Source organism: Paenibacillus sp. J31R34 (assembly GCF_059383715.1).
The window spans coordinates 57,672-115,342 of the sequence record NZ_JBXENU010000006.1 but is presented as its reverse complement, the minus strand read 5'-3'; the positions used below and the strand labels follow the sequence as shown (position 1 = coordinate 115,342).

56 protein-coding genes and 1 riboswitch (2 of these 57 cut by a window edge) are annotated in these 57,671 nt (G+C 50.4%); of the genes, 51 read left to right on the top strand and 5 right to left on the bottom strand.

From position 1 onward, the window contains the following. Nucleotides 1-149, top strand: partial view of a hypothetical protein gene (locus AC50YG_RS17720; RefSeq protein ID WP_494828257.1) — the 3' portion only. It extends 274 nt beyond the left edge of the window; only the last 149 of its 423 coding nucleotides appear in the window; its start codon lies off the left edge, out of view; its stop codon occupies nt 147-149. Between the two features lie 126 nt (nt 150-275). Then, on the top strand, nt 276-1,952 hold the full coding sequence (locus AC50YG_RS17715) for a ribonuclease J (RefSeq protein ID WP_494828256.1): 1,677 nt from the start codon (nt 276-278) through the stop codon (nt 1,950-1,952). A gap of 134 nt (nt 1,953-2,086) precedes the next feature. Here the strand turns inward: AC50YG_RS17715 and AC50YG_RS17710 are convergent, their stop codons facing one another. Beyond that, complete coding sequence (locus tag AC50YG_RS17710) at nt 2,087-2,950, bottom strand: hypothetical protein (RefSeq protein WP_494828255.1); 864 nt, start codon at nt 2,948-2,950, stop codon at nt 2,087-2,089. An 87-nt stretch (nt 2,951-3,037) separates the two neighbouring features. Then, nucleotides 3,038-3,961: a LysR substrate-binding domain-containing protein gene (locus AC50YG_RS17705; protein WP_494828254.1), complete on the bottom strand. Its 924-nt coding sequence runs from the start codon at nt 3,959-3,961 to the stop codon at nt 3,038-3,040. 438 nt (nt 3,962-4,399) lie between these two features. Between AC50YG_RS17705 and AC50YG_RS17700 the strand changes: the two genes are divergently transcribed. From AC50YG_RS17700 to AC50YG_RS17660, 9 genes are all read left to right on the top strand, one after another. Next, complete coding sequence (locus AC50YG_RS17700) at nt 4,400-5,374, top strand: ABC transporter ATP-binding protein (RefSeq protein WP_494828253.1); 975 nt, start codon at nt 4,400-4,402, stop codon at nt 5,372-5,374. 56 nt (nt 5,375-5,430) lie between these two features. After that, on the top strand, nt 5,431-6,516 hold the full coding sequence (locus tag AC50YG_RS17695; RefSeq protein ID WP_494828252.1) for an ABC transporter substrate-binding protein: 1,086 nt from the start codon (nt 5,431-5,433) through the stop codon (nt 6,514-6,516). A gap of 92 nt (nt 6,517-6,608) precedes the next feature. Beyond that, nucleotides 6,609-8,279, top strand: a complete 1,671-nt coding sequence (locus AC50YG_RS17690) for an ABC transporter permease (protein WP_494828251.1) — start codon at nt 6,609-6,611, stop codon at nt 8,277-8,279. Nucleotides 8,280-8,282: 3 nt separating this feature from the next. Next, nucleotides 8,283-9,647 (top strand): MBL fold metallo-hydrolase, encoded by a 1,365-nt coding sequence (locus AC50YG_RS17685; protein ID WP_494828250.1) that lies wholly within the window; start codon nt 8,283-8,285, stop codon nt 9,645-9,647. Between the two features lie 287 nt (nt 9,648-9,934). Further along, nucleotides 9,935-10,630, top strand: a complete 696-nt coding sequence (locus AC50YG_RS17680) for a stalk domain-containing protein (RefSeq protein ID WP_494828249.1) — start codon at nt 9,935-9,937, stop codon at nt 10,628-10,630. 274 nt (nt 10,631-10,904) lie between these two features. After that, nucleotides 10,905-11,519, top strand: a complete 615-nt coding sequence (locus tag AC50YG_RS17675) for a TetR/AcrR family transcriptional regulator (protein WP_494828248.1) — start codon at nt 10,905-10,907, stop codon at nt 11,517-11,519. 40 nt (nt 11,520-11,559) lie between these two features. Continuing rightward, on the top strand, nt 11,560-11,967 hold the full coding sequence (locus AC50YG_RS17670) for a DMT family transporter (RefSeq protein WP_473756150.1): 408 nt from the start codon (nt 11,560-11,562) through the stop codon (nt 11,965-11,967). 1 nt (nt 11,968) lies between these two features. Further along, nucleotides 11,969-12,283: a DMT family transporter gene (locus AC50YG_RS17665; protein WP_341279950.1), complete on the top strand. Its 315-nt coding sequence runs from the start codon at nt 11,969-11,971 to the stop codon at nt 12,281-12,283. Between the two features lie 139 nt (nt 12,284-12,422). Further along, nucleotides 12,423-13,088, top strand: a complete 666-nt coding sequence (locus tag AC50YG_RS17660; RefSeq protein WP_494828247.1) for a serine/threonine protein kinase — start codon at nt 12,423-12,425, stop codon at nt 13,086-13,088. A 55-nt stretch (nt 13,089-13,143) separates the two neighbouring features. Here AC50YG_RS17660 and AC50YG_RS17655 read toward each other — a convergent pair whose 3' ends face one another. After that, a complete protein-coding gene (locus tag AC50YG_RS17655) occupies nt 13,144-13,350 on the bottom strand; it encodes a hypothetical protein (protein WP_341279948.1) in 207 nt (68 codons plus the stop codon). Nucleotides 13,351-13,577: 227 nt separating this feature from the next. Between AC50YG_RS17655 and AC50YG_RS17650 the strand changes: the two genes are divergently transcribed. The 5 genes from AC50YG_RS17650 (at nt 13,578) to AC50YG_RS17630 (ending at nt 19,655) form a co-directional block, all read left to right on the top strand. After that, nucleotides 13,578-14,735: a GntR family transcriptional regulator gene (locus tag AC50YG_RS17650; RefSeq protein ID WP_494828246.1), complete on the top strand. Its 1,158-nt coding sequence runs from the start codon at nt 13,578-13,580 to the stop codon at nt 14,733-14,735. A gap of 292 nt (nt 14,736-15,027) precedes the next feature. After that, on the top strand, nt 15,028-16,344 hold the full coding sequence (locus tag AC50YG_RS17645; protein ID WP_494828245.1) for a glycoside hydrolase family 125 protein: 1,317 nt from the start codon (nt 15,028-15,030) through the stop codon (nt 16,342-16,344). Nucleotides 16,345-16,391: 47 nt separating this feature from the next. After that, nucleotides 16,392-17,765 carry an extracellular solute-binding protein gene (locus tag AC50YG_RS17640; protein ID WP_494828244.1) on the top strand — a complete coding sequence of 458 codons (1,374 nt, stop codon included), beginning with the start codon at nt 16,392-16,394 and terminating at the stop codon, nt 17,763-17,765. Nucleotides 17,766-17,840: 75 nt separating this feature from the next. Continuing rightward, nucleotides 17,841-18,752: a carbohydrate ABC transporter permease gene (locus tag AC50YG_RS17635; protein WP_341279944.1), complete on the top strand. Its 912-nt coding sequence runs from the start codon at nt 17,841-17,843 to the stop codon at nt 18,750-18,752. Nucleotides 18,753-18,800: 48 nt separating this feature from the next. Continuing rightward, entirely contained in the window at nt 18,801-19,655 is an 855-nt protein-coding gene (locus AC50YG_RS17630; protein ID WP_473756144.1) for a carbohydrate ABC transporter permease, read from the top strand. Nucleotides 19,656-19,749: 94 nt separating this feature from the next. Here AC50YG_RS17630 and AC50YG_RS17625 read toward each other — a convergent pair whose 3' ends face one another. Continuing rightward, nucleotides 19,750-20,601, bottom strand: coding sequence for an Rpn family recombination-promoting nuclease/putative transposase (locus tag AC50YG_RS17625; protein ID WP_494828243.1), 852 nt, complete (start codon nt 20,599-20,601; stop codon nt 19,750-19,752). A 304-nt stretch (nt 20,602-20,905) separates the two neighbouring features. On the opposite strand from AC50YG_RS17625, the gene AC50YG_RS17620 reads away from it, so the two are divergent. From AC50YG_RS17620 to AC50YG_RS17605, 4 genes are all read left to right on the top strand, one after another. Beyond that, the gene (locus AC50YG_RS17620; RefSeq protein ID WP_494828242.1) at nt 20,906-21,739 is read left to right on the top strand and encodes an aldo/keto reductase; all 834 of its coding nucleotides are present in this window, start codon (nt 20,906-20,908) and stop codon (nt 21,737-21,739) included. Nucleotides 21,740-21,873: 134 nt separating this feature from the next. Beyond that, a complete protein-coding gene (locus AC50YG_RS17615; protein WP_338553454.1) occupies nt 21,874-22,293 on the top strand; it encodes an RrF2 family transcriptional regulator in 420 nt (139 codons plus the stop codon). 70 nt (nt 22,294-22,363) lie between these two features. After that, entirely contained in the window at nt 22,364-22,675 is a 312-nt protein-coding gene (trxA, locus tag AC50YG_RS17610) for a thioredoxin (protein ID WP_046231307.1), read from the top strand. 205 nt (nt 22,676-22,880) lie between these two features. After that, on the top strand, nt 22,881-25,229 hold the full coding sequence (locus AC50YG_RS17605; RefSeq protein ID WP_494828241.1) for an S-layer homology domain-containing protein: 2,349 nt from the start codon (nt 22,881-22,883) through the stop codon (nt 25,227-25,229). Between the two features lie 128 nt (nt 25,230-25,357). Here AC50YG_RS17605 and AC50YG_RS17600 read toward each other — a convergent pair whose 3' ends face one another. Further along, nucleotides 25,358-25,501: a hypothetical protein gene (locus AC50YG_RS17600; RefSeq protein WP_341279942.1), complete on the bottom strand. Its 144-nt coding sequence runs from the start codon at nt 25,499-25,501 to the stop codon at nt 25,358-25,360. 167 nt (nt 25,502-25,668) lie between these two features. Between AC50YG_RS17600 and AC50YG_RS17595 the strand changes: the two genes are divergently transcribed. The 31 genes from AC50YG_RS17595 to AC50YG_RS17445 form a co-directional block, all read left to right on the top strand. After that, nucleotides 25,669-28,029: a methyltransferase domain-containing protein gene (locus AC50YG_RS17595; RefSeq protein ID WP_494828240.1), complete on the top strand. Its 2,361-nt coding sequence runs from the start codon at nt 25,669-25,671 to the stop codon at nt 28,027-28,029. Nucleotides 28,030-28,074: 45 nt separating this feature from the next. Further along, on the top strand, nt 28,075-28,311 hold the full coding sequence (locus tag AC50YG_RS17590; RefSeq protein ID WP_494828239.1) for a hypothetical protein: 237 nt from the start codon (nt 28,075-28,077) through the stop codon (nt 28,309-28,311). A gap of 271 nt (nt 28,312-28,582) precedes the next feature. Continuing rightward, on the top strand, nt 28,583-29,683 hold the full coding sequence (gene ychF / locus AC50YG_RS17585; protein WP_341279938.1) for a redox-regulated ATPase YchF: 1,101 nt from the start codon (nt 28,583-28,585) through the stop codon (nt 29,681-29,683). Between the two features lie 189 nt (nt 29,684-29,872). Continuing rightward, a complete protein-coding gene (prfA, locus tag AC50YG_RS17580; RefSeq protein ID WP_341283095.1) occupies nt 29,873-30,943 on the top strand; it encodes a peptide chain release factor 1 in 1,071 nt (356 codons plus the stop codon). A 152-nt stretch (nt 30,944-31,095) separates the two neighbouring features. Continuing rightward, on the top strand, nt 31,096-32,184 hold the full coding sequence (locus AC50YG_RS17575) for a N5-glutamine methyltransferase family protein (RefSeq protein ID WP_494828238.1): 1,089 nt from the start codon (nt 31,096-31,098) through the stop codon (nt 32,182-32,184). Nucleotides 32,185-32,499: 315 nt separating this feature from the next. Beyond that, nucleotides 32,500-33,252, top strand: coding sequence for a stage II sporulation protein R (gene spoIIR / locus AC50YG_RS17570; protein WP_494828237.1), 753 nt, complete (start codon nt 32,500-32,502; stop codon nt 33,250-33,252). A gap of 106 nt (nt 33,253-33,358) precedes the next feature. Next, nucleotides 33,359-33,520, top strand: a complete 162-nt coding sequence (locus AC50YG_RS17565; protein ID WP_494828236.1) for a hypothetical protein — start codon at nt 33,359-33,361, stop codon at nt 33,518-33,520. Between the two features lie 420 nt (nt 33,521-33,940). Beyond that, nucleotides 33,941-35,014 carry an L-threonylcarbamoyladenylate synthase gene (locus tag AC50YG_RS17560; protein WP_494828235.1) on the top strand — a complete coding sequence of 358 codons (1,074 nt, stop codon included), beginning with the start codon at nt 33,941-33,943 and terminating at the stop codon, nt 35,012-35,014. Between the two features lie 238 nt (nt 35,015-35,252). Next, a complete protein-coding gene (locus AC50YG_RS17555) occupies nt 35,253-35,798 on the top strand; it encodes a manganese efflux pump MntP (protein WP_494828783.1) in 546 nt (181 codons plus the stop codon). A gap of 226 nt (nt 35,799-36,024) precedes the next feature. Next, nucleotides 36,025-36,603, top strand: coding sequence for a low molecular weight protein arginine phosphatase (locus AC50YG_RS17550; protein WP_473756133.1), 579 nt, complete (start codon nt 36,025-36,027; stop codon nt 36,601-36,603). Between the two features lie 97 nt (nt 36,604-36,700). Then, nucleotides 36,701-36,781, top strand: a riboswitch (ZMP/ZTP riboswitch). A 154-nt stretch (nt 36,782-36,935) separates the two neighbouring features. Continuing rightward, nucleotides 36,936-37,388: a ribose 5-phosphate isomerase B gene (rpiB, locus tag AC50YG_RS17545; RefSeq protein ID WP_494828234.1), complete on the top strand. Its 453-nt coding sequence runs from the start codon at nt 36,936-36,938 to the stop codon at nt 37,386-37,388. A 75-nt stretch (nt 37,389-37,463) separates the two neighbouring features. Beyond that, nucleotides 37,464-38,087 carry a TIGR01440 family protein gene (locus tag AC50YG_RS17540; RefSeq protein ID WP_494828233.1) on the top strand — a complete coding sequence of 208 codons (624 nt, stop codon included), beginning with the start codon at nt 37,464-37,466 and terminating at the stop codon, nt 38,085-38,087. A gap of 130 nt (nt 38,088-38,217) precedes the next feature. After that, complete coding sequence (gene glyA / locus AC50YG_RS17535) at nt 38,218-39,465, top strand: serine hydroxymethyltransferase (protein WP_494828232.1); 1,248 nt, start codon at nt 38,218-38,220, stop codon at nt 39,463-39,465. Between the two features lie 196 nt (nt 39,466-39,661). After that, entirely contained in the window at nt 39,662-40,753 is a 1,092-nt protein-coding gene (locus tag AC50YG_RS17530) for a UCP032817 domain-containing protein (protein WP_494828231.1), read from the top strand. A 122-nt stretch (nt 40,754-40,875) separates the two neighbouring features. Further along, entirely contained in the window at nt 40,876-41,505 is a 630-nt protein-coding gene (upp, locus tag AC50YG_RS17525) for a uracil phosphoribosyltransferase (RefSeq protein WP_341279928.1), read from the top strand. A gap of 39 nt (nt 41,506-41,544) precedes the next feature. Beyond that, nucleotides 41,545-42,693 carry a non-hydrolyzing UDP-N-acetylglucosamine 2-epimerase gene (gene wecB, locus AC50YG_RS17520; RefSeq protein ID WP_341279927.1) on the top strand — a complete coding sequence of 383 codons (1,149 nt, stop codon included), beginning with the start codon at nt 41,545-41,547 and terminating at the stop codon, nt 42,691-42,693. A gap of 189 nt (nt 42,694-42,882) precedes the next feature. After that, entirely contained in the window at nt 42,883-43,116 is a 234-nt protein-coding gene (locus AC50YG_RS17515) for an AtpZ/AtpI family protein (protein ID WP_099518189.1), read from the top strand. Beyond that, the gene (locus tag AC50YG_RS17510; RefSeq protein WP_494828230.1) at nt 43,109-43,477 is read left to right on the top strand and encodes an ATP synthase subunit I; all 369 of its coding nucleotides are present in this window, start codon (nt 43,109-43,111) and stop codon (nt 43,475-43,477) included. The genes AC50YG_RS17515 and AC50YG_RS17510 overlap by 8 nt, the downstream gene beginning before the upstream one ends. A 22-nt stretch (nt 43,478-43,499) precedes the next feature. Then, on the top strand, nt 43,500-44,258 hold the full coding sequence (gene atpB, locus AC50YG_RS17505; RefSeq protein WP_473756127.1) for a F0F1 ATP synthase subunit A: 759 nt from the start codon (nt 43,500-43,502) through the stop codon (nt 44,256-44,258). Nucleotides 44,259-44,343: 85 nt separating this feature from the next. Then, complete coding sequence (gene atpE / locus AC50YG_RS17500; RefSeq protein ID WP_056036771.1) at nt 44,344-44,556, top strand: F0F1 ATP synthase subunit C; 213 nt, start codon at nt 44,344-44,346, stop codon at nt 44,554-44,556. Nucleotides 44,557-44,644: 88 nt separating this feature from the next. Next, nucleotides 44,645-45,127 (top strand): F0F1 ATP synthase subunit B, encoded by a 483-nt coding sequence (gene atpF / locus AC50YG_RS17495; protein ID WP_473756126.1) that lies wholly within the window; start codon nt 44,645-44,647, stop codon nt 45,125-45,127. Continuing rightward, complete coding sequence (locus AC50YG_RS17490; RefSeq protein ID WP_473756125.1) at nt 45,124-45,672, top strand: F0F1 ATP synthase subunit delta; 549 nt, start codon at nt 45,124-45,126, stop codon at nt 45,670-45,672. Before atpF ends, AC50YG_RS17490 begins: the two co-directional genes overlap by 4 nt. A 15-nt stretch (nt 45,673-45,687) precedes the next feature. Next, nucleotides 45,688-47,202 (top strand): F0F1 ATP synthase subunit alpha, encoded by a 1,515-nt coding sequence (gene atpA, locus AC50YG_RS17485; protein WP_056036781.1) that lies wholly within the window; start codon nt 45,688-45,690, stop codon nt 47,200-47,202. 158 nt (nt 47,203-47,360) lie between these two features. Further along, a complete protein-coding gene (gene atpG, locus AC50YG_RS17480; protein ID WP_473756124.1) occupies nt 47,361-48,227 on the top strand; it encodes an ATP synthase F1 subunit gamma in 867 nt (288 codons plus the stop codon). Between the two features lie 79 nt (nt 48,228-48,306). Next, nucleotides 48,307-49,710 carry a F0F1 ATP synthase subunit beta gene (gene atpD, locus AC50YG_RS17475; RefSeq protein WP_341279921.1) on the top strand — a complete coding sequence of 468 codons (1,404 nt, stop codon included), beginning with the start codon at nt 48,307-48,309 and terminating at the stop codon, nt 49,708-49,710. A gap of 24 nt (nt 49,711-49,734) precedes the next feature. Then, nucleotides 49,735-50,133 (top strand): F0F1 ATP synthase subunit epsilon, encoded by a 399-nt coding sequence (locus AC50YG_RS17470; RefSeq protein ID WP_341279920.1) that lies wholly within the window; start codon nt 49,735-49,737, stop codon nt 50,131-50,133. Between the two features lie 187 nt (nt 50,134-50,320). Further along, nucleotides 50,321-51,106: a tyrosine-protein phosphatase gene (locus tag AC50YG_RS17465; protein WP_494828229.1), complete on the top strand. Its 786-nt coding sequence runs from the start codon at nt 50,321-50,323 to the stop codon at nt 51,104-51,106. 234 nt (nt 51,107-51,340) lie between these two features. Further along, complete coding sequence (locus tag AC50YG_RS17460; protein WP_494828228.1) at nt 51,341-53,569, top strand: methyl-accepting chemotaxis protein; 2,229 nt, start codon at nt 51,341-51,343, stop codon at nt 53,567-53,569. Nucleotides 53,570-53,905: 336 nt separating this feature from the next. Beyond that, the gene (locus tag AC50YG_RS17455; RefSeq protein WP_473756121.1) at nt 53,906-54,568 is read left to right on the top strand and encodes an NADH-quinone oxidoreductase subunit K; all 663 of its coding nucleotides are present in this window, start codon (nt 53,906-53,908) and stop codon (nt 54,566-54,568) included. Nucleotides 54,569-54,758: 190 nt separating this feature from the next. After that, nucleotides 54,759-56,624, top strand: a complete 1,866-nt coding sequence (locus tag AC50YG_RS17450; protein WP_494828227.1) for an NADH-quinone oxidoreductase subunit 5 family protein — start codon at nt 54,759-54,761, stop codon at nt 56,622-56,624. 1 nt (nt 56,625) lies between these two features. Beyond that, on the top strand, nt 56,626-57,671 hold the 5' portion of the coding sequence (locus tag AC50YG_RS17445) for a complex I subunit 4 family protein (protein ID WP_494828226.1). Its footprint extends 586 nt past the window's final position; only the first 1,046 of its 1,632 coding nucleotides appear in the window; its start codon is at nt 56,626-56,628; its stop codon lies beyond the right edge, outside the window.

Here is a 57,671-nt window from a genome sequence, read left to right as displayed (position 1 = left end):
TGTTCCCTTTATCTGATGAAGTGACATCCAGAGGTTTGCTCGTTGTTTATATTCACGGGCTGAATTTATGCACGGTAGCGGCATCGGTTTTTATGGGAATGTTTGTTAAAGGCTTGCTTTACATTTTGGGTCGAATGAACAAGGAATAAAAGGCATATAAGCCTATTTCCTTTTTATTAAATTTTCGTGCTATAATGGTGACAAGTGACTGGTTCGGATCTTTTTAGTTTGATGTATATTAATCGTCGTCAGTCTTATAAAATAGGAGGATTATTTTGAATAACAGAACAGAAAACAAACTATCCATTTTTGCCTTGGGCGGCGTAGGTGAAATTGGGAAAAATATGTACGCAGTACAATACGCTAACGATATTATTGTCATTGATTGCGGTTCCAAGTTTCCCGATGAAGAGCTGCTGGGCATCGATATTATCGTGCCGGACATTTCTTATCTAATCGAGAACAAGGACAAGGTCAGAGCGCTGCTAATTACGCACGGCCATGAAGACCACATCGGTGGATTACCTTATATTTTGAAGCAGCTTAGCCTGCCTGTCTACGCAAGTCGTCTGACAATGGGACTGATCGAAGGTAAGCTGAAGGAAGCCGGCCTGCTGGGCGCAACGGAAAGACATTTGATTCATGCAGAATCCGAGCTGAAATTCGGGACGCTAACTGCAAGCTTTTTCCGTACGAACCACAGTATTCCGGATTCCCTCGGTGTTGTACTGGATACGCCTGAAGGTGTCGTTGTACACACAGGCGACTTCAAGTTTGATCAGACGCCGGTTAATGATCACCATGCTGATCTTCACCGCATGGCTGATATTGGCCGCAAAGGCGTACTGGCGCTTCTATCGGAGAGCACAAATGCAGAGCGTCCGGGCTTCACGCCTTCGGAAAGAAACGTCGGAGCGAACTTCATAGACGCTTTCCGCAAAGCAGAGCGCCGTGTTATCGTATCGACGTTCGCATCGAATGTATACCGCTTGCAGCAAGTTATTGACGCGGGTGTCGCAACGAACCGCAAGCTGGCGATTATTGGCCGCAGTATGGTCAATATGATTACGATTGCTTCTGAGCTAGGCTATTTGAATATTCCTGACGGTATGCTTATTGAAACGAATGAAGTGAACCGTTATGCTGACAATCAGGTCGTCATTTTGTGCACGGGCAGCCAAGGCGAGCCAATGTCGGCGCTTACGCGTATGGCACGTTCCAATCACCGCCAGATTGAAATTCTGGAAGGAGATACGGTCATTATTTCCGCTACGCCGATTCCGGGCAACGAGCGGAGCATTGGCCGTACTGTAGACGAGCTGTTCCGCCTTGGCGCGAACGTTATCTACGGTCAGGGCGCTGCTACAGGCATGCACGTATCCGGCCATGCCAGCCAAGAAGAGCTGAAGCTGATGCTTCATCTGATGGCTCCAAAATATTTCATTCCGATTCACGGCGAATACCGGATGCAGCTTCACCACAAGAAGCTTGCTGAAGCAGTAGGCGTCGCGAAGGAAAATATTTTCCTTGTCGATAACGGCGAGGTGGTCGAAATTGCAAATGGCCAAGCACGCAAAGCGGGCAAAGTTTCGTCCGGCAATACGTATATCGATGGCCTGGGCATTGGCGATGTCGGCAATATTGTTTTGCGCGATCGCAAGCATTTGTCGCAGGACGGCATTCTCGTTGTCGTAGTAACAATCAGCAAGCAGGATAAAACAATCAAGTCAGGTCCGGATATTATTTCGCGCGGTTTCGTCTATGTACGTGAATCGGAAGGTCTGCTCGACGAAGCAGGCCGCATTGTATCCCGCACCATTAATAAATCAATTAGCGACAACGTCAATCAATGGACGACGCTAAAATCTAATGTAAAAGACGCGCTCGGACGATTCTTATATGAGCAAACGAAAAGAAAGCCGATGATTCTTCCGATCATCATGGAAGTTTAATCGGCGCCTAACCAGTCCACTTCACTTTGCTTAGTGAGCCGATCATTGAATAGATTTATGAACAAGAAGACCGCATAACCGACCTGTTTCGACAGGTGGCTATGCGGTCTTCTGCTTTTCAATAACCTAGTTATTTAATAACGTTCCAATACAAGCTGTGTTTTCAGCCCGTCTGCTGGCACAAGCCAGCCCAGGCTGTTCAAGCTGTTGATTAGCGCGGTGCGGTTCGTATTAGCTACGCTGTATTCATCCGTTTTGAAGGAAATTTCCACGATTGGCTCTACGCCTGTACCCGCAGCATTGCGAATGGGCCAAATTTCAACGTCCACCTCAAGGCCATTCCACGTTCCTGTGTGCTTAGTTGTGAGAACAGGGCCGTAAGAGCGCGAGTTTTGCAGCTGCGTCTTGCCCCAATTGCTTGTTCCCCAGTTTTTCAGCTTGCCTGGCAGCTCGTCGAGCAGCATTTGGCGAGCTGCGGATTCGGATGGGAGTCCGAGTGCGCCATTCAAGGATTTAGTCACCTTTTTATCCACTGACATGCTTAGCGTCTGCTTGCTGTAGCCCCAATCGATCTCCGCCTTGTAATTGTCATCGGTGATGTCGAAGCCTTCTGTGTTGGCGAGCGTCAGCGCTGCATTGATGTTGCCATTTTGTACGGGATAGCGTTTTTTGTACGTGAGCTCGTAGTTGTTTTTATCCTCTTTTTTGCGAAAACGCGCATTCCAGCCTGCATCATCCAGACCAAGACTATTGGTATCGAAATATTCTACATTGGTTTGTCTCGAAGTGGTCAGATTGAACTGGGAGCTTACCGCGGAGGTTAGCGTTAAATTACTGTTCAACACTTGCGTGGAATCCAGCAGCAGCTTGACCTCGTAGGATGGGACCATATTTGCTTCCTGTTTTTTTGCCTGTACCGTCTCGGGCGCTTGGAACGCCGACAGCAGCAGCGTTGCGCTCAATACCATCGTGCCTGCTTTCGTTAACCAATGTTTCATTATCTCAGCTCCTCTTCATAATGGAAGTACAAGCTCTACTTTAGGGAGCTATTGTTCGTGAGGAATCAATAACGGAAACGATTTATGTTAATTTTTCCAATAATTAATGGATGGGGACGGAGAATTTTTAAAGCTTCTATGGAGGGTATCAATGAATTGTTCGGTCAGCCGGGAGTCATAACGGTCCTTGTTATAACAGCAATAAATCGAGCGCTGAAAGCGGGTATTAGGAATTTTGCGCATAAGCAGCTGCCCTTTCCGAACCTCCTCCTGCACGGAAAGCTCTGAAATAAAAGCAATGTGCCCGCCCTGCTGCACCGTCTGCTTGATGGCTTCGATCGAATCGAGCTCAATGGGCCCGATGAGGTCAATGCGGTGATTGTTCAGCCATCGCGTTGTCATTTCCCGTGTGCTGGACTGCTCGCCGTGCAGCACAAAATTTGCGGTTGCAATAAGCCCCGGATTAAGCGTTTCATAAGCAGCCAGATGATGAGTAGGGGCAAAAATAACGACCAGCTCATCTTCGCAAATGCTATGCGTGGACAAGGAGGGCTGCTCGAACGGCTCGGAGGAGATGAGGCCGAGATGAATGTCATGGTTCCACAGCTTTTCCTTAATAATAGGCGCGGGCTTCACCAGCACTGAAATCTCAATGCCCGGATGATGTTTTGAAAAATCGCTCAGCACCTCCGGCAGCACATAGGTGGCCGGGACGTAGCTCGCTCCAATGGTTAGCTTCCCGCGGGCAAGGCTGCCATATTCCATAACGACGCGCTCGGCCTCCTGCGCCAGCTTGTTGATGCGTACTGCATAATGAAGCAGCGCTTTGCCAGGCGCAGTCAGCAGCATTTTATCCGCCCGCGTCTCGAACAGCTTGACGCCCATTTCCTGCTCCAGGCTTTTCATATGATAGGTAATGGTCGGCTGCTTGAGATCCAGCTCGTGGGCAACGGGAGTAATTTTCTTATGCTTGTCGAGCAGCTCAATAATTTTCAGCTTCAATAAATTCACAGGCGGTTGCCTCCTACTTATTAGCGGATAAGTGTAAAGTTGTGGCGGAAAGGAGAAGTGAAATGAAAAGCTTGAACTGGAGAAGCGATAGCGTTCGCTTAAAGCTTTCCGTAGGAAAGCAGCATCGTAAGCATATGCTTTTAGCCTTGAATTTTTTCCTATGGAAAATTATTAATATAAATTCAAGGCTAATGGCGATCGGAAGTCAAGTTTTTCATGCAGCGTAGCCGCTTTTCTGCCACTACTTATAAAAGTAGCATAGAAAAATTCGATGAATGTTAAAACAAATCCACTAAAAAGTTAATCTTTCATTTACACAGCTCAAATAAACAACGAATAGTCGGGGGCTATACTGAGGTCAAGCTTAAAGCCTAGCGGACAAGGAAGCCTCGGCTGCCTGCTCCGCCAGTCATTTAATAGACAGGCAGGTTAATGCATATGGGACATATCGTAATGAATCATTTGGAAAAGTCTTTCGGCGCTGTTCAGGCGCTGCGGCCTTCCAGCTTATCGATTGCCAAAGGCAGCTTTACAACGCTGCTCGGCCCCTCGGGCTGCGGCAAAACGACGCTGCTGCGAATGCTCGCAGGACTTGAGACGCCGGATGGCGGCGAGATTCATGTGAATGGAGAGTGCTACTATTCCAAAGTGAAGCGGATCAATAAGCCAGCTCATCAAAGGCAATTCGGAATGGTGTTTCAAGATTTTGCGCTTTGGCCGCATATGACGGTGTTTGAAAATGTCGCCTTCGGCCTGCGCGCTGCCGGCATGAAGGCTGGTCTTCAGGATGCGGTGCTAGGTGCGCTCCAGACCGTCCGTCTTGGGGGTATGGAGAAGCGTTATCCCCATCAATTGTCCGGCGGACAGCAGCAGCGTGTCGCATTTGCGAGAGCGATCGTCATGAAGCCGCAGCTCGTGCTGTTCGACGAGCCGCTCAGCGCACTGGATGCACTGCTGCGCGATGAAATGCGGGCAGAGCTGCTCCATCTGGTGAAGGAAGCGGGTGTGACGGCGCTTTACGTCACCCATGACCAGACGGAGGCGATGAGCATGTCGGATGAGGTTGTTGTGCTGCAAGGCGGCGAGATTTTGCAGCAAGGGACGCCGGAGCAAATTTACAGCGCCCCAGAGCATCCCTTCGTCGCCCGCTTTATCGGCAAGTCCAATTGGCTGATGAAGGACAAGTGGATGCTGCGGCCGGAGCATGTGCGCTTTCGCGAGGCGCATGCTGAGGATCATCGCTTCGAGGCGGAGGTGCGGCATGCCAGCTACATGGGCGACCGCTATGAGGTAGAGCTTGAGATGCAGGAGAATCTGGGCACTTGGACGGCCTACTCGCCGTCAAGGCTGCTCGTTGGCGATAAGGTGCAAGTTTACGCCTCGCCGGAGCATGTGCACGAAGTGGTGTCATAAACGAGTGGGTTATATGTTTTACAAATAAAAATGAGAACAATCGGGAGGCCCTACCAATGAAATTAGCTAAAAAAGGCATGATGCTTGCTTTAACCGCATTTATGGGAGTCAGCTTGGCAGGCTGCGGAACAGCAGCAAGCAATGGACAAGCAAGCAGTGAAGCGTCTGCGTCACCTTCGGCACCAGCCGCTTCTACAGCAGCAGAGCAGCCGCAGCAAACAGAGGTTAAACTGAGCGGCAGCGTAGTCGTTTACAGCGCAGGGCCAGAAGGGCTTGCGAACAAAATAAAGGAAGGCTTTGAAGCGAAGACTGGCGTGAAGGTCGAGATGTTCCAAGGCGCAACGGGCAAAATTCTTGCCCGCATGGAAGCGGAGAAATCCAATCCAGCGGTTGATGTGCTTGTGCTTGCTTCACTTCCGGCGATGCAGGGATTGAAAGAGGAAGGCATTTTGATGAGCTATCCGGATGCGGCTAATGCGGACAAGCTGATTGCCGACTGGTCGGATAAAGACGGGCAATATTTCAGCTACAGCGCCTCTGCGCTTGGCATTGTGTACAATACGAAGCTCGTACAGACGCCTCCTGCTTCATGGGCGGATCTGGCTAAGCCGGAGTGGAAGGACAAGGTCAACATTCCCGATCCATCGTTGTCTGGCTCGGCACTTGATTTTATTTCCGGCTACTTGAGCGCATCAGGCGATAGCGGCTGGTCGCTATTCGACAGCTACAAGCAAAACGGCGTAGCGATGGCAGGCGCGAATCAAGAAGCGCTTGATCCGGTTATTACAGGAGCGAAATCTGTTGTAGCCGCCGGCGTTGATTACATGGCGTACAAAGCGAAAGCGGCTGGCGAGCCGGTTGATATTGTTTATCCAAAAGAGGGCAGCGTTATTAGCCCGCGTCCGGCTGCCATTGTCGGCACGACCAAAAATGCCGACAATGCCAAAGCTTTTATCGATTATCTGCTTTCCGATGATGCTCAGAAAATGGTTACTGGCGCATATTTGCTCCCAGGCCGCTCGGATGTGGAAGCGAAGGACCGTGCAAGTGTGGCCGAAATTCCTACCTTTAAGGTGAACTGGCAGTGGATGAACGAAAATAGCGACAGCGTGACGACGAAGTTTACCCAATTGTTTAAATAAAGCGAACACCAGCCGCCTGATATCTGCTGCCCTAAGGCATCAGGTATCAGGCGGTGCTGGCAATAGACAGGTAATAGATAGGTGGTCTGACGATGCAATCCTCTTTGTTCAAAAACTATGTTTGGCTCGGCATGGGACTGGCGCTGGCTCTTCTCGGGATGCTGGTGCTCGCGCCGCTGCTGATCGTATTCGGCACGAGCTTATATACCGACCAGAAGCTGGATTTGCTGGCACCGCTGCAAATTATTAGGCAGAGCGAGCTTAGCGAGGTGCTGTTTAACTCGATTTGGCTGGGATTATGCGTCATCGCGGCGACGACGGTGCTTGCTTTCCCGCTGGCTTGGGTTATGGCGAAGACGCCGCTGCGCCGCCATAAGTGGCTGGATATCGTGCTGCTCATCCCCTTCATGACGCCGCCTTACATTGGATCGATGGGCTGGATGCTGTTCATGCAGACGAATGGCTACATGGAGCAATTCATTCCGGCATCCTCGGCCATTACCCCCGCCTTCTTCAGCTTTGGCGGCATGGTGGCGATTATGAGCCTGCATTTATTTCCGTTTCTGTATTTGCTGCTGCGCAATGCGCTGCTGCAAATCGGCGGAAGCATGGAGGAAGCGGCAGCGGTACATGGCGGCGGCTTCCTGTACCGCTTGCGGCGCATCGTGCTGCCGCTGCTCTTGTCCAGCTACGTCATGGGCAGCCTGCTCATTTTTGTAAAAACGATTGCCGAGTTCGGCACGCCCGCGACCTTTGGCCGCAAAATCGGCTTTTACGTCATGACCTCGGAAATCCATAAATATATTTCCAGCTGGCCGATTGATTTTGGCAAGGCAACTTCCCTTGCTTCGGTGCTGCTCGCGGCTTGCCTTGTGATGTGGTACATCCAAAGCACGATTAGCAGCCGCTTTTCCTATCGTTTAGTCGGCGGCAAGGGCGCCATCAAGCAGACAGCGACGATGAGCCGCTGGGGCCGGATATTGTGCTGGCTGTACATTGCGGTACTGCTCATTGCCTCCATCGGCATTCCTTATTTTTCGATTATTACGGCATCCCTCTTGAAGCTGCGCGGCGTCGGCCTCGCATGGGACAATTTGACGCTTCAGCATTACGTGGAGCTGCTTACGCCGGGGTCTTCCAGTCTGGATGCGCTATTGAACAGCTTCGGCCTGTCGATTGTCGCTTCCACGATTGCCGTCGTGCTGGGCACATGGTTCGCCCTGACGGTGCAGCGTTCGCGTACGCCGGGACAGAAGCTGGTTGATCTGTTCAGCTTGCTGCCGAATACAGTGCCGGGCATCGTTATCGTCGTAGGCTTGATTTTGTTATGGAATGCGAAGTGGATGCCGATTCCGCTTTACAATACATACGGCATGGTGGTGCTAACGTATGTCATCTTGTTCTTGCCTTACACTGTGCAATATGTGAAAGCGAGCTACGGGCAAATCGATCCGATGCTGCTGCAGGCGGGCCAAGTGTTTGGAGGGCGCAAGCTATATGTGCTGCGGCGAATTCTGCTGCCGCTGCTGCTGCCCGGCATGCTGGCGGGCTGGATGATGACGTTCACAATATCCAATCGGGAGCTGGTGGCGTCGCTGCTCGTCCTGCCGCCGTCGATGAAAACGTCGGCGACCTATATTTTTGCCCAGTTTGAGCAGGGAGAGGTGTCGATGGGGATGGCGATGGCCGTCATAACGGTCGGCGTCACAACCATACTGCTGCTGGCGATGAATGTTTTTAGCTCACAACAGAAAGTGGAATAGCTGATGATGCAACTGACCATATGGGGTGGAGCGGGCGAACATGGACGCTCCAGCTATTTGCTGCAATATAAAGACGAAGCGGTGTTGCTGGACTGCGGCGGGAAAAAAGAAGGCGGCGGACAATATCCGCTCATTAGCCCGGAAGTGATTCCGCAGCTGAAAGCGGTATTCTTATCGCATGCGCATGAGGATCATTCCATGGCGCTGCCGCTGCTGTATAAGCTTGGTTATGAAGGTGAAGTATGGACGAGCCGCGTGACAGCGCAGCAGCTTCCGGGTTATTTTCAGGCGTGGAATCGTTATGCCCGCTCACAGGCTGCCGAGCTCCCTTATGGGGATGAGCATATTGCGGCTATCCGCTATGCCTATTTGGAGGAGCGATCCACCGCTGATGAATGGAGCAGCGTGTTCCCTGGCCTGCGCCTAAAATGGGGGCGCAGCGGGCATTTGCCAGGCGCGGTATGGCTGGCGCTTGATTGGCATGGCAAGCTGGTGTATTTCTCAGGCGATTATACTGCCGAATCGGGCTTGCTTGCGGCAGATGAGCCGCGGCTCGGAGCGATTGGCGGGGGCAGAGAAGGGGCGGATGCCGCCCACCGTCCGATTTCAGAGACAAGATGTATCGCCGATTTGGCGATCATCGACGCAGCGTACGGGGCGAATCCGGATTCGCAGGCAGTTCGGCTGGCGGAGCTGGAACGGGAGACCGAGGTGGTGCTGCGGGCACAGGGCTCAGTGCTTTATCCGGTGCCGACGAGCGGGAGAGGGCAGGAGCTATTGGTGTGGGCGAGCGAGCGCTTCCCAGAGGTGCAGCTTATCGTAGAGCGGGCGTTGATGGAGCCGCTCCAACAGCTGGCTGCACTGCCGGAATGGCTGGGCGGCGGAGCGCTGGCTCGTATGGAGGCGCTGCTGGCGAGTGGTAGGCTTGCGATTGTCGCAAGCGAAGAGGAGCGCTTAAGGGCGCTTGCCTGCAAGGGCAGTGCCCTGATTTTTACGAATGATGGCATGATGCAGTCAGAAGTTGCGCGGTGGTACTACCAGCAGCTTGCGGGTGCCGCCCACCATGCCGTATTGCTGACCGGACATCTCGCTGCAGGCTCTTATGGCGAGGTGGCACTGCGGAGCAGCGAGGACAGTGGCGGCAGTGGGAGTAGCCCGTCGCGCTACCGGCTATCCGTGCAGCATATCCGCTATAAGGTGCATCAGGGCCTGCCGGATGTCCGCCAGATGCTGGAGCGGGTGCCTAGCCGCGCCACTGTGCTAGCGCATGCGGTTAAGCCAAGAACCGACGGGCTGCTTGCGGTGTTGAAGGAAGAGGGCTATGAGGGCGTTTATTCGCTGAGTCCGGGGGATCGGTTGATTTTTTAAATGGAAAATAGAAAACAGCAGGGATTCACGGCGCTAAAATGTCGTAATGAATCCCTGCTGTTTTTTGCTGTCTGCTAAAGTATTCAGGCACGCTGTAATTGGGGAATATTATTTACAAGTTAGATACAAGCTGGACGTAGTCTTGAGATATCCGCTTTATATACTGTATTCATCAGGGAGGACGCAGCAGCGGCAAACGAGGAGGGACAGCAGTAGCGTCCTATAATTGAAATTATAAAAATAGAGATAAAACAAAAAATCGGAGTATTCAAAAGGAGATCATAAAAATGAAAAACAACATGAAAAAAGGTATCGTATCGATGGTAGTTGTTGGAATGACATTGACGGGCGCAGCAGGCGTATATGCTGGAGCTAGCCTCCAAAAAATTTCAGCCTATTTGAATGGCAATATTAGTGTCAAAGTCGACGGAGCTGCTTATACCCTTAAAGATGAGAACGGCCACAAGCTTTCGCCAATTATGTATCAGGATAAAATGTATCTGCCTGTCCGCTCGCTTGCCGGAGCGCTCCATACACCGATTCAATATGATTCGAAAAACAATCAGGTGCTGATTGGCAAAGGGCAGCAAGCATCCGAGCAGTATGTGGAGGTTAAATACAGCGATGCGCAAATAAAAGCGATCAAGAAGGATTTCGCTGCATTTGATGGCTTCGAAACGGCATATGCACCTAAGCAGATGGCAGCCGGAGATGCTTTTGTCAAATCGTTTGCTGGCGGCGACGGGGTTAGTGTAATTTTCAACCATATGAACGTCAACGTATCTCCAAGAGACTACTCGGAAGGTTATGAAAGCAAGGAGGTCGTGCTGTCGAACGGGGTAAAAGCAAAATGGTATACGCCGAGCGATCTGCCAATGCTTAGCTTCCAGCTCGATGACCGTACGATCACCATCAGCTCCCCTGACCAAGTGCTGACTCAGGCGCAAATGGAAAAAATCGCAGTGAGCGTAGCAAAACTATAAGATTGACGAGGATAACAAACGCCTCGCCATAGGAATATTGGAATATAGGAATAAAGAAGTCCTCCCTGCTGCTTCCAAGCGGCAGGGGGCTTTTTTTGTATATAAAGGTAAACGCCGCCGCAATTGTGTGTACAGGATGGAAGGAGGAGCGGGGACGATTTGCTTCTTCTAAAGCCTGCAGCCTTGACTTTTAGATAAAGGCGTCATACAATATTGAAAGACTAACTAACGTTCGTTAGGTAAAAAGAATGATTGCCGAAAGGTGAATGAGGCTATGAAAAAGGACACCATACAAGTGCCAGCATCAAAAGCAACGGCAGAGCGTCTTAAGCATGCTGCCTTGACGATCTTTACCGAATTTGGCTACGAAGGAACGTCGATGTCCGATATCGCCAAGGCGGTTCAGATTAAGACGCCATCTATCTATGCTCATTTTAAGTCGAAGGAGCAGCTTTTTTTAGAGCTTTGCGCGGATGTTATTGCCGAAGAGGGCATGAAATTTGAGGAGCTTATGGAGCAATCGCAAGGCAGGCCTGTTTTGGAGCGGCTGCGCGAGGTGTACGATTTTTTCACGGACTTTCCGCATTTGACGGTCGGCCAATGGTTTCTGAAACGGATGATGCTAATGCCGCCCAAGCATTTGCAGCAGCAGTTCCGCGTCGATTTTTTGGAGCATGAGCAGCGGGTGGACGCTATTGTGGGCGCATTATTTTTGGAGGGGCAGCAGGCAGGCATTTTTCCTCAGCGGGATGTGGAGAATATGATTGCGGTGTTTTATACGCTGCTGGATGGTTTGCTCGTGGCGAATCAGATTTATGAACAGTCGGTATTCAGCTCGCGCAAGCAGACCGTATGGGAAATGCTAGAGAAAGACTGGACGACAGCTTAGTCATCTTGGCTTCATTGCAAGTTAACAGGGGGAGATTAATATGAAAGCTTGGCTTTATGTCATACTCGGTGGCATATTTGAAGTATTCTGGACCTTCGGTCTTAAATATTCGAAAGGATTTACAGACCCGCTAATAAGCGTCATTACAGTCATTTTAATTATTATTAGCTTTGTGCTGTTCGCCCGTTCCATGCAATTGCTGGAAATTGGCACGGCTTATGCGGTATTTACCGGAATTGGTACGGCGGGTACGGTCGTGTTCGGCATTTTGGTATTAGGCGAGTCTGCGGATATTAAACGCCTGCTGCTGGTCGGCACGCTGATCATCGGCATTATCGGACTTAAGCTCGTATCCAGCGAAAAGCCGAAGCAGGAGCAGGCATCTGATGGATCGGCGCCGGAAGCGCTGAAATCAGCACCGCTCGTGCAGGGAAGGGGCGGAAAATAAAATGGCATGGATTTTTCTTATTATTTCCGGCCTTGGCGAGGTCGGCGGCGTCACATTCATGAAGCTGTCGGATGGCTTTAAACGGTGGAGAGGGACGGTTGGAGCGATTATTTTCGGCTTCATCAGCTTCTACTTCCTGTCGCGGTCGCTTCAGGACATTCCGATCAGTACCGCATACGGCATTTGGACGGGAATCGGCTCGGTCGGCAGCGTCATTCTGGGGATGATTTTTTTCGGAGAATCACGCGATTGGCGTAAAATCTTCTTCGTCCTCATGATTATTGGCAGCGTCATTGGCCTCAAGCTGGTAGGTTAATAGTTGCGATATGGATAATAATAGACCATAAACCTAAAGAAGGAGAGCGATCCTATGTCGCTCTTCTTTTCTTTTCGCCGTTTCCGATTTAAAATAATAGAATAGAGTATAGACATGGTGAGAGAGGCAGGCACAAGGTATGGAAGAGAAACGGCTGGAGAAATGGATTGAGATGACCGAACGGACGCTGCTTGCAGGCGTGAAGCTCCAAAGCATTAACCATGGCGAGCCCGTTCAAGTGAATGTATTGCCGGAAGGCTGGGAGCTGCTTGGGGCGGGAAATTATGCTGGTGTATTCGTTCATCGGGATGCGCAGGATATAGCCGTGAAGGTGTATGCGCCGGGCAGGGAAGGCTGGGAAGCGGAAAGGGAAGTTTATCGCCGTTTGGGTAATCATCCTGCATATTCCACCTGCTACCATGCATCCAAAAGCAATGATCTGGAATATTTGATGCTGCGCAGGCTTGAAGGGAAAACGCTATACAAGTGTGTGCTTGAGGGTGTAATCATCGAGGACCGCATTATTGCGGAAATTGATGCAGCTTTGGATTACGCTCGTGAGCAGGGACTGTTTCCACATGATGTTCATGGCAAAAATGTAATGGTATCGAGCGATGACCGCGGCCTTGTCGTGGATGTATCCGATTTTCTTAAAGAAGAGCCTTGCATGATGTGGGATGACTTGAAAAAAGCGTACAACCGGATTTACATGCCGTTTCTATCCAAACATTCCATGCCTGTGCCTGAGTGGGTCATGAATGGTGTCCGCAAAGGCTATCGCTGGGTGCGTTCTTCATCCAGATAGCTCTGCGCGGCCGGGCAGCCGCATCCATCGATGCGTGCCCGGCCCGCGCCTGTGCTTAAGGTTCGGCGTCGAAAGCGTCCAACTGGTGCTGAGCGGCTTCAACGTCCTTTTTAAGCACGTGAAGCCTTTTTAAATTGCCTTCAAGAGTAACTTTTGCCTTAATGCCGCTTGCCTTCAAATGAGCCTCCAATCGGTCAATGATATCCGCCCTAGAACCGCTTTCGGTTCTGATGGCAACCCACCGCCGCCACAGCAGCCCCATCCTATGCACCTCCGAGTTCTGCACAGATTATCCGTTCAAGCTATATATATTCCGGTTCCTCCCGCTGCCATGACAGATTTATTCAAAGGGCCGAAGGATAAGCTTGCATTTGCCGGAAGCGGCATTATAAGCTTTCCAGAAATGACATGACATAGTATACTAGGTGGATATGTATAATTACGACATCGTCCCAGTACGACCAAATAGATGCTGAAGGTGAATGTATAATGGAAGGCATGAACGCTTTAAAGCCTAGATATGAACAAATGTATCTGATGCTGCGCGAAAAGATTCAAATCGGAGATTATACGGTCGGTGACCGCATCCCTTCGGAGAAGGAGCTGATGGAGGAATTTTCAGTCAGCCGGATTACCTCCAAGAAAGCACTGGATATGCTCGTTCAGGACGGCTATATTATGCGTCAGCCGGGCCGCGGCTCTTTCGTTATCGAGCATGCCATTCAGGAACAGGTGGAAGCTCCTCCTGCTCAAGATCCAGTGGCTGCTGCTGCTCGTACACAGCAAGTTGTATTAGGGCTCATTATGGAGGATTTTAGCGACAGCTATGGCAAGGAAATGCTGTCGGAGATGGAACGGACGGCACAGGCGCTCGGCGTTTATTTGATGCTGCGCATCTCTTTTTCCCAGCCCGATGTTGAGGAGAAGGCGATTCAAATGCTTCGCCAATACGGGGTAGATGGCTTGATTATTTATCCGACGCGCGGGCAAAACTTCAGCCCGGAAATTTTGAAGCTGGTCATAGATAAATTCCCGCATGTGCTGGTTGACCGTTATTTGAAATGGACGGACACAACGGCAATCAGCTCAGACAATGTGGAAGCGACGAAAATGGGTGTACAGCATTTGTTTAATCACGGGCATCGCCATATTGGGCTGCTTGCTTCGCGGGTGACGGATAATGTAGCGATTGAGGAACGGATTGAGGGGTTTGTGCAGGCGCATGCCGAAGGCGGTATTTTGCTGGACCGCTCGTCCTGGCTGACCGATATGAACTGGACGTCCAATGACAATTCCAGCAGCCACCTCATCGATAAATATGTGAAAATCATTCAGCAGATGCTGCGCGAGCATCCCCGAATTACCGCATTGTTTGCGATGGAATATGAGCTGGCGCTCATCGCGAAGGAAGCGGTAGAAAAGATGGGCCTGCAAATTCCACAGCAAATTTCGATTATTTGCTTTGATAGCCCGCAGAGCACGTCGGCGCTGTATCCGTTCACGCACTTGGAGCAGAATGAGAAGGAGATTGGCCGCCTCGCCGTCAATAATGTTCTGGAACTTATTCAAGGCGCCACGCTCCCAAGCAAAATATCGCTGCAAGTAAAGCTTGTCCCTGGCAAATCGACAGGGTCAGCACCCCAATAGAAAAACGGGCTGCTGGGCAGGTTGTATATGCTTTGCATATTTTCTGGCTTATTTGAGAAACTAAATACCAGCATATAGATGGACAAAGCCCTTCTGTCAACCGAGACAGCAAGGGTTTTCTGCTATATATCGTTATGCCTTATGGGCTCGAATTGGAGCTGTGTCTAGCAGAATGATTAGTATGCTATTTGTTTATAAATAATATAACATAGTATATTGACATACCATGAAATATAGATTAATATCGGTACATAAACCTCTTGAAAGCGCTTAATAGAAAGGGATGTATGAAATGACTGAAGTAATGGAAACGCTGCCGACATCGGTGCAGTCGTTAATCCAGGAAGTAGAAGGAAAGCTGGGTTCCCGTACGAAGCTGGCCCGCATGTTTGCAAATTGTTTCTCCAATACGTTAACAACGACGTTGAAGCCTCAGCCTGACGGTGCTATTTTCGTCATTACGGGTGATATTCCGGCGATGTGGCTCCGGGATTCCGCGGCGCAGGTTCGTCCGTACTTAATTTTAGCGAATGAAGATGCCGAGATGGCCCGTTTAATTGAAGGCGTTGTCAAACGGCAAATTCAACATATATTGCAGGACCCTTATGCGAATGCGTTTAATGAGCACGCCAACAGCAAGGGGCATCAGAAGGATCTAACGGAAATGTCTCCTTGGCTATGGGAGCGCAAATATGAAATTGATTCGCTCTGCTATCCGATTCAGCTTGCTTATCTTCTTTGGAAGACGACTGGAACTACAGCGCATTTGGACGAGGCATTTAAAGAAGCCTGCTCCAGCATTTTGCGGGTGTGGAGAACAGAGCAGAACCATGATCAGCAATCGAGCTATCGTTTCCAAAGAACGGATTGCCCGCCGTCGGACACGCTGCTTAATGAAGGCAAAGGCACGCCAAGCGCAGTAACGGGAATGACCTGGTCGGGCTTCCGACCAAGCGACGATGCTTGTGACTACGGCTACCTCATTCCTTCGAACATGTTTGCAGTCGTTGTGCTGGATTATATGGCGGAAATGGCGGTTGAAGTGCTTGGCAATCAAGTGCTGGCGAAGCAGGCGGTTGCTCTCCGTCAGGAAATTCAATCCGGTATCGAAGAGTATGCAACGGTCGAGCATGAGCAGTTCGGGAAAATTTTCGCTTACGAAACAGATGGTCTTGGCGGCTACAATCTGATGGATGATGCGAATGTGCCAAGCTTGCTGTCCCTTCCTTACCTCGGCTGCTGCAAGCTGGATGATCCGATATATTTGAATACAAGACGCTTCGTGCTGAGCGAGGATAATCCTTATTATTTCAAAGGTACGGCGGCGCAAGGAATTGGCAGCCCTCATACCCCGGAAAACTATATATGGCACATTTCGCTGGCTATGCAAGCGCTGACTTCACAAGATGAGGCAGAGGTTGAACGGCTGCTGAACGTGCTGGAAAGCACGGATGCTGGAACTGATTTTCTGCATGAAGGCTTTCATAAAGATGATCCAAGCGAGTATACGCGCGAATGGTTCTCTTGGGCCAATGCCTTGTTTAGCGAATTGATTTTGACGTATTGCGGCTTTAAGGTTCCATCGAGCATGAATGCTCGTTCAATATAGGAACAAATAATAAGCGTAACAGACGGACAATAAGGGGAGCGATCAAGATGGCAGGTAAAAAAACAATTCTGGCAGGTACGGTTGCAGCTTTAACTGTATTCACTGCAGCATGTTCAGGAAATGCAGGTACAAATAGCACGGAGGGCGCAGAAGCAACTTCCGCATCCGGAGCAACAAAGACGGTTAAAGTTGCTTATGGCAAATGGAATGAGACGGATAACTGGGGCAAGTGGCTGACTAGCGTGAAGGCTGATTTTGAAAAAGCGAACCCTGGCGTTACCGTTGAGCTGCAGCCGATTGAAGGCTCGCAATATGCAACGAAAATTCCACTGCTCATGATGGATGGAAAAACGGCGCCTGAGGTGCTTGCTGAAGATTCCTTCATGATTAATGCCGACAGCGAAGCCGGCTACCTTGAGCCGCTTGCTGTGGATGCATGGGAAGATTGGAGCAAATTCAACGAAGGTATTAAAGCGGCTGTAACAGGCACGGACAGCAAAATTTATGGTGTGCCTTTCTCTACTGACGTTCGCGGCTTGTACTACAACAAAGAGCTGTTCAAGCAAGCAGGTCTGCCTGTGCCTTGGGAGCCTAAGAGCTGGGATGAAGTGCTGAGCGCTTCCCGCACCATTAAGTCCAAGCTGCCAGACATTATTCCTTTCTGGATGAACTCTGGTAAAGCAGGCCAAGAAGCAACAACGATGCAAACGTTCGAAATGCTGCTTTACGGAACAGACGATACACTTTATGAAGATGGCAAATGGGTTACACAAAGCCCGGGCATTTTGAGCTCGCTGAACTTCATTCACTCCATCTACTCCGAGGGCATGGGTCCAAAAATGTCTCAAGTACTGACTGCACAAGCAGGTCAAGTATTGGAGACAGATCTGATGCCGAATCAAAAGGTAGCAATCGTCCTGAACGGCAACTGGCTGACAGGCAACTGGTCGGCAAGCGGCGGCAAGCCTTGGCCGGAAGCGCTTGATGTATATGACTTCGTGAAAATGCCGACAGAAAAAGGCCAAGATCCTGGCTTCACATCGATGTCTGGCGGCTGGACGCTTAGCGTTGGCGCGAAATCCGCTGAGAAAGAGCTGGGCTTCGAATTTATTAAAATGGCAACTAATGAACAGCACAACAAAGAGTTCGCTATGCTGGACGGCGCTTTAACGCCTCGTACCGACGTTGCGGCTGACACAGAATACACGGGCCAGCCTGGCACGCTGTATGGCGTAGCTGCTGAATTTATTACGTACACGCACGTTCGTCCTACTAATGCGAATTATCCAGCAGTATCGACTTCCATTCAAGAAATGGTTGAAAAAGTGGCATCGGGCTCACTTGCTCCTGAAGCCGCCATGCAAGAATATGCAAAAAGCGTAGAAAGAACAGTCGGCGCTGATAAAGTAGCGGCGAAGTAGCACACAGCTGGGAAGCCGATTGTTGCTTAACAACAATCGGCTTGTCTTTTTCAAATTCAGTCAGGAGGATACCAGATGGAAGCGATAAACTCGCGATTTCCCAAAGCGAAAAGGAAAGGGAACGGCGGTGAAAAGTGGAGGGCGGCGCTATTCTTATCGCCTAGCTGGCTGCTGCTTTTACTCTTTTTCTTCGTGCCGGCAGTTTTAACTTTTTATTTCGCATTTACAAATATGGCTTTGACCGGAGCGGCAGCAGCGAATACGCAGTTTGTTGGATTCCAAAACTTCACGAATATGTTTCAGGATGCGACATTCCGCACTTCTGTAGGCAACACCATCCTATTCCTCATTTTCTCGGCCGTTATTGGCCAGCAAGTTATGGGCTTTCTTATTGCGTTTCTAATGAATGGCAGAAACCGCGTATTCCGCAGTGTTGTCGGCTCCATCGTTATTTCTGGCTGGGTAGCGCCGGAAGTGGTATGCGCATTTGTTTGGTTCGCTTTTCTGAATGATACGGGAACGGCTAATGCATTCATTCAAGGCATCGGCTTTGAACCTATAGCTTGGCTGTACACATTCCCGATGGTATCCGTTATTATTGCAAACGTATGGCATGGAACAGCCTTCTCGATGATGGTATTCCAGGCTGCACTGGGCGACGTGCCTAAAGAGGTTGAGGAAGCGGCAATGATTGATGGCGCTTCGGCTTGGCAAAGACTTATCCGCATTACCATTCCAATGATCAGCGGTTCTGTTGTAACGAATATGGTACTCGTAACACTTCAAACATTAGGCTCCTTCACGCTTATTTATGCGTTGACAGGTGGCGGTCCGGGAAATGCAACGGAGACGCTGCCAATCTATATGTATCATCAGGCCTTCGTCAACTATCAGCTTGGCTACGGCACAGCTATTTCGCTTGTTCTGCTGTTGATCGGTATTGTTGCCAGTCTGTTGTATATGAAGCTTCTAAAAGTGAAGCTGTAAGCCATGCGCAAAGCTTGGATAATGGTTTATTAAAAGGAGGACGCGAGAATGAGCAGCAACGTACGCAAGCGCCCCAGAATGAATCGGTTTATGGTCGGCCGGGTGCTTCCTTATATTATTTTGAGTTTTATCGCTTTATTGTTCCTGCTTCCTATGTTGTGGCTCGTATTGGCTTCCTTCGATGGAGCCGCAACCCTTGCTTTGAAGGTGCCTGATGAGGTAACGCTAAGCAATTATACGTCTACGCTAGCGAGCTCTGACAATCAGCGCTCTTTCGGCAATGGCTTGCTGCTGGCGCTTGGACAAGCACTGCTTGTCGTCACTGCGGCAGGGCTGGCGTCTTACCCGCTGTCACGTTATCAGCTGAGGTATAAACGCCCGTTTATGTATGTAATCCTGTTCGCAACAGGCTTGCCGATTACGGCGGTTATGGTTCCGGTGTATCAATTTTTCCTGTTTATGGAAATTCAAGATTCCTTGTTTTTCACCATTTTGTTCTTGGCTGCATCCGCACTGCCATATTCCATCTGGATGATGAAAAACTTCATGGATTCCGTGCCTTTGGAGCTGGAGGAGGCTGCTTGGGTGGACGGCGCGTCCATCTGGACGACGCTTCGCCTAGTCGTTGCGCCACTGATGCTGCCAGGTATTTTCACAGTAGGCATTTTCGCTTTTGCTGGCAGCTGGGGGAACTTCCTCGTTCCGTTTATTTTGCTGCAAAGCCCACAGAAGCTTCCTGCTGCCGTGACCATTTACCAATATTTTGGGCAAAATGGCATCGTGCAATACGGAAAGCTGGCCGCCTTCTCGATCATTTACACGATCCCTGCAGTCGCGCTGTATGTGTTCGGCCAACGCTTTATGTCCCAAGGCTTTAGCTTTGGCGGGGCGAATAAGGGTTAATACAAAGTAGTAATTTTAAATGAAAAAGCGGCAAGTCCCTCCACTTAATTGGAGGGGCTTGCCGCTTTTTTTGAGATAATCGTATTTTAGCGTCCTAAGTGATTTTTTTCATGTTTAAGATTTCAGACTCAGTAAGACCGGATGCTTTAGCAATAATATGCGCTTCAACTCCAAGAGCTATAAGCTCGGAAGCGATCTCGGTTGCTTTTTTTCGCTCGCCACGGGCCTCCCCTTCTGCTAAAGCGCCTTCAATCATGGAAGCCTCATCGTGCAAATATTTTTGCCTATCTTCATACAAGCGGCGCGCTTCTGTATCCTGACTAAGGAACTCAAGTGTATTCATAGCTTTCTTTAATACAGGATCGTTCATGGTGAGCACCTCCCAATTGGATTTATTCGTACTCTTTAGAAAAAGGAGCCAATTAACCAATCCGCCATTTTCAACAGGTACAGCGAGGTCATCAAGTTTAGGCAATTCTAAAAAATGCAGTTCTATATCATCGATTAAGGAGATGCCACTGCGATCTTCTCGAAGATGAAATACGTTATGATACTGTTCGTTAGGTAAAAATGAGTAATTAAGTATATTAATTGTGACACATTTTTTGAGCAGTTTATAAGATTGACCTTCTTGCAATTGTCCGTTGTAGAGCTTGCTCCAATAAAAAAGAGTGCGTTTCTCAGTATCATATTTATTAAATAATTGCATTTCAACATTGATTAGTTCACCTTCGGCAGTTTTGCCTCGAATATCTAATATCGATTGTTTATCTCGCGGAGCATCTTTCTCTGTATAGGGATTAAGAAGAGTAATTTCCGTTAATGGTGGCTTTCCTGCTTCTGTAAAGGTCCGGTTAAGGAAGGCAAGCAGTACATCTCTGTTCTCTTCGCTACCAAAAATACGTTTAAACAAGAAGTCATTTCGAGGGTTAAGCAGTTCCGCCATCAATAATCAACTCCGTTCGATACGTTAATATCTATTATATCACGTTGCCGACAGGCTAGACATCCCTGCAGCAAGCCGCTTCATCGCGCCTTCAGCCACAGCAATAGGTTGACCCACCCGCTTTTTGTTGTTACTATTTTGTGGAAAATAGTTTTAAAGCTATCGTTCATCACTTTTCTCAAGGTGAAAAGGCTGTCACCGTCCTCGGGCGGCGCGGCTCGTTTCAGTCCGAGAAATATAAGCGTATTTATAGGTGTGAAACTTATAAATGCTTATATTTTCAAAAAGAACAGGAGGAACAAAAATGACTAAGGCTGCAATTAGCACGGAAGTAACAACGCTGCATAATGGGGTGCAAATGCCACGGCTGGGGCTTGGCGTATACTTGTCAAAAGAAGGCGATGAGGTAGAGCACGCTGTGCGTTACGCCATAGAGGCAGGGTATCGCAGTATTGATACGGCAAGCGCTTACAACAATGAAACGGGTGTGGGGCGTGCAATTGCCGATAGTGGTATTGCAAGGGACGAGCTGTTCATTACGACAAAAGTATGGAACCGGGACCAAGGCTATGAAACGACACTGCAAGCATTCGAAGCAAGCCGTAAGCGTCTAGGCCTGGATGTGATAGATTTGTATTTAGTTCATTGGCCAGTAGCCGGAAAATTTACGGAAACGTATCGCGCGCTGGAAAAGCTCTATAAGGATGGCTACGTTCGGGCAATTGGCGTGAGCAATTTTCTGCTGCCGCATTTCGACGAGCTGCTGCCAGGCTGCGAAATTAAGCCGATGGTCAATCAGGTGGAATTCCATCCGCTGCTGACACAACCCGAGCTGCAGAGCTTCTGCCGCGAGCAAGGCATCCAGCTTGAGGCTTGGAGCCCGCTCATGCAAGGAAATTTAGATGTGCCGCTGCTTCAGGGGCTGGCTGGCAAATACGGCAAAAGCCCGGCGCAGGTTGTCATTCGCTGGGATCTGCAGAAGGGCGTCATTACGATTCCTAAATCCGTTCGGAAAGAGCGCATTATCGAAAATGGCGACGTTTTTGATTTTGAGCTGACGGAAGCGGAGATTGCGGCAATTGATGGGTTGAACGAAGGCCGCCGTTATGGCTCCAATCCGATGACTTTTAATTTTTAAAGCCGGCATAAACGGCCAATGCATAATAGATCGAGTGTCATCGCATCCTAATCATGAATTTTAGCGGAACGGACTATTGACAGTTTGAACTGTAATTGATAAAATTACAGTACTAAACAGGGAGGCCGTTCACATTGAACAGCGAATTTACAATTGCCGTACACAGTCTTGTATATTTAGCTCATTTGCCGGAAAACATGGCAAGCAGCGAAATGATTGCCGTCAACGTTGGGACTCATTCGGCCCGCGTTCGCAAGGTGATGAGCGGCTTGCGCCGCAGCGGCTATGTGGATACGCGCGAAGGATCGGGCGGCGGCTATCGGCTGACGATTGATCCGAGTGTAGTAACGCTTGCCGATGTTTACCGAGTGATGGCGCAAGGTTCGCTTATTCCAAGCTGGTGCTCGGGCGATCCGGGCATGGAGTGCGTCGTTGGCTCCAATATGAACCAAGTGATGTTCCGGATTTTTTGTGAGGCGGAGAAGCAGCTTGAAGCGCATTTCAGTCACACGACCATTCAGGATGTGCTAGGCCAGATTCATGCATGTGAATAGGCAACTGATTATAAAGACGGTGTGAGGGGTATTCCCTTATCATACAACACAGCTGGAGAGGATGATTGAAATGGCAGTAGCATTAACGAAAGACAACTTTTCATCTAACGTAGAGAGCGGCGTATCTCTAGTAGATTTCTGGGCACCTTGGTGCGGACCTTGCAAAATGCAGCTTCCAATCGTTGAAGAATTGGCAACTGAGCTTGCAGGCCAAGCTACAATTGCAAAAATCAATGTCGATGAAGAGCCTGAACTGGCTTCGCAATTCGGCGTAATGAGCATTCCAACGCTTATTTTGTTCAAAGACGGACAGCCCGTTGACAAAATGGTAGGTCTGCAAAGCAAAGATGCGTTGAAAACAAAAATCAACAATCAACTGTAAGACCTTTGGTCGGACATGGATTAAATGAAGGGAAGCTGCATTGCCGGTGATTCATCGGTGTGCGGCTTCTTTTTTTGTATAAGGAAACTAAAGGATGATAACTCCGTTTACGCTTGGGCAAATTATTCTTCAAAAAGACGCAACTTCCCACAAAGCTCGGGCGTCTATAGGATATTCAGGAATGTATTGGAGGGGGAAGCAGGAGATGGGAAGCAAACAACGGTTGATTGCATTTGTTGCGCTAGTTGCGATAACAAGCAGTGTACCTACCGCCGCTTTTGCAAATGGAGCGAAGGTGACGATTGATCGCCAGACTACTCTGGCAGACAATATTTCCGGGGAGGGTTCGATGGATTCTGCGGCGAATGTATCGGTTTCGAAGGATAAGGCAGAGAAGCTGGCGCGCGAGCTTGTGAGCATTCCGAAGGAATACACGCTGCAGGGCGCTTCTTTGGCGGTCAGCGTGCTGGCACAGGGCAAACGTAATGTTTGGGGTCTTGATTTCGTCAAGAAAGTAAGCGGCAAGCATAAGGGCAGCATTTATGTTCAAATTGATGCTGACGGCGGCCAGTTGCTGTCCTTTAATTCCTATATAGACAATCCTAGCTCCAAGCCGACGTATCCGCTCAAGGTAGAGCGTGCGGCTGCCCAGGATATTGCTGCTTCCTTCATGAAGCAAATTGCAGCAGATTACGTAGGACAGGTGCGCTACAATCCCGAATACGGGGCGCAGGTGCTTCCCCCGCTGACAGGCGAGGTTGTTCATAATATTCGTTATGACCGAATGGTTAACGACATTCCTTATGTAGACAACTATATTGAACTCGATGTGGACAGTGAAGGCCATATTACCAATTATAAATTGCAATGGGACGATACGCTGCAGTTCCCAAAAGCAGACTCGCGCATTACGCTAGCGCAGGCAAATGCGAAGCTTCGCGAGCTTGCCCAGCCAGAGCTGCAATATATTGTGCCTTATAGTCCAGAAGGCCAGCACACCCCTCTGCTTAGCTACGAGATGGGCGGCTTGGCGGTAAATGCACTAGACGGCTCGCTTATTAAGAAGCTATATGATCAGACAAGCAGCGTATCTGCAACGCCAATTGCCCCAGCAGCACTCGGCGAAGCGCCAAAAGCGGGCAATTTGACCGATAAACAAGCAGTTGCACTCGTAGAGTCGACTTTTAAGCTGCCAACAGGCGCTGTGCTGTCAAATACGAGCTACAATGAGTACAGCGACGATACAACAGGCCATAACGAATCGTATTGGAACCTCAATTGGACGACGAAAAGCGGAGCCAGAGAGACGGGCTCTGTATCGGCAACCGTAGATAGCAAGACGGGGATTATTCGCAGCTATTACGCCTATGCCTACGATGGCGGGGATACGTCGGTGAAGCCTTCCCTGTCCTATGAGCAGGCGGAGAAAATCGCAATAGATACGGTTAAAAAGCAGCTTCCGTGGGCGGCAGCCCAGCTGTACGTTGTAAAGCCTGATCTGGCGAAGTACAGCGAGGCGCCTGCCGGAACGATTACTTCCTACTACATTTCTTTTGTTCGTAAAATTCAGGGAGCGACGGTGTCCTATGATCGGGTCAATGTTAATGTGGATGCCCGGACGAACGAAGTGACGATGTATGATGCCCAGTTCGCTTCCTTCGACTACCCCGCGCAAGCGCCAAAGGTCATCGAGAAAACGGAAGCGATTGAAAAGTGGCTTACCTACTATCGCACAGAACTGACGTATTATGTAGAGCGGGAATATTCCCTGCAAGGCCAGCCGATCCCTATCGAAAAATACAACCTGATGCTGGCTGCCGGTGAACTAGATTCCGAACAGGTGGAAAGCAAGACAGATGTAAAGCTTGTTTACCGCCTTGTGCCCGCTGCCATTGATGAATCCGTATTTTTGGATGCCCAAAGCGGGCAATGGCGGAATCGCGAAAGTGGAGAGGTTACGGCGCTCGAGAAGCCTAAGGCGCTTGATGTGGAGGGCCACTGGGCGCAGCGCCAGCTGGAGCTGATGGTTGCTTACAAGGCGCTGGATGTGAAGGATGGCAAGGTCCGTCCAAATGCAATTGTGACACGCGGCGAATTGATTAAAATGCTCGTGCTTGCCATGAACAGCGGCCGCGGCCCGATTGTAATGGCGAACGCGGAGGCGGGCAGTGTGGCGTTTAACGATGTGGCGAAAGGATCAGGCTATTATGTCTATGTTCAAAGCGCTCTTGAGCAAAACCTGATTGATATTGGCGATGGCACCTTTAATCCGGCGGGTGAGGTAGACCGTGAGGAAATGGCCGAGCTGATCGTGCGGGCATTGGGCTACAATACGCTGGCGAATTATGACCAGCTGTTTAATATTAATTTTAAGGATGCGGACAAAACAGAGAAAAAAGGCCAGGCGGCAATCGTGGTCGGCCTGAATATTATGTCGCTGTCGGACGGGAGCTTCCTTCCGGAGCGTAAAGTGACGCGAGCAGAGGCGGCAACGGCATTTTTCCGTTACCTGCAAACGCGAGCGGATTTGAAGGAAGCGCCGATTCGGAATTAACCTGCAGCTAAGCTGCACAAAGGCGCAGCATCTATTAGAAAACGGTTTTAAAAACGGAAGAGCTTAGGGGCAGACGAGGAAGTGTCTGACCGCTCTTCCGTTTTCTTTTTTACTGGATGCGTGGAACGTTAATCCGTTTTTTGCTTTTTGTCCGAGAAGTTGGAGACGGATTTCGTATCTTTGATATTGTCGTTTACGAAGGCCATATCCTGATTTTTTGCGTGTGTTTTGGTCGTGCCTTTGTAGTTGCCTTTATGGGTGTTGTTTTCCATTGTGCCGCACCTCCTTTGTGGGTCTATCCCTGCATTAGTATGACCGATGCGTCTGGAAGCATGCGCTGAAATCGGCAGAGCGCCTTCCGCCTATACTGATCGCCTGCTGCGCACATATGCTGAAGGAATGAGCAAAAGGCTATTGAGTATATGAAGGAGAGGGATCAGTGGAGGGGCAGACGAAGGAAATAACGAGCATTATTTTGGTTACCCGCAACCAGTTGGATTATACAAAACAATGTGTGGACAGCATACGCAAGCATACGGAAGCAGGAAGCTATGAAATACTGTTAATCGATAATGGCTCCGACGATGGAACGGTTCAATGGGCGTTGGATCAGCCTGATATGCGAGTGACCACCAATGCGGAAAATGAAGGCTTTCCAAGGGGCTGCAATCAGGGGCTGGAGCAAGCGATAGGGAGCCATCTGCTGCTGCTTAACAACGACACCGTTGTGACGCCCGGCTGGCTCGAAGGGTTGAGGCAGGCGCTGCTTAGCGATAGCAAAGTCGGTGCAGTAGGTCCAGTTACGAATTCAGCCTCCTATTGGAGCGAGGTTTCGGCGGAGTATGCGTCCTTGGAGGAGCTGGATGCTTTCGCCCAATTGCGGCGGAACGATCACGGACCACATAGATGGGAGGAGCGTGCCAAGCTGGTAGGCTTCTGCCTGTTATTGAGCCGCTCGGCGTATGAGGCAGCTGGCAGGCTGGATGAAAGCTTTGGTATCGGAAATTTTGAGGATGACGATTATTCGCTGCGGCTGCGGCTCGCCGGCTATAAGCTCCTGCTCTGCGACGATACGTTCATCCATCATCGGGGAGGCGCGAGCTTCAAGGCGGAGCCTGCCGTGTATCAAGCAGCCTATGAAAGCAACCGCAGACGTTTTGTGGAAAAATGGGGCTTTCAGCCGACGGAGGCACTCGTCATTCGCTCGGATATGGTGTCGCTGATTGAGCCCCAGCTTGAGCCTTATGAAGGGGCGGCGCCCGCGAGGCTGCTGGAAATTGGCTGTGGCTGCGGGGCAACCCTGCTGCGCTTGAAGAAACGGCTGCCGCGGGCAGAGCTGCTCGGGGTGGAGAAAAACCCTGGTGCCGCGAAGGTTGCTGCCGCCATCGGAGTGAAAGTGTATGATACGGAGCGGCCGGAGGATTGGGGCCTCGAGGCAGACAGTATGGATGGCATTATTGTTGGCGATGCCCATCAATATGGAAATTTGGAGCAGTTGAAGCAGCTCGCGGCTCTTCTAAAGCCGGGAGGTTGGCTGATCGGATCGTTTGCTAATCGCCACTATTACCGCTATATACGTCATTATTTGTCACCAAGCAATCACGGTGCGCAGCAGCAGGCAGCCTGCCTATATGGCGCAGAGCAGCTGGGGGAATTGTATGGGCAGGCTGGATTAGTTCGGACAGCGATTGCGCTTGTGCAGGACGGTCAAGAGCTGGCTGAGCAGGAGCGTCGTGTGGTGGAGGGGCTGGAGCAGGTAATTGCGCTGACTAATGAGGAGTTGAAAGGCAGGCTGACAGCGAGCGAGCTGCTTGCTTTCGGCCGCCGCGCCAAGCCAATTACAGCGCCAAACGGCTGGGCTGTGCAGGATAGGCAGTCGATTGAGCCGACTGCGAGTTATGTAGGCGATGAAGCTGCGATAGAGGAACTAGAGGAGCTATCAACGGTGAGTACAGTTTCGGAAGCGGCGCAAGAGGACGAAGCGCCGTTGGCAGAGGGAGCTGAAGAGATAGGTGGAGCTGGCGCGGGGAATGCCCAACTAAATGAACAGGGCATTCGCGAGCAAAATGATGTTGTTTTCAGTGGGGAAAGGCTTGTAATAAATCGCGAGGTTAAACAGCAATATCAGGATGTATACGAGGAGCATCTTGCCCGTTATACCTTGGCATCACATGTTGTAGACGGACTGCGGGTGCTGGATGCCGCTTGCGGGGCAGGCTATGGAGCTGCACTGCTTAAACGTTCAGGGGCGAGCGAGGTTGTTGGCATCGACATCGACGAACATTCGGTGAAGCTGGCGAAGCGGGATTATGGCGGAGAAGGTGTATATTTTGCGGTAGGCGATGTACTGCAATTGCCATTTGACGGGCAGGTATTTGATGCAGTGGTGTCTTTCGAGACGATAGAGCATGTTGCAGATGGGGCGGCTTGGATCAAGGAATCAGCGCGCGTATTAAAGGCTGGGGGATTATTCATCGTGTCTACACCGAATCGGGCGGTGACGAATCCGGCGCTTTATTTTGAGGAGCGGCCATTTAATCCCTATCATCAATTTGAGTATAGGACAGCAGAGCTGGCAGGCGAGCTGCTGCTTCATTACGATATTGTGGAGCTGTATGGACAAAATCCCATCGACGATTCCCGTATGGCAGCGATGAATGGGCTGCGGCGAATGTTCCAGCTGGAGCCGGGTCGGAAGCTGGAGCGGGTACTGCAGTCGGAAGGACATGAGCTGATTCCGCTCAGTCGCTTCAAAAGCTGCGAGCCGATGTACGTCGTGGCAGTGTGCCGCAAGAAATAAGAAACAGCGGTATTGCACTGGAATGAAAGGTGGTTTGCCCGTCTGATGGAGACGGGCAAACGGACGGTGGCAGCTACGCGCTTTTTGGCAATGGCAGCTTTTTTTATTCTAATCTTACAATGTACATATAACAATTTCGATGGCCGTTTCGGCAAAAACATCTTTAATTATTTCTCTTACCTGGCCCCATTGGAGCTTATCGAGTCCGCAGCCGATTTGCGGCATGGCCAGCTTGGCAATGCCTTCTTGCAAGCAGATGTCCCTCATGGATACAATGGCTAGGGTAAGCGTTTGGTATCCCGATTTATAAACGGGTGGGGATCAACCGGCCGAAATCAAACAGAAGCTCTGGGAAGAAATAAACAGCAAATATGAATTTGAATATGGATTCTAACTTGAAAATTCTGTCCGTGAGTTGGCTGGAACGGGTTGTTTCAACATCGCAGCAGGAGCATTTTGCTAAGCGCGTCAGCGAACTCGCCCTTTTATTGTTTATACGCATCGGGTATAATGACGAGAGCTTGTTACTTCGGAAAATGGGGTGTCTTTACGCATGGCTTTAAAAGCTGGTATCGTGGGCTTGCCGAATGTCGGCAAATCGACTTTGTTTAATGCAATTACGCAAGCGGGTGCTGAATCCGCTAACTATCCTTTTTGTACAATTGATCCTAACGTTGGTGTTGTAGAGGTACCGGACCCGCGTATGAATAGGCTCGTTGAGCTTGTAGTGCCGAAAAGCATCGTGCCTACAGCGTTTGAGTTTGTTGATATTGCCGGTCTGGTAGCAGGCGCGAGCAAGGGCGAAGGACTTGGCAACAAGTTTTTGGCGCATATCCGTGAAGTCGATGCGATTGTTCATGTCGTTCGCTGCTTCCAAGACGAGAATATTACGCATGTAGCGGGCAAAATCGACCCGATCGACGATATTCAGACCATTAACCTGGAGCTGATTTTGGCGGATATTGATTCCGTGGATAAAAAGATCGAGCGCTCCCGCAAAAATCTCAAGGGCGGCGACAAAAAAGTCGTGCAAGAGGTTGAAGTGCTTGAGCGTGTAAAAGAAGCGCTCTACAATGATATGCCAGCGCGCAGCCTGGAGCTGTCCGATGACGAGAAGCTGCTTATTCGCGATCTTCATTTGCTGACCATGAAGCCTGTGCTTTATGCAGCCAATGTTAGCGAAGCAGAAGTTGCCGATACGGACAATAATGAATTCGTTAATAAAGTACGTGAGTTTGCAGCTGCTGAAAATGCAGAAGTGGTGCCCATTTCCGCTCGCGTTGAGGAAGAGATTGCTGAGCTGGAAGGCGAAGACAAGGCAATGTTCCTTGAGGAGCTTGGTCTTGCGGAGTCGGGACTTAACCGTCTAATTCGTGCGGCTTACAAGCTGCTTGGCCTTTATACGTATTTTACGGCAGGCGTGCAGGAAGTCCGCGCTTGGACGATCCGCAGCGGAACGAAAGCGCCGCAGGCAGCTGGCGTTATTCATACGGATTTTGAGCGTGGCTTTATTCGCGCCGAGATCGTATCGTTTGACGATTTGTCTGCTGCCGGTTCGATGAACGTGGCGAAAGAGCGTGGTCAGGTTCGCCTGGAAGGTAAGGACTATGTCGTAAAAGACGGCGATGTTATACATTTCCGCTTCAACGTTTAGATTTTTGAGGCAAGAAGGAGCTTTCGGTCTGCTTTGTGAGCGGATTCGGAGGCTCTTTCGTCTAAGTAGACGAGGATAGCAAGCGGAGAAGTAGAAAACTGGGCGCGGCGGCAGTAATTCGCTTGTCGATAGAATGCTGCGCATATGTTATAATGGAGTATCAAAGTGTGATAACAGAGGTGAATGATGGTGTTGGACCGTTTACAAGCACTAGCTGATCGTTACGAGAAGCTGAGTGAATTGCTGTGTGATCCAGATGTAGCAAGTGATCCGAAGCGTCTGCGGGAATATTCCAAGGAGCAGTCCGATCTGCAACAATCTTATGAAGCTTTTACTGAATATAAACAAGTGTCGGAGCAACTGGACGATGCGAAGGTTATGCAGGGCGAGAAGCTGGATGACGAAATGCGCGAGATGGTCAAGATGGAGATTGATGAGCTGTCTGACCGCAAGGAAGAGCTGGAAGAAAAAATTAAAATTTTGCTTCTGCCGAAAGATCCGAACGATGACAAAAACGTTATCGTGGAAATTCGCGGCGCAGCTGGCGGCGACGAAGCAGCTTTATTCGCTTATGAGCTGTACCGTATGTACACGAAGTTTGCGGATACGCAAGGCTGGCGTGTAGAGCTGATGGATTTTAATGAAAATGACTTGGGCGGCTTTAAAGAGGTTATTTTCATGATTACGGGCAAAGGCGCCTACAGCAAGCTGAAATTCGAGAGCGGCGCTCATCGGGTACAGCGTATTCCGGTAACGGAATCTGGCGGCCGTATTCATACGTCTACTTCTACTGTTTCGGTTATGCCGGAGGTTGAGGAAGTGGAAGTCGAGATTTTCGACAAGGATATTCGGGTGGATACGTTCTGTTCCAGCGGCGCAGGCGGCCAGTCGGTTAATACGACAAAATCCGCTGTCCGGGTACTTCACGTACCGACGGGCATTATGGCGACTTGCCAAGACGGCAAATCGCAAAATGAAAACAAAGCTAAAGCGCTGCAAGTATTGCGTGCGCGTATTGTTGATGTACAGCGTCAAGAGGAAGAAGCGAAATATGCCGGCGAGCGTAAAAGCAAAGTCGGAACGGGCGACCGCAGTGAGCGGATTCGCACGTATAATTTCCCACAGAGCCGCGTGACGGATCACCGTATTGGACTTACGCTGCATAAGCTGGATTCCGTAATGAACGGCGATATGGCTGAAATCATTTCGTCGCTGACGATTGCCGAGCAAGCGGACATTATGGAGAGAGAACTGAACTAACTTAAGTACTTTCCAAAGTAAGCTGCCGATTAAGGCATGCTGCATGAAGAGGCAGGGTTTTCGAGCATTAGTGCTTGGAGAGCCTGCCTTTTATGCGGCTTTGCGTTTTATTGCTGAGTGTACAGGGAAGTAAAGAAAGGGACGTTGGATACATGGGCGACAATAACAAGGGGTGGAGCGTTTTGCTGCCTTGTACCATTAGAGAAGCCTGCTTGCAGGCTTCTTCGTTTTTGGCGGGGCAGGGCGTTGAGGAGCCGCGCAATAATGCGGAGCTGCTGCTCCTGCATCTGCTCGGCATCGGACGTATGGAATTGCTGCGCGACGGGGGCGACCCTTTCCCGAGTGAGCTGGCTCCAGCATGGGACGAGCTCACCCAGCGAAAAGGGAATGGCGAGCCGGTGCAATATATCATCGGCGAGCAGTGGTTTTACAGCAGGCCGTTTGCGGTTACGCCGGCCGTGCTAATTCCGCGGCCCGAGACGGAGCTGCTCGTCGAGGCTGTGCTTGAGGCGGCGGATCGCCTGTGGCCGGAATCGGCACAGGCGGAAGCAGAGGACGCGCCAGTGGAAGGTGCGACTGAGGTGGGGCTTGCTGCCGCTGAGAGCAATAGCGGTAGCGAGCATGCGGAGCCAGAGGGCGCGTCAGCTATAGCGGAGGACGCTACGAAGGGCTGGGCTGCGCGGCCGACGGTGCTTGATGTCGGCACGGGCAGCGGCGCCATCGGCGTGACGCTGGCTGCGCTGCGTCCGCTCTGGCGCGTGTGCGCGTCCGATCTTTCGCCGGACGCGCTGGCTGTCGCCCGCACGAATGCGGCCCGCCATGGAGCGGCAGGCCGCATGGCGTTCGTGCAGGGCGACCTGCTGGCGCCGTTCCTCGGAACGGGCGGCGCCGCCGCAGACCAAGCACTCGGCGCGGCAGACCTCCGCGTCGATGTGCTGGTGTCCAATCCGCCGTATATACCGGCGGATGACCTCCCGGGCTTGCAGCGCGAGGTGCGGGATTACGAGCCGCACCTCGCACTGGATGGCGGAGCGGACGGGCTGGACCCGTACCGCCGCATGGTAGAGCAGCTGCCGCTGCTAAGGCAACTGCCGCGCATCGTCGCCTTCGAGCTGGGCATGGGCCAAGCGGAGGCGGTGGCGAAGCTTCTAAGGGAAGCGGGAGCATGGGACGAGGTGCGGACGATTACGGATTATGGCGGCATTGACCGCCATGTTATCGCGGTTCGCACTAACGGCTAGGCAGGATGAACAATCTCACTTGTAGGCTACTGTTCTGCTATTTCTCGGACTGAAACGCGCCGTGCCCTCACAGGACGGCGTCAGTTGTTTACGCTTGAAATATAAGCATGTATAAGTACACACTTGTAATAGGCTTATATTTAATCGCGAAACGGTAGCTTTGCATTACAGGCTGGCGACATCCGTTTACACTTGTCTATTAAAATTTAATAGTTTCGAGGTTTATAGAACGGGAATCGCGGACATACTTACGGATAGATACGTTCCGGAACGCAAGCAGAGGTACCGACGGGTGCCATCGAGAGGAGCTTGTGTATGTCCCGCAATTATTCCCGTATTTCTTATCGTAGATCCGTTGTTCTTATTATGGTGGTGCTTGCTGTACTTGTGATGAGCTGGGAGCTGCAAAAGGTAGATGCCGCTGTAGCTGGCAGTCATATTCCGGAGGAGTCGATCAGGCTCCGCATATTGGCTAATTCCGACGCCCCTGCCGATCAGGCAGTTAAACGCGTCGTTCGTGATGCTGTGGTCGAGGCGATGAACAGCTGGGTGACTGGACCGCAGACAATAGAGGAAGCTCGTGCAACGATGCGTCAGCATATGGGCGAGATGGAGCTTTTGGTTGGCAAAGTATTGAGCAGCCGGGGTTTTGATTATGAGTTTCACATTGAGCTTGGCCAGGTTCCTTTCCCTACTAAAATGTACGGAAGTGAAGTATATCCCGCAGGCAGCTACGAAGCGCTGCTCATTACGTTAGGCGAAGGCAAAGGACAAAACTGGTGGTGCGTGCTGTTTCCGCCGCTTTGCTTCATCGACGCAGCTTCCGGAGAAGCGGTAGCCGCCGATGGCGAGGTGGAGGCAGCAAACGCAGCAAGCAAGGCAGAATCGAAAGAAGCGAAAGCATCTGTAGAAAAGGCGTCCGTACAAAAAGAAAATGCCGGCGAAGTTGTCCATGCCAAGCAGGATTCTGCTCCTAACACAGCGGAAGGCGAAGCGCCGGAAGCAAAGTTTTTCCTTTGGGAAATGCTGCAAAAGCTGATTGCTTGGGTGCAAAGCTTGTTTGCTTAGGGCTTGTATGCAGACTTAAGTAAGCCAGATTCAGATCGAATGTAGTGTCAAACGTAATGCCTCTCCTACTAGGAATGTCATACCTCATAAAGGTGAACATGTTTTTTTGAAAGTTAGCATCATATTCATCGTTTCAGGTGGTTACACCCTGCGCAAAGATAGAATTGGCGGACAGAGAAGCCGCTATATCAACAAGATCACCGGAAAGGCAACGGTGGCGGACTCAGGAGCCGCTAATGCGCTGCCTTTAGCCATTTTGACGGGATAATGAGCATTATAACGGATTTCCTGTCCGCTTATGGTCAGAAATCGAGTCGAGAGCGAGAATAGCGGATTCTCAGTCCTCCAAAAAGGAGGGACCGTGTGGAGCTGCACGGTTTCGGCAATGCCGCTTAGCCACATTGGCTCAGCGACCGCGGTCTTTGCAACAATCACATGCTTCGGTTTTCAGGCATCAATTCGCCAGATGAGATTGGCCTCGATTAAGCTCTGAGCAAGGAGTGGCAGGTCTACTTACGTTTGCATGCACACCTTAGCATACAGCAGCCAATAGAGTGATTTGAGCCAGTGAGCATCCGTGGGCTGCGGTTATGCTGCTGGCTCCGTTTTTATCCAAGCGTATGGTATACTAACGGGAGTATACGAACTAGAAGGATGACTATAACAGAGCAAGGATTGAAGGATAGAGATGACTACAACGAAGGTATGGCGCATGACGGACCAATACGCGGAGGCTTCTATCGCGGAAGCAGCGGAACTGCTTCGCCGTGGAGAGCTCGTGGCTTTCCCGACGGAGACGGTGTATGGTCTTGGGGCCGATGCTCGCAGCTCGGAGGCCGTGGCGCAGATTTTTCAGGCCAAAGGCCGCCCCTCCGATAATCCGCTTATTGTTCACATCGCAAATATTGCGCAGCTCGATGAACTGGTGCTGCCTTATTCGTTGCTTGCGAAGCAACTGATGGAGCAGCTGTGGCCGGGGCCGCTCACGCTTGTGCTTCCCGTTCAGCCGGGAGTGGTGTCGCCGCTTGTGACGGCGGGCTTGTCCACGGTCGGCGTGCGGATGCCTTCCCATCCGGTAGCGCTGCGCCTCCTAGCAGCCGCTGGCTGTCCAGTTGCCGCGCCGAGCGCTAATCGCTCAGGTAGGCCCAGCCCAACGCTCGCCGAGCATGTGGCTGAAGACCTTAGTGGCCGTATCGGCGGCATTGTCGATGGCGGCGCTACAGGCATCGGCCTTGAATCGACCGTCATTGAACTGATGGGCGAGCAGGTGCTTCGTATTTTGCGCCCCGGAGGCGTAACGGTGGAGCAGCTGCGCCAAGCGGCGCCGCAAGCGGAGATTGATGCGCCTGCGGATGCCGAATCGGCAGCGGAGGAGCTTGCCGCCCCGCGCTCCCCGGGTATGAAATACACGCATTATGCGCCTAAGGGCGAGCTTAGCATCGTGGAAGGAAGCTCAGCCGCGAGGCGTGTTGCTTATATGCAGGAGCAGGTGTCGCAGGCTGCAAACGCTGGACTGAAAGCAGGCGTGCTCGTGTTCAATGAGCAGGCCGCTGCTATGGAAGGCGGCTCCGCCCTCGTGCTCACTTATGGGAGTGGGCAGCAGCTGGAGCAGGCTGCGCATCGTCTATATGCGGCATTGCGCCAGTTTGATGCTGCTGGCGTGCAGCGAATTTGGGCAGAAGGCTGCGTGCCGGAAGGTATTGGAGCTGCGCTTATGAATCGGCTGCTCAAGGCAGCTGGCCATCGCATTAATCAGGTTTAAGGGTGAAACAAGCTTAAGCCAGTGCCCTATTTTTCACTAGGATAGTTGAAGCCTGTGCCTGTCGTGCCGATTATGCAGTTATGTGAATCAAGCTTTGGAGTTTGCCTAACATGATACAAGGGTAAGAATAGCTCCAGGATCGATTAAACAAGCTATAGTATGTTTGTCCCCATGCCCGCATATGTTGAAGTATTAATGTTTGCGGACGTGGGGGGAGATCGTTTTGTGGGGTAGCCATATGCTTGGAGGGCAATTTGTTACACTGCTGCTTATGGCGGTTGCGCTTGGCATGGATGCTTTTTCACTAGGAATTGGAATTGGGCTGCGCGGCATTCGCTGGCTCCATATGATAAGATTAAGTGCCATTATCGGTTTATTTCATATTATTATGCCGCTCGGGGGCATGTACGCTGGGGGATTCGTCAGCGGCATGCTCGGTCATGTAGCAACGGCTGCTGCTGGTGTGCTGCTGGTGCTGCTCGGTGGGCATATGATTTATAGCTCCTTGCGGGGAGAAGATGCACAAACCTTTGATCACCGCACGATTTGGGGAACGATGCTGTTCGCGCTTGGCGTCAGCGCTGATTCTTTTTCCGTTGGCGTAACGCTCGGCATGTTTGCAGCCGATTTGCTGTTGACGGTGCTGCTGTTTGGTTTTTTTGGCAGTATGATGTCGATCATAGGGCTGCTGCTGGGACAAAGGGTCAGTCATAAGCTGGGCGGCTATGGCGAAGCATGCGGCGGCGCGGTGCTGCTCGTGTTTGGTTTAATATTTATTTTCTGAAAATATAATGATTTATAAGTTTACATGTATAAATAGAATTGTATTTCATCGCGAAACGGAAGCTTTGCCGCCAAAGGACGGCTTCAGCCGTTTATGCTTGAAATATAAGAATTTATAAGTTGGACATCTATAAATACGCAAATATTTCTCGGACTGAAACGAGCTGCACCGCCAGAGGACAAGGGCAGCCGTTTCACCTTGGTACACATAGAAAGGGGCATGCGGCGTGAAGCGCATTTTGTTCATTTGTACGGGAAATACCTGTCGTTCTCCGATGGCGGAGGCGATGCTGAAAAATATGGCGGGCCAGCAGGACGTAGCGATTGAAGTACGTTCGGCAGGCATTTCGACGATCGATGGTTTGGCCGTTTCCGGCCATGCGACAGAGGTGCTGCGCGGTTATGGCATTGAACATCAGAGCTCTTCGTGCGCGCTGACTGGAGAAGCGGTGAAATGGGCTGACCTCGTGCTGACGATGACCGCCAGCCACAAAAGAGGACTGCTCCAATGGTTTCCTGAAGCCGTCGACAAAGCACATACGCTCAAAGAGTATGTAAATCAGGATACAGGTGTACTGGCAGACATTAGGGAGCTGGAGCAGCTGTACACGGAGCTGCATATGAAGCAGACGCTGGGACAGCAGTTAAGCGATGGCGAACGCAATCGTCTGCTAGCGCTGGAGCGCCGCATACCGAGCTTTGATATTATAGACCCGTTTGGCGGAACACTTGGGAATTACAAAAGCTGCGCCGAGGAAATTCGCAGCTGCTTGCAGCTGCTGCTCTTGCGTTTAAAGCAGGAATAAGCGGATAGCTGCGGCGACGCAAAAGGGAAAGCGCGAATTTAGGTGCAGGAACGATTGATTTTTCAAAATAATTCGGCTATGATGGGTACAGATATACGGTTTCCGATGTGACTGGCGACGGAAGTGGGTAACCACGGTGGAGCATCGGAACATACGGCCGGTCGCCTGGGCAAAGAGCAGCATGCTGAAGAGCATGTCATGCTCTTTTTTCGTCTTTTGGGACAAATTTAGGTATAATAAAAGCGTCGAATTGCGGAAGCGGAGTTCATGTGCCGAGCACCGCAAGTATCAATGCAAGTGCAGCATCGTCATACTTTGGAGGAGGTTTATACGTGAAAATTGCCATTGGGGCCGATCATGCCGGCTATCGGCTGAAGGACGAAATTGTACCATTTCTGCTATCGCTTGGACACGAAATTGAAGATTTCGGTTGTGACTGCAATCAATCGGTTGATTACCCGGACTATGCACTGCCTGTAGCTGAAAAGGTGGCAAGCGGGGAAGTGGACCGCGGCATTCTCATTTGTGGAACAGGCATTGGCATGTCGATTGCCGCTAATAAGGTTAAAGGCATCCGCTGTGCGCTGGTGCACGATTTATTTTCCGCCAAAGCGACGCGCGAGCATAATGATACGAATGTAATTGCACTGGGTGAGCGTGTCATTGGCCCAGGTGTTGCACAGGAAATTCTTCGCATTTGGCTGGACACGCCATTCTCCGGCGGCGAACGCCATGCGGGACGCATTGATAAAGTAGGCCAAATCGAGCAAAAATATAACGCTTAAGCTAAATGAGCGCGGAATAAGGCGTTGTTCCATGCTTGCATGGAAACGGTTAGTCAGACAAGGAGGTCGCCTGCGATGGGAGCAAACGAGGAAACGATAGCGATAGCAAGTGCAGTAGAGACGATCGTTCGCGAGCTTGCGGCAGCGGGCAGCCTGCGGGCTGGACAGCTTCTCGTCATCGGCACGAGCACGAGCGAGGTGCTGGGCCGGCGCATTGGAACGTCGGGCACACTTCAAGCTGCTGCGGAAATTTTCGCTGGAGTGGAGGCAGTGCGCCGCGACATTGGCTTTTATCCCGTATATCAATGCTGCGAGCATTTAAACCGTGCGCTCGTTATCGAGCGTGATGCCGCTGAACGCTATGGGCTTGAACAGGTCGCAGCGGTTCCCGTTCCGAAGGCAGGAGGCTCCATGGCGGCTTACGCCTATCGGCACATCAGCGATGCTATCCTCGTCGAGACGGTAGCCGCTCATGCTGGCATAGATATCGGCGATACCTTCATCGGTATGCATTTGCGCAGAGTAGCGGTTCCGGTGCGGCCTTCTATCCGCAGCATTGGCGAGGCGCATGTCACGATGGCGGTTACGCGGCCAAAGCTGATTGGCGGTGTGCGTGCGGTGTATGAGCTTGGTGGCGTGGCAGACAGCCGTGATGCTGTTGTGTTGACTCCGGAGCAGTCGGCCGGGACTTGCGATTAATCATTAGTATTTCATAAGCGTTTATTATTGGCGGATCGAGCGTATATCCCGTAGAGCATGTATCTGACGAGCATATCCTGCTTAATCCTTATTTATATAACAAGTACACACTACTGAGGAGGCAATTAAAATGGAAAATCTACGTAAACAAGATCCAGAGGTTTTGAAAGCAATGGGACTGGAATTACAGCGTCAACGCGATAACATCGAGCTAATCGCATCAGAAAATATCGTAAGCGAAGCTGTTCTGGAAGCTTTGGGTTCTGCTTTGACGAATAAATATGCAGAAGGCTACCCAGGCAAACGCTTCTACGGCGGTTGTGAGCATGTGGACATCGTGGAAGATATCGCACGCGATCGTGCAAAAGAACTGTTTGGCGCAGACCATGCCAACGTACAGCCGCATTCCGGCGCACAAGCGAACATGGCTGTTTATTTGGCGGCGCTTAAGCCTGGCGACACGGTACTGGGCATGAATTTGGCACATGGTGGCCACTTGACGCACGGCAGCCCGGTTAATGCTTCCGGCTTGCTTTACAACTTTGTAGCATACGGCGTAAATGAAGAATCCTTCACGATTGATTATGAAGAAGTTCGCAAAGCGGCATTCAAGCACCGCCCTCGCATGATCGTAGCTGGTGCATCTGCATACCCGCGTATTATTGATTTCGAAAAAATGGCTAAAATCGCCAACGATGTAGGCGCGCTATTTTTTGTAGATATGGCTCATATTGCAGGTCTTGTGGCTGCTGGTCTTCATCCTAACCCAGTGCCGCATGCACATTTCGTTACAACAACAACGCACAAAACGCTTCGCGGTCCTCGCGGCGGCTTGATCTTGTGCCGCAAAGAGTGGGCAGCTGCGATCGACAAAGCGGTATTCCCAGGTACACAAGGCGGCCCTCTGATGCACGTTATTGCGGCTAAAGCAGTAGCGCTCGGCGAAGCTTTGCAGCCATCGTTCAAAACATACGCGCAAAACGTTGTGATTAATGCTGCGGTTCTGTCCGATACGCTCGTTGCTGAAGGCATTAACATCGTATCCGGCGGCACAGACAACCACCTGATGCTGATCGACACGCGTACCCTGAACATCACAGGCAAGGAAGCCGAGCACGTGCTGGATTCAATCGGTATTACAGCTAACAAAAACGCGATTCCTTTCGATCCAACGAGCCCGTTCATCACTAGCGGTATCCGTCTTGGAACGCCAGCTGCCACTTCGCGCGGCATGGATGAGAAAGCGATGAAAGTAATCGGCGAAGTGATCGCTGTTACGCTGAAAAATCCGAAGGATGAGGCAACGCTTGAAAAATCCCGCCAAATCGTTCGCGATCTGACATCGCAATATCCGCTTTATCCAGAACTGAAATACTAATCTTAAACTTTTGAAAAATGCCGCATAGGGCTTCGGCCTCTATGCGGCATTTTTGCGTATAAACAAGCGTATGAAGGCTTTCGTTCCATTATTAAAAGGGATTTTTATTCATTTTTGGTAGATATATTATGCAGCAAAACCATTCGGCATGCTACAATAGTACAGACAAAGCTAAATGGAAGGTGATGGTACAGCCATGAGCAATACGATTTTTCTCGTTCTGATTTACGTTGTAATTATCGTACTTGTAATTGTAATCGTAACCCGAGCCAATCGTTCGCGAAAAAGAAATGATAATGGCCATTCGCTGGGCAAGCGAAGCTTGTCGTTAGCCTCTTGGCCGTCTGAGGAGCCGCCGCTTGCGCTGGGAGTTCCTTACCAGCATCCTGCCCGTCCGGCTGCCGAACGTCTTGAGGCTGCCCTTACGAATGATTTTGAAAGCCGGATCAAGGATCGCGTGCTCAAGCAGCTGCCGAGCTTGTCCGATAAGGAATGGAAATGGACCTTTTTCGAGCTGAAACGATTTTTTCTGATGTGCGGACTGCTTCGGGGAGTTCCGATGTACAGCGGCCGTGCGGATCTCATCTGGCATGAAATGCTGATGTTTACGCGGGAGTATGAGCAGTTTTGCACATCCTTCTGTGGCGGGCTGATTCATCATGCCCCGCACGCTGAAAATGAACGTCCGAATGTCGATGGCCGGGCCTGGTTTGACTGGGTATACACAGAGCTGTTTCAGCAAACGCCGGCAAGCGGTCGGGTGTGGGGCGCCTTTTTCAAGACGCCGCTTCCTCGCGAGTGGACGGATGAGTTTGCAGAGCAATCGGAGCAGGCGCTGACGGAAAAATGGTTTAATGCCAAATCAGCGGCAGCATACCCCGATATGCAGAAGACGATAGATTATTTGCAGTGGCGCTTGAAATCGCAGCTACATAATAGCGATGAGCAGGTTAAGCCTTATCCGGTGGGCGCCTCTTCCTCCTGGAAGGGCGGCTATGATCCGGTAGTTGGAGCGACAGGCATGCTGTCCGGCATGCTCATTTTTCATTCCATATCCGCTTCTTCGCCTAATGACTTTGCCGAGCAAATGAATGCAGCGCAGACAAAAGCCCAAAGAGATGCAAATGGCAGCGGGTCGTCGACATACGGCTGCGACGGATTGGGCTCCTCTCATGACCGTGATGATTCCAGCGGCGGCCATGACAGCGGCAGCGACTCATCCAGCTCCTGCGGAGGCAGTAGCGGGGGAGACAGCGGTGGCGGCTGTGGCGGCGGCTGCAGCAGCTAAAAACGGACGATTTTTCAAAGTGAAAAATCACAGGATGCATCAGGCCTTTTACAATGCTATAATATACGGGATTGTGTCTACAGATACAGAAATACGTTATCACACAGGAGGAATAACGCTCCATGAGCAAATTGGTCATCTGCGACCATCCGTTAATCCAGCATAAGCTGACCTTTATTCGGAATAAAGATACGAATACGAAAGATTTTCGGGAACTGGTTGATGAAGTAGCAACATTAATGGCATATGAAATTACAAGGGACATCCCGCTTGAAACGATTACCGTACAGACGCCGGTTGCGCAGACGCCATCGAAGGTCGTATCGGGACGCATGCTGGGTCTTGTTCCGATTTTGCGCGCCGGCCTTGGCATGGTAGAGGGTATTTTGAAGCTTATTCCTGCTGCAAAGGTTGGTCATATCGGCTTGTTCCGCGATCATGAAACGCTACAGCCAACGGAATATTATATCAACCTGCCGACGGATGCTCCGAATCGCCTGCTCGTTGTTGTGGATCCGATGCTGGCTACTGGCGGCTCCGCAATCGCGGCTATTACTGCGCTCAAAAAACGCGACTGCGAGCATATTAAGCTGATGTGTCTAATTGCTGCGCCTGAAGGCGTGAAGGCCGTACAGGAAGCGCACCCGGACATCGATATTTATATTGCCGCGCTGGATGAGTGTCTGAACGAGAAGGGCTATATTGTTCCAGGTCTTGGCGACGCGGGCGACCGCATGTTCGGCACTAATTAGCGCCTGCCTGGCGCAAGCAGATTATAGGAGTGAATTGTTTTGTCCAAATTAAAAGTAATGACTATTTTCGGTACGCGCCCGGAGGCAGTTAAAATGGCGCCGCTTGTTCTTGAGTTGAACAAGCACTCGGACGATATTGAATCTATCGTCTGCGTAACTGCGCAGCACCGTCATATGCTGGATCAGGTGCTTGATTTTTTTGAAATCCAGCCGAACTATGATTTGAATGTGATGAAGGACCGCCAGACGCTAACGGAAACGACCGTACGCGTTTTGGAGGGCCTTGATCCGATTTTAGCGGAAGCAAAGCCGGATATCGTGCTGGTGCACGGTGACACACAGACGACGTTTCTTGCCAGCTACGCTGCTTTCCTGAAGCAAATCCAGGTTGGTCATGTGGAAGCGGGCCTTCGGACTTGGAACAAGCTGTCCCCGTACCCTGAAGAGATGAACCGCCAGCTTGCAGGCGTGTTGTCTGATGTGCATTTTGCTCCGACTTCTTGGTCGGCTAGCAATTTGCTCAAGGAGAACAAGTCGGAAAAGACGGTTTATGTGACGGGAAATACGGCAACGGACGTATTCCAATACACGGTGGATCCTTCCTTTGCTCACCCGGTTATCGACTGGGCGAAGGGCAAACGGATGATTTTGATGACGGCGCATCGCCGCGAGTCGCTGGGCGAGCCGCATCGCAATATTTTCCGTGCGGTAAAACGCATTGCCGATGAGCATGAGGATGTTGCCATTGTCTATGCCGTTCACCCGAACCCAGCCGTCAAAGAACCGGCAACGGAAATTCTCGGCGGCCATCCGCGTATTCAGCTTATCGATCCGCTGGATGTGTTTGAATTCCATAATTTTTATCCACATGCCTATATGATTTTGACCGATTCCGGCGGCCTTCAGGAGGAAGCTCCTTCGTTTGGAGTGCCAACGCTGGTGCTTCGCGATACAACAGAGCGTCCTGAAGGTATTGAGGCGGGTACACTTGAGCTTGTGGGTACGGATGAAGAGGTTGTTTACAGCCGGGCAAGCGCCTTGCTTAACGATGCTTCCTTGTATGAAAAGATGAGCCATGCGGCAAATCCATACGGTGATGGACAGGCTTCGACACGTATCGTGCAAGCTTTGCTGCATCATTTTGGAAGAAATTCTGAGCGTCCCGATCCGTTCACACAACGTTCATAGTTTACACATGGTCTTATAAATAGCGGCGCAATGCACAGCATACAGTTGTACTGTATGGTTTTGTCGGCTCTGAGGGCTTGATTTGACTGGCTTTTGGGCAATCTGTACAGTAAAACTATACAGGATTATCAATTGACAAACCTTGCGCCGCTTGGATAAAATAAATGAGGATTGACAGGGGTATGGGCCATGGATAAAAAGAACAGAAGAGACAATCCGCTGTTTGCCGCAGGTCTTGTCGGCGGGCTCGGACTGCAAGTCGCTATTTGTATCTTTTTAGGGTACTTTCTCGGATCGTCGCTCGGTGAACGCTTTGGCGGAGGTTCGGGTTGGACGGTTGGAGGCATACTGGTCGGTCTGGCTGTCGGTCTTCTCTCAGGCATTCTGCTTGTGAAGAAGGTAATGGAGGATGCCGATGGATAAAATAATGAACACTGCAGTAAGGTCGCTACTCTTCATGATGGGTGTGTGTCTGATTGTCTGGGCGTTTATGCCGAACTGGCGAACAGTTGCACTCGGTCTTCTACTGGGTCTTGCAGCGAGTTTCATGAATGCGTTTTTACTGAGGCGCAGAGTGGAAATGATTACGCTTAAAGCAGCAGGAGGAACCTCTCGCAGAATGGGTATGGGACTTGGAAGCCGCATCGCTATGGTGCTGCTGGTTGCCATGGTTGCTTATCGCTTTCCGGAAGACTTCAGCATGCCAGCCGCATTAATTGGCTGTATGGTTATGCCTTTTATTCTTCTGGTAGCAGCTTATATTCATAATAGAAATAAACTTTAGTGGAAAGGGGTGAGAATTTTACATGCATGAATTTCCGGTGTGGCAGCTCGGATCGCTGCAGATCGACATTTCAACGTTCATTGCGATAACGGTTTCCGCCATCATCACCTTTGTTGTGGCGAGACTTGCTGTGCGCAATTTATCGGTGGACAACCCTTCCAAGATGCAAAACTTTTTGGAATGGGCCGTCGAATTTGTTCACAATCTGATTGCCAGCGCAATGCCGCTTAATCGCGTCAAGCCTTTCATTTCCTTGGGTATGACGTTGATTATGTTTATTTTCATCTCCAACCTGCTAGGTTTGCCTTTCGGTATCGTGACAGAAGTCCATCACGCTTATCCGGCACTAGGCATTACAGAGGAGCTGTTGCAGGAGAAGGGCGGACATCTGGAGCTAGCCTGGTGGAAATCACCTACGGCTGACATTAATGTTACCGCAGGGCTAGCGCTGATCGTATTCATACTCGTGCATTATTTGGGCGTGAGATTGAACAGCAAGCATTACGTGAAACACTATTTCCATCCGTTTCCAATTTTTCTGCCGATCAACTTGATCGAGACCATCTCGAAGCCAGTAACTTTGGCGCTACGGCTATTCGCCAACATCTATGCGGGCGAAGTGCTGATCTCGACCATTTTGATGCTGGGGGTTATCGGTACTCCGTTCCTCGCGGCTTGGCAAGCGTTCAGTATCTTTGTCGGCGCAATTCAGGCCTTCTTGTTCACTATGCTTACGATGGTGTACATTTCACAGGCCGCAATTCACGAGGAAGACCATTAAGTTAAGCTTGATGCCTAGGATTTAATTACCCCCTAGGTTAGCAATACAAAACCAAAACGAGATATTATTGAGGAGGATTTTTAAAATGGAAGTATTGGCAGCAGCATTGGCAGTTGGTTTGGCCGCAATTGGCGCAGGTGTAGGTAACGGTATGATCGTCAGCAAAACAGTTGAAGGTATCGCTCGTCAGCCTGAGCTTCAAGGTAAATTGCAAACAACAATGTTTATCGGTGTAGGTATCGTCGAAGTTGTGCCGATCATCGGCGTAGTTATTGGCTTCCTTGCTTTCTTTAAATAAGTTAAACACGTATCTGGCGGGGAAGGCCTAGCCCTCTTCGCCTTCGTTGTGATTGTGACAATTTTGTGGTAAGAAAGGAGTGGCTTTAATGGCATTGCATTGGGAATCGACAGTATATGCGATAGTAGCTTTTTTAGTATTGTACTGGTTGCTGAACAAGTACGCATTCGGTCCGCTGCTCGGCGTTATGGAGAAACGGAGACAGCTCGTGCTTGAACAGATGAATACAGCTGAATCCAGCCGTAAGCAAGCTGAGCAGCAAATGGTTGAGCAGAAAGCGGCTCTTGAGCAGGCTCGTAAAGAGGCTTACGAAATTATTGAGCAATCGAGAGTTACAAGCAGCAAGCAAGCTGATGAGATCGTGAACACTGCTAAGACAGAGGCGTCGCGCTTGAAAGATGATGCTCTTAAAGACATCGAAAGCGAGAAAAACAAGGCAATTGCAGCACTTCGTTCTGAAGTTGGCGGCATCTCCGTTCAAATCGCTTCGAAAATCATTGAGAAGCAAGTCGATGAGAAATCACAAGAGCAGCTTGTTAATCAATACCTGAAAGAAGTAAGCGGCAAATGAGCCGGGACGCAGCGGTAGCGAAGCGCTACGCCAAAGCGTTGTTCGAGCTTGCACAGCAAGGCGGCATTATTTCTGAGGTAGAGCAGCAGCTGCAAGCTATTGCACAATCGCTTGGAGAAGATCTGGAAATCCAAAAGTTTCTAAGCTATCCGAATATTGATGCTTCAAAGAAGCTGGCCGTTCTTAAAGCCGCTTTCGGTGGAAGCATTTCCGAATTGCTGCTGAATACGCTGGAGCTGGTTTTTGTGCGCGGGCGTCAGGAGCTAATTGTGGAAATCTACGAAGCATTTACAAAAATCGCAGGCGATGAGCTTAAGCAAGCGCATGCGACGGTATATACAGCTCGTCTTTTGAATGACGCAGAACTGGCAGAGGTTGCAGTTCAGTTTGGCGGATTGACAGGCAAAACCATTATTGCTGAGCAAGTCGTAGAGCCTGCCCTTCTGGGTGGAGTGAAGGTCCGCATTGGCGACCGCCTTTACGATGGCAGCTTGTCCGGCAAGCTTGAACGGTTAGAAAAACAGTTAAAATCTAAAGCACTGTAGATAGGGGTGAGCGAATTGAGTATCAGACCTGATGAAATCAGCACGCTGATTAAGCAGCAGATCGAACAATATAAATCCGAAATTCAAGTCGTGGATGTTGGCACCGTTATTAGCATCGGTGACGGTATCGCTCGCGTTCACGGTTTGGAAAATGCGATGCAAGGCGAATTGCTCGAATTCTCCAACGGTGTTGTCGGCATGGCATTGAACCTTGAAGAAAGCAACGTCGGTGTCGTTATTCTCGGTCCTTACAAGGACATTCGTGAAGGCGATCAAGTAAAACGTACAGGCCGTATCATGGAAGTTCCAGTTGGCGAAGAGCTGCTGGGCCGCGTTGTGAACCCGCTTGGACAGCCGCTTGACGGCAAAGGTCCAATCAACACGAAGCATTCCCGTCCGGTTGAATCTCCAGCTCCAGGCGTTATCGACCGTAAATCGGTTCATGAGCCTATGCAAACAGGTATTAAAGCGATCGACGCAATGGTTCCAGTTGGCCGTGGTCAACGTGAGCTTATTATCGGCGACCGTCAAACAGGTAAAACAGCGATCGCGATTGATGCGATCATCAACCAAAAAGGCAACGGCGTAAAATGTATTTATGTCGCTGTCGGCCAAAAGCAATCCACTGTTGCTAACGTTGTAGAAACCCTTCGCCGTCACGGCGCTTTGGAATATACAATCGTTGTAACTGCAGGCGCTTCCGAGCCAGCTCCACTCTTGTTCCTGGCTCCTTATGCAGGCTGCTCGATGGGCGAATACTTCATGTACAAAGGCGAGCATGTACTCGTTATTTACGATGATTTGTCGAAACAAGCGGCAGCATACCGTGAGCTTTCCTTGCTGCTTCGCCGTCCACCGGGTCGGGAAGCTTACCCAGGTGACGTTTTCTATCTTCACTCCCGTTTGCTTGAGCGCGCAGCTAAGCTGAGCGATGCAAGAGGCGGCGGTTCCTTGACTGCCCTTCCTTTCATCGAGACACAAGCTTCTGACGTATCGGCTTACATCCCGACGAACGTTATCTCGATCACTGACGGTCAAATCTTCCTGGAAGCGGATCTGTTCTACTCCGGTCAACGTCCAGCGGTTAACGTTGGTATCTCGGTATCCCGTGTCGGTGGTTCCGCACAAATTAAAGCGATGAAAAAGGTTGCCGGTACGCTCCGTCTTGACCTTGCGGCTTACCGTGAGCTTCAAGCGTTCTCGCAATTCGGTTCCGACCTTGATAAATCAACGCTTGCCCGTCTAAACCGTGGTGCTCGCACAATGGAAATCCTGAAACAAGGCGTTAACCAGCCGATGCCGGTTGAGAAGCAAGTAATCTCGATCTACTCTGCGGTTAAAGGTCATCTGGATGAAATTCCGGTTGCTGACATTTTGCGCTTTGAGAAAGAATTCCTGGCGTTCCTCGATTCCAATCACCCGGAAATCGGCAATTCGATCCGCGATACGAAGGATCTGGTTGCTGATAACGAGAAAGCCCTTGTTGATGCGATCAACAAATTTAAGAAAAGCTTTGCCGTATCGGCTTAATTTTGGAGCTTGTGAGGAACGATAGGTTCCTCTAAGTTCTTATATATGCTGCTCGTACCAATCATTAGGCTTCGCAGCCATCCCTTATAGCTTGCGCGGCTCTATATCCGAGCTTGCGTACAGGAAAGCTGCGAGGCAACAAAGGCGGGTGAAACCAAATGGCTAAAGGTATGCGCGATATTAAACGCGAAATCAAGAGTAAACAAAATACGAAGCAGATTACGAAGGCGATGGAAATGGTCGCAGCTTCCAGGCTGAGAAGAGCGCAGGAAGCTGCACAGGCATCCCGCCCGTATTCAGAGAAGCTGAAGGAAGTTGTGGCTAGCATCGCTGCTGGTACGAAAGACGTTAAGCACCCAATGCTGGAAACCCGTCCGATCAAAAAGACAGGTTATCTTGTCATCACGTCTGATCGTGGTCTGGCAGGCGGCTACAACGCCAACGTGCTTCGTAAGGTAACGGACACGATTCGCAGCAAGCATAAGTCGAACGATGATTTCGTATTGTTCGTCATCGGCAAGAAGGGCCGGGATTATTTCCGCCGCCGCAATATGCCGATCGTAGAAGAAGTAACCGGTCTTCCGGATGCTCCTACGTTTGCAGATATCAAGATCGTAGCTTCGACAGCAGTTCAGAAATTTGCCGACGGCACTTTTGACGAGCTGTACGTGTATTACAATAAATTCGTTAATGCTATTACCCAAATTCCTACGGAAATGCGCCTGCTGCCGCTTGATTCGGTAGATGGAAGCGCAGCTTCTACAGCAGCGTACGAATACGAGCCATCGCCGGAAGGCGTGCTGGAGGCATTGCTGCCTAAATATGCGGAGACGCTTATTTACAGCGCTTTGCTGGACGGCAAGGCAAGTGAGTTCGGTGCTAGGATGACGGCTATGGGCAGTGCGACGAAAAATGCGACGAAGATGATCAGCGGTTTGACGCTTACGTACAACCGTGCTCGTCAAGCGGCAATCACACAGGAAATTTCCGAGATCGTTGCAGGAGCGAATGCTGCTCAATCTTAGGTAACACACTACGCAAGCAGAAGCCCTGAGAGAGGCTGCTCTGCTTGCTAGTAACAAGAAGGAACCAGGAGGGAATACCATGAAAAAAGGACGCGTTGTATCCGTCATGGGTCCGGTCGTCGATCTAGAGTTCGAACGCGGCAACCTGCCGGAAATTTTGAACGCTGTCAAAATCGAGAAGAAGGGCGAAAATGGCGGTGTAGATATTAATCTAACGCTTGAAGTCGCTGTTCACCTCGGTGACAATAAAGTCCGTGCTGTAGCGATGAGCACAACAGACGGTCTTGTACGCGGTACTGAAGCCATTGATACTGGCGCTCCAATCACGATTCCGGTTGGCGCTCCAACACTCGGCCGTGTATTTAACGTACTGGGACAACCGATCGATGAAGCTGGCGATGCTACTTCTTCAATCAATCTTCCTATTCACCGTGAAGCTCCTGCTTTCGACGAATTGTCGACACAATCGGAAATTCTCGAAACAGGAATTAAAGTTATCGACTTGCTGGCACCATACGCAAAAGGCGGTAAAATCGGCCTCTTCGGCGGCGCGGGCGTAGGTAAAACGGTAACGATTCAAGAGCTGATCAACAACATCGCACAAGAGCACGGCGGTATTTCCGTATTCGCGGGTGTTGGTGAGCGTACGCGTGAGGGTAATGACTTGTACCACGAGATGAAAGACTCCGGCGTACTTAGCAAAACAGCAATGGTATTCGGACAAATGAATGAGCCGCCAGGCGCACGTCAGCGTGTAGCTCTAACGGGTCTGACAATGGCTGAATATTTCCGTGATGAGGAAGGCAAAGACGTACTTCTGTTCGTCGATAACATCTTCCGTTTCACACAAGCAGGTTCCGAGGTTTCGGCCCTTCTAGGTCGTATGCCTTCCGCGGTAGGTTACCAGCCAACACTGGCAACTGAAATGGGTCAACTGCAAGAGCGTATTACTTCAACGAAAAAAGGTTCGGTTACTTCGATCCAAGCGATCTATGTACCTGCCGATGACTATACGGATCCAGCTCCAGCAACGACGTTTGCCCACTTGGATGCAACGACTAACCTTGAGCGTAAAATTTCCGAAATGGGTATTTTCCCTGCGGTAGATCCACTTGCTTCATCTTCCCGTATCCTTAGTCCGGATATTCTTGGCGAAGAGCATTACAATGTAGCTCAAGGCGTTAAGAAAATTCTTCAGCGCTATAAAGAGCTTCAAGATATTATCGCGATTCTTGGTATGGACGAGCTGTCCGAGGAAGATAAATTGACCGTTGCTCGCGCACGTAAAATTCAACTCTTCTTGTCTCAGCCGTTCCACGTTGCCGAGCCTTTCACAGGCATCAAAGGTAAATATGTACCAGTTAAAGAATCCGTGCGCAGCTTCAAAGAAATTCTCGAGGGCAAACATGACAACCTTCCGGAAGAAGCTTTCCGATATGTAGGTGTGATTGAAGAGGCCGTGGAGAAAGCCAAAACGCTGTAGTAGCGAAAGGCGGGAGGAATCCACATGAGTACCTTTTTGGTAGAAGTCGTTACTCCTGAGCGTAAAGTGTACGCGGAGAATGCGAATATGGTTAGTGTAAAAGGCGTTGAAGGCGAGCTTGGCATTTTGCCAAACCACATTCCGCTCGTAACACAGCTTCGTATTGCACCAGTTGTAATCAAGCGCGATGGAAAAGTTGATGTTATTGCTGTAAATGGTGGTTTTATCGAGGTTCGTAAAGATAAAATCGTTATTTTGGCGGAAAGCGCCGAGCTTGCGACCGATATTGATCTTGATCGTGCGAAAGCAGCGAAAGCACGCGCTGAGCAGCTTCTGTCTGCCAAACGCGATGAGATCGATTTCCGCCGTGCGGAGCTTGCTTTGCAGCGTGCAATGAACCGTATTGGCACAGCGAAAAAATAATACTTGATACCCAAACACCGTTAATGTCCTGTAAGAGGCGTTAGCGGTGTTTTTTGAAATATAGGAAAGTATATGATTTCGCCATCCTTTCTCTATATTTCTCGGAATGAAACGCACTGCGCCGCCAAAGGACGGCTTTCGGCCGTTTCACCTTGTAAATGCAAACGCAGGAGAGGAGCCCTCCACTATGATTGATATTCATACACATATTCTTCCCGGTATTGATGATGGTGCGGCCCGCCTGGAAGATTCGGTTGCACTGGCAAGAGCGGCTGCTGCCGAGGGAATCAAAACGATTATTGCGACTCCCCATCACCATAATGGGAGATATGTGAATCCGGCTCAAGCTGTGGAAGAGCTGACTCGTACGCTCAATGAGTTGCTGCAGGAGCTGGATATTCCGCTTGTTGTGCATACCGGACAGGAAGTGCGGCTGCATCAGGAGCTGTTGGACCACTTTCAGCAGGGAAGCTTGCTGACGCTGGCGGGTTCATCCTACATGCTGCTAGAGCTGCCATCCTCCCATATTCCGAAAAATACGGAGCAAACCGTCTATGAGCTTGGATTGCTCGGCATTCATGCGATTATTGCCCATCCGGAACGGAACGCGGCCATCATTCAGCAGCCGGAGCGGCTCGAAGAGCTTGTGCGGCTTGGTGCATTTGGGCAAGTGACGAGCCATTCCCTGCTGGGCGCTTTCGGCAAGACGGTGGAGCGAGCCTCATGGAAGCTGTGTGAAGCGGGACTTATTCATCTTGTGTCATCTGATGCGCATAATGTGGAGCGCAGAGGATTTAGGCTGAAGGAAGCGTATGACCGAATACAGAAGGTTATGGGCGTGGAATGGTCGGATTATTTTCAGCAAAATGCTGCTCTGCTATTAAGGGATGAGGCCCTTGCTGATGCGCCAGATTGGCAGGGCAGTGCTGCGGCAAACCGCTGGAAGGCTTTTAAATCATTTTTCAAGAAGTAATGGATTTTCATTTATATTTATCAAATGAGCCTTTTGAACTAATCATTCAACATAATGAGCAAACCAATCAAATGTACGGAATTCGTGCAGATGATTGGTTTTTTTTCGCTCAAATCGCTGCTATCTAAACATATTTGGTTAAAAAAGCTAACATTTTTCTATGAAAACGGTGGAAATGTATGTTAATATACTTTACATATAAGAAGATTAAGGAAGGGCATAGGGGGAGTGCGTATGTTTGATTGGCTAGGTACAAGGACGGGGTTTCCACTGTGGGTATCATGGAAGCTCAATTCTGGCATTAAGGAAGATGTCGAGCACATTTTCGAAGGCGTTGCAGATACTCGCAAAGAGCTGCTGCTGCAATGGGCGGATGAGTATTGGGGGCATATGGAGCGCCTGTCGAATCAATTAGCGGATGGCCTATCCGCACTGCAAACCGCTGCGTTCTCAAAAGAACAGCAGAAATGGATAGCTCCTTTGCTCGAACGATCCTATGCGAGGGGTACGGATTTTACGGAGCTGTTCCTCCTAGACAACCACAACCATGTAGCTCACTCCACCTATCCCACACATATCGGCACACATTATGGAGAGGGCAGTCCCCTGTCTCCAGGTATGCAATACACTCAAATAGGCAGCCCAGCGGGCAGACGCTGCTTCTTTGGTCCTTTCGAAGACGTGATGACACTCAAGCTAGGGGCTCGAACGTCCTCTTTTCACGACAAAATGACGATCATGTTCATGCAGCCGCTGCATGTGAACGGCAGCAGAATCGGAACCTTATGCGGGAGAGTGCCTAACGATGTGCTGGGCGATTTGATTCAGCGTGAGTCAGGGCATGTATATCCGGATTCAGGCGACAATTATTTGTTTATGGCAGAGCCTAGCCTGCAGCGTAATATTGTGCCTGGAACTGCGTTGTCCCGCAGCCGCTTTGAGGATCGTACATTCACACATGGCGAAAATTTAAAGGATGGCGTAACGACAGACTGGGGTACCGTATCAATTAAGGAACATACTGAGCTGGAAATTATTTTTACCGATCCGGCAACGGGCGAGCTGCATCCTGGCGTCGCAGGCACGATTCGCAATGGCAGTAATTTGTTCGCTCAGTTCCCCGGTTATTCGGATTATCGCCACATTGCCGTCATCGGCAAAGGAGTGACCTTCCGAATGCCTCATTGCCCTGATCTATGGGGGATGATGTGCGAGGGCGATCTTGAAGAGGTTTACCGGCTGCGCAGTATTGGCTGGCGGCAGCGCAAGCTGCAAATGTATGCGGCAATGCTGCAAAGCGTCTTAACGTTTCTGCTTGCTTCATTGGTAATCGGCTATATGCCACTATGGGGAGCGGCAGCTGTGCTTGGTGGATTTAATTTGCTGTTCGGCATTTTGTTTGCGATGTCGGTGCAGCGCAAGGAATCACAGCGGGTGACGGGACACATGGAGCGAATCAACCGTTTTATTCGCATTAATGCTGAGGGGAAAGGCGATTTAACCCAGCGGCTGTCGACGAATGAGTTCGATTGCGACGAGACGCAGGAGCTGGCAAAATGGATCAACAATATGATCGATTCCCTCGAAGGCATTATGCTGCAGGTGAAGCTCACTGCTGCCGAGGTGCTGAGCAGCCAGTCCGTTATGAATGAATCTTCTGCGAATACTGCCTTGTCAACGGAGCGTGTAGGCAGCAAGGTAGGACATATGATTGGCAGCCTGCGCCACCAATTGAAGGATATTGACAAGGCGAAGCATGCGGCTGGCGAAATGCGCGATACGCTGTCCGTGCTGGAGACCCAGGCGGCAGAGCAAATCGCAGTCGCGCAAACGGAGGTGGGCCGTATTGGGGAGAAGATGCAGCATATTTCCTCTAAGGTAGGAGATACGAACGGTACAATTCGCAAGTTTATGAAGACGGTGGAAGATATTCGCGATGTGCTGCAGGTTATTGAGGAGATATCGTCGCAAACCAATTTGCTGGCATTAAATGCTTCTATTGAGGCGGCGCGTGTCGGTGAGCAGGGGCGTGGCTTCGCGGTCGTCGCTTCCGAAATCCGCAAGCTGGCGGAATTGACGAAGAAATCGACAGAGGAAGTACATGGGATTACGCAGCAAATTTATTCAGAAGCCGAACAGGCCTATCATTCTATGGACGAAGGTACGAAAGTTGTAGAAGAGGGAACTGAGCTGGTTGCCGCCGCAGCCCGCACGCTGCAATCGGCGCAAGCGGACGATCAACGCAAAACCCAGGTTGTGGAGGAGGTTGTTAAGCTGATGGAGCAAATTGCCGAGGTCAGCCTGCAAAATCGCTCGGTTTCCTCTGATGTGGAAGGACAAGTGCAGGAGCTGATTGTGGAGATGGATAACGTACGCCATACATCAACGAATGTCGAGTCTATTACAATGCTGCTTCAGCAGCTCGTAGGCCAATTCAAATTAACAGAATCTAGAATCAGATAACGGTCACAAGCAGGCAGATAATAGAATAGTAGGGCGGGAAAAGGCTTGCGGATCGCGGTTTTCAGCGGTTTGGCAGGCCTTTTCACTGTGGGCGCATCTAAAACTCCATCATAGACGGTAGTGGGAGCATTTGTTATAATTGTAACTATTATTAGATTGGAAAAAAAGCAAAATGCAACCCTTTTTCATCGGAGAGTTGAAGGTGACGGCAAAGGGAAGATAGCGCCATGCTAGGCTAGCATGCATGGGCGGAGCAAATCCCTTTTTGCAAGGACCGAAGCTTATGATTAGCTCGGTCCTTTTATGTTAAACTTAGGTGAGGGAGAGTGCGGTTCATTGTTTAATGAATGGTTTACGGCAGAAACAACCGCGTTCTTCCTTTATTCGGCCCTTGTTGTCGCGGGCTCTTTCATTATGATTCACGCCAGGATGCTGCCCAGGCTGGCACTAGGCGTAGTGTTCACGATTATTGGAAATTCAGGGCTGCTCGTCCGACTGGATGCTGGTCTGATTGCGCTTTTTCAGGCACTCTTGTATGTGGGGACAATGGGGATATTACTAGGCTCAGAGATTAGGAGACATTCGGAAATAGGCAGGCATAACCGAGCGATTGCAATCGCTTCTCGGGAAATGGCAGCTGCTGCAGGCATTCCGCTTTTACTCGCTATTCTTTTCTATGTCATTGTAGAGACGCCCTATTCTGGCGCTGAAATGCCGCTGCTTCCTGCCCATTTGATGATAGCGGCGACGCTGATGGCTATTGGTGTGTATGGGGCAATTGTCAAAAGAAATTCATTGGTGGCCTTGCTGTGTGTAAGTATCATTTTATGCGGAGCCCAGTTGAATATTGCTGCTTTAAGCTTATTTAAGCAGGGGATAGCGGAAGGGCTTCGAACTCTCCCTCTGGTGGTTTTTTTCGCTCAGGCTTCAATTGGTGTGGCCGTATTAAATGTATTATACAAACGAGACTCCACCACTAAGGAGCTGCGAGGAAATTAGTACCCGCTTTTGTCAACAAATTAGCGGTTTTTTATTTAAATATAAGATTTTATAAGTTTCACACCTATAAATAGGCTTATATTTCTCGGGCTGAAACGCGCCGCGCCGCCAAAGGACGGCGACAGCCGTTTCACCTTGCGTCGCAGTCTCTAATCGTGAACAATAGTTGGACAGGAGGTGATCGTAGCAGATGCAAATGTATGCCGAGGCTGCTTTTCTTATTCCGCTGCTGCCGCTTGCTGCTTTTTTGATCCTGATGGCACTTGGCCGAGGGTCTCATCCTGCAGGTGTCTTTGTTGGAACGGGAGGCGCAGCTGCCTCGCTGCTGTTGTCGCTTCTGGTATGTATCGAGCGGTTCCGCGAGGGGGCGGTCGATTATAATGACAGCTTTAACTGGATTTCTATAGATCGCTTTACACTGCGAATTGGATTTGAAGTTACCAATATGAGCGCGCTGCTGCTGGTAGGTGTCAGCTTGCTGAGCGTTCTTGTTCATGTTTATGCCGCTGGATACATGAAAAAGGATGAACGCTTGACGGTGTTTTACAGCTATTTATCCTTATGCACCTTCTCACTGCTAGCGCTTACTCTTGCAGATAACTTACTCGCCTTTTATTTGTTTTGGGAGCTGGCCTCCGTCAGCCTATTTCTGTTGTTTGGTTTCTGGTACGCGAAGAGTACAGCGCGAGCCGCTGCCAATAGAGCTTTTATAATGATGCGTGTAGCTAGTGCGGGGCTGCTGCTTGCGCTGCTGCTGCTGTTCTGGTTCATGCCGGAGCATGCGCTCGATTTTGCTGCTATACATAATGTATTTGAAGGTCAATCCGGTGCGATTGCAAAAAATATAACGCTGCTGATCGCGAGCTTGCTGCTGCTTGGAGCGGCTGGAATGGCTGCGCAGTTTCCGCTTTACGCTTGGTTAATTAGTACGGAACAAGCCCCTGCTCCAGCGAGCGCGCTGCTGCAAGGAGCCGGCATGATGTCCGGAGCGCTGCTTCTGTACAAAACGACAGAAATTTTCCAATCAGCTCCAGCCGTAACGAAGGCAGCGCTCTATATTGGCGTTGTGACAGCGGTCTACGCTGCTGTAAGGGCGCTATTGGAGCGAGATATTAATAAAATAATGATTTATTCGACGATTAGCCAGTTAGGGGTCGTTCAGCTTTCGCTTGCTATCGGGGCAGCTGCGAGCAGTATGCTTTATGTGCTGGTCCATGCGATTGTCAAAACGCTGCTCGTACTGGCAGCAGGCTATTTATTGCGGACCGTTGGAACAACGGATATAAGGGGCATGGGCGGCTTGCGCAAGCATATGCCTCTTGCAGCGTGGACGTTTTTAATTGGCGGCTTGGCTTTAAGCGGAATTCCCCCACTTACGGGCTTCTGGCTGCAGCAGTCTATTTGGGTGGAGGCATCGGAGCGGCATATAGTATGGCTAGCTGCGATCATGCTTGTACTGCTTTTGACAGCAGCTTATATGTCCCGCATGTATTTTCTTATATTTGAAGGCAAGCCGCGCTTGGCTGCAGCAGCAATACTTGATCAAGGGCAAAAGCATTCGCGCCTTATGTGCTTTTCGATTGCTGCACTTGCCATAATCGTTGTCCTTTCAAGCTTCTTTCAATTGGTCTGGGGCAGCTTGCCTGAACGATGGCTCGATGGAGAAGCGGCTGGCAGGCCGGGCAGTATGTCCGTAGTATTGATGCTGGCTGCTGTGGCGATCCTTCTAGGCGGAGCTTGGCTTGGATGGCTGAAAAACAAACGAGAAGCGAGCGAGCTGCTGTCTGAAGAAACGAAGCTTTGGGATGCTTCTGCCGGATGGGCGGCAGGCAAAGCGAGTGCGCTTCAGCGGCCGATTGCCGCCGCTGGAGCGGTATTAGCGGCGATTGAGCAAGCTATGGGCGCGCTGCCCAAGCTGGCGGCTCAGCTATTGTATGCGATGGGGAGGCTGGCTGTGAGCTGGAGCGCTCGCAGTACGATTCGAGGGATGGGACTGGCGATCATACTCGGCCTAGTCATCACGATCATCATCATGGCAGCAAAGGGGGAGTGGTAAAATGGCATTTTTGACAGAGCTGCCGCTTTTGTCTTTGATGTGGCTGACCCCTGCCGCCGGGATGCTGCTTGTACTGCTCGTCCCAGTAGGGCAAGGACGAGCGTTGCAGTCGCTTGCAGTGCTTGCGGCGCTGCTTCCGCTGCTGTTTGCCGCTTTTTTATATGCGACGTTTAATCAGCAGCAGGGAGGCGGCGCTTATGCGGAGCAGCATCCGTGGATTGAAATTCCGCTTCCTTTTGCTATATCAGCAGGACAAGCATATAGCGAAGCAAAATTATCCTTCTCCTATGCGGTTGCGGTAGATGGGCTCTCGCTGCCTTTGCTGCTCGCTGCCGCCCTAGTGACAGGGCTTGCTGTTGTGACAGCTGTTCAGCTTAGAAAGCGGCGCAAAGCGCTTTATTTTTGGCTGCTATGGTTGGAAGCTTCACTGATGGGGCTTTTTATCGCCAGAGATGTTTTGCTGTTTATTGTATTTTTACAGGCTGCGATCGTCGCTCTTTATTTTCTGGTTGGCATTTGGGGCAATCCGGATAGCGAGCGTACGGCGAATCGGCTATTGGCAGGGGCTGGACTCAGTTCCATGCTGCTGCTTATCGTATTCCTCATTTTGACCTGTACGGCGGGTCTTCGTGTAGAAAAGGCCGGCGAGCAGCTCCAGACGGTATACAGCGGGGGATACGGGGGAATCGCCCATGGACTGCTTGCAGGAGAAATGGCAACGAGCCAAGAGGTACAAGATAGGGTAGCCGCTGAACCATTGTCCGAAGGTGTGAGGATGGTGCTGTTTATTTTGCAGCTTATCGGTTTCGGGCTGCTTATGCCGCTTCTGCCTGTTCATAGTTGGCTTATGAAAGCGCAGGCCAGTGCACCAATATCGGTAGCGATGATTATTTCAGGGCTGCTTCCGGCTGCTGGGGCTTATGGACTGCTGCGTTATGGGGTATTTTTGTTTCCAGAGCAAGCGGAGAAAATGGCCCCAGCCATAGCGGCTATCGGCATTATTCAGCTTCTGTATGGGGCTTTGCTGGCGCTGCGCCAAACAGATAT

Bases quoted from the DNA above. Each gene is read 5' to 3' on its own strand.
- AC50YG_RS17675 (WP_494828248.1), top strand. From the start codon at position 10,905: ATGAAAAAGGACACCATACAAGTGCCAGCATCAAAAGCAACGGCAGAG.
- AC50YG_RS17510 (WP_494828230.1), top strand. From the start codon at position 43,109: ATGGATAAAATAATGAACACTGCAGTAAGGTCGCTACTCTTCATGATG.
- AC50YG_RS17690 (WP_494828251.1), top strand. From the start codon at position 6,609: ATGCAATCCTCTTTGTTCAAAAACTATGTTTGGCTCGGCATGGGACTG.
- AC50YG_RS17635 (WP_341279944.1), top strand. From the start codon at position 17,841: ATGGAAGCGATAAACTCGCGATTTCCCAAAGCGAAAAGGAAAGGGAAC.
- AC50YG_RS17685 (WP_494828250.1), top strand. From the start codon at position 8,283: ATGATGCAACTGACCATATGGGGTGGAGCGGGCGAACATGGACGCTCC.
- AC50YG_RS17590 (WP_494828239.1), top strand. From the start codon at position 28,075: ATGGAGACGGGCAAACGGACGGTGGCAGCTACGCGCTTTTTGGCAATG.
- AC50YG_RS17660 (WP_494828247.1), top strand. From the start codon at position 12,423: ATGGAAGAGAAACGGCTGGAGAAATGGATTGAGATGACCGAACGGACG.
- AC50YG_RS17695 (WP_494828252.1), top strand. From the start codon at position 5,431: ATGAAATTAGCTAAAAAAGGCATGATGCTTGCTTTAACCGCATTTATG.
- atpF (WP_473756126.1), top strand. From the start codon at position 44,645: ATGGCATTGCATTGGGAATCGACAGTATATGCGATAGTAGCTTTTTTA.
- AC50YG_RS17650 (WP_494828246.1), top strand. From the start codon at position 13,578: ATGGAAGGCATGAACGCTTTAAAGCCTAGATATGAACAAATGTATCTG.
- trxA (WP_046231307.1), top strand. From the start codon at position 22,364: ATGGCAGTAGCATTAACGAAAGACAACTTTTCATCTAACGTAGAGAGC.
- AC50YG_RS17555 (WP_494828783.1), top strand. From the start codon at position 35,253: ATGCTTGGAGGGCAATTTGTTACACTGCTGCTTATGGCGGTTGCGCTT.
- atpE (WP_056036771.1), top strand. From the start codon at position 44,344: ATGGAAGTATTGGCAGCAGCATTGGCAGTTGGTTTGGCCGCAATTGGC.
- AC50YG_RS17640 (WP_494828244.1), top strand. From the start codon at position 16,392: ATGGCAGGTAAAAAAACAATTCTGGCAGGTACGGTTGCAGCTTTAACT.
- AC50YG_RS17680 (WP_494828249.1), top strand. From the start codon at position 9,935: ATGAAAAACAACATGAAAAAAGGTATCGTATCGATGGTAGTTGTTGGA.
- AC50YG_RS17700 (WP_494828253.1), top strand. From the start codon at position 4,400: ATGGGACATATCGTAATGAATCATTTGGAAAAGTCTTTCGGCGCTGTT.
- atpG (WP_473756124.1), top strand. From the start codon at position 47,361: ATGGCTAAAGGTATGCGCGATATTAAACGCGAAATCAAGAGTAAACAA.
- AC50YG_RS17515 (WP_099518189.1), top strand. From the start codon at position 42,883: ATGGATAAAAAGAACAGAAGAGACAATCCGCTGTTTGCCGCAGGTCTT.
- AC50YG_RS17530 (WP_494828231.1), top strand. From the start codon at position 39,662: ATGAGCAATACGATTTTTCTCGTTCTGATTTACGTTGTAATTATCGTA.
- AC50YG_RS17665 (WP_341279950.1), top strand. From the start codon at position 11,969: ATGGCATGGATTTTTCTTATTATTTCCGGCCTTGGCGAGGTCGGCGGC.
- upp (WP_341279928.1), top strand. From the start codon at position 40,876: ATGAGCAAATTGGTCATCTGCGACCATCCGTTAATCCAGCATAAGCTG.
- ychF (WP_341279938.1), top strand. From the start codon at position 28,583: ATGGCTTTAAAAGCTGGTATCGTGGGCTTGCCGAATGTCGGCAAATCG.
- AC50YG_RS17540 (WP_494828233.1), top strand. From the start codon at position 37,464: ATGGGAGCAAACGAGGAAACGATAGCGATAGCAAGTGCAGTAGAGACG.
- AC50YG_RS17575 (WP_494828238.1), top strand. From the start codon at position 31,096: ATGGGCGACAATAACAAGGGGTGGAGCGTTTTGCTGCCTTGTACCATT.
- AC50YG_RS17670 (WP_473756150.1), top strand. From the start codon at position 11,560: ATGAAAGCTTGGCTTTATGTCATACTCGGTGGCATATTTGAAGTATTC.
- AC50YG_RS17470 (WP_341279920.1), top strand. From the start codon at position 49,735: ATGAGTACCTTTTTGGTAGAAGTCGTTACTCCTGAGCGTAAAGTGTAC.
- AC50YG_RS17630 (WP_473756144.1), top strand. From the start codon at position 18,801: ATGAGCAGCAACGTACGCAAGCGCCCCAGAATGAATCGGTTTATGGTC.
- spoIIR (WP_494828237.1), top strand. From the start codon at position 32,500: ATGTCCCGCAATTATTCCCGTATTTCTTATCGTAGATCCGTTGTTCTT.
- AC50YG_RS17490 (WP_473756125.1), top strand. From the start codon at position 45,124: ATGAGCCGGGACGCAGCGGTAGCGAAGCGCTACGCCAAAGCGTTGTTC.
- atpD (WP_341279921.1), top strand. From the start codon at position 48,307: ATGAAAAAAGGACGCGTTGTATCCGTCATGGGTCCGGTCGTCGATCTA.
- AC50YG_RS17625 (WP_494828243.1), bottom strand. From the start codon at position 20,601: ATGGCGGAACTGCTTAACCCTCGAAATGACTTCTTGTTTAAACGTATT.
- AC50YG_RS17560 (WP_494828235.1), top strand. From the start codon at position 33,941: ATGACTACAACGAAGGTATGGCGCATGACGGACCAATACGCGGAGGCT.
- glyA (WP_494828232.1), top strand. From the start codon at position 38,218: ATGGAAAATCTACGTAAACAAGATCCAGAGGTTTTGAAAGCAATGGGA.
- AC50YG_RS17450 (WP_494828227.1), top strand. From the start codon at position 54,759: ATGCAAATGTATGCCGAGGCTGCTTTTCTTATTCCGCTGCTGCCGCTT.
- AC50YG_RS17460 (WP_494828228.1), top strand. From the start codon at position 51,341: ATGTTTGATTGGCTAGGTACAAGGACGGGGTTTCCACTGTGGGTATCA.
- AC50YG_RS17605 (WP_494828241.1), top strand. From the start codon at position 22,881: ATGGGAAGCAAACAACGGTTGATTGCATTTGTTGCGCTAGTTGCGATA.
- AC50YG_RS17600 (WP_341279942.1), bottom strand. From the start codon at position 25,501: ATGGAAAACAACACCCATAAAGGCAACTACAAAGGCACGACCAAAACA.
- atpB (WP_473756127.1), top strand. From the start codon at position 43,500: ATGCATGAATTTCCGGTGTGGCAGCTCGGATCGCTGCAGATCGACATT.
- AC50YG_RS17465 (WP_494828229.1), top strand. From the start codon at position 50,321: ATGATTGATATTCATACACATATTCTTCCCGGTATTGATGATGGTGCG.
- AC50YG_RS17645 (WP_494828245.1), top strand. From the start codon at position 15,028: ATGACTGAAGTAATGGAAACGCTGCCGACATCGGTGCAGTCGTTAATC.
- AC50YG_RS17655 (WP_341279948.1), bottom strand. From the start codon at position 13,350: ATGGGGCTGCTGTGGCGGCGGTGGGTTGCCATCAGAACCGAAAGCGGT.
- AC50YG_RS17620 (WP_494828242.1), top strand. From the start codon at position 20,906: ATGACTAAGGCTGCAATTAGCACGGAAGTAACAACGCTGCATAATGGG.
- AC50YG_RS17710 (WP_494828255.1), bottom strand. From the start codon at position 2,950: ATGAAACATTGGTTAACGAAAGCAGGCACGATGGTATTGAGCGCAACG.